A 51,210-nucleotide genomic window follows, 5' to 3' on the forward strand; every position below is an offset into this window, starting at 1 on the left:
GTCCCGCCGCGACAGGTGCCGGCGGGACAGATCGCGGGTTTCCCCGCTCAGGCGGCGGGCGTCTCGGCGGTGGCCACGATCGTGGCGCGGGCAAGGGTGTGGCCGGCCATGGTGAAGGTGAGGTACGCCGGGGTGGCCTCGGCGGGCACGCCGATGTCCTCGACGCCGAGGGCGTGCACGGTGATGAAGTAGCGGTGCTCGCCGTGCCCGGCCGGCGGGGCCGCGCCGATGTACTGCGCCAGGCGGGCGTCGTTGGGCAGCTGGACCGCACCCCGCGGCAGCCCCGATCCGTCCGCGGCCCCGGCGCCCGCGGGCAGGGTGGTCACGGTGGCGGGGATGTTGCAGACGGCCCAGTGCCAGAAGCCCGACATCGACGGCGCGTCGGCGTCGAAGACGGTCACCGCGAAGCTCTTCGTGCCCTCGGGGGCGCCGGACCAGGTCAGGTCCGGGGAGACGTCCTGGCCGCCGGGGACGCCGAAGGCGCCGGAGTGCTGGGCGAGCGGCAGGGGCCGGCCGTCGGTGACGGCGGTGCTCGCCAGCTCGAAGGCGGGCACCTGGGGAAGACGGGCGAACGGGTCGTTGGCTGTTGTCATGCCGCAAAGCCTGCGACCTGCGGCGACAGGCAGGGAGATCCGCGGCGTGCTGGTACCCGGAGTGCCACCCTCGATGATCGACGCGCCGGTGCCCGGCGGCGCACACTGGGAGGCATGCCAGCTCCCCGCGCCGCGAACCGGCCCGAGTTGTCCGCGTTCCTGCGGGCGATGCGCTCCCGCATGCGGCCGGGCGACGCCGGCCTGCCCGAGCTGGGCCGGCGCCGGACACCGGGCCTGCGCCGCCAGGAGGTCGCGCAGCTCGCCGCCGTGAGCATCGACTGGTACATCCGCCTCGAGCAGGGCCGCGTCGGCGTCCCGGGCACCGCCGTCCTGGACGCGGTGGCCCAGGCGCTGCGGCTCTCCGAGACCGAACGCCATCACCTGCACCTGATCGCCCGGGGCGAGGCGCCGCCCGCCCGGCACGTGCCGGCCCCGGCGAGCGAGTCGCTGCGGACGCTGCTGCACAGCATGCCGTCGACCCCGGCCTGGATCGTCGACTTCCGCTTCGACGTGCTCGCCCACAACGCCGCGGCGGCGGCCCTGTTCGGTCCCGGCTTCACGGCCGGGACCAACACGACCGAGCCGCTCTTCCTCGACCCCGGCTCCCGCGACTTCCAGCTGGACTGGACCCGGATCGCCCGCGAGCACGTCGGCAACCTGCGCGCCAATCTGGCGCGGCACCCCGGCGATCCCCGGCTCGAGGCGCTGGTCGCCACGCTGCGCCGGGGCAGCCGCGACTTCGCGGCCTGGTGGGACGACCAGACCGTGCAGGAGCGCACCAACGGCACCAAGCGCATCCTGCACCCGGCCGTGGGGGTCATGACCCTGCGGTACGACGTGCTGGCCGTGCAGGACGGCTCGGAGCAGCGCCTCTGCGCCGTCACCCCGGCCGACGCGCACGCCGGGGAGGCGCTGCGCTCCCTCGTCTTCGGGCAGAGCGGCCTGCGCGCGGTCAACTGAGGTCTCCCCCACGCGAGGCCGGGCCCGGCGACGGACCGGTCGCCCCGGATCCTCAGGCGACGTGGACGATGGTGCCGGCGGCGGTGAGGGCGGCGATCTCCTCCTCGGAGGCCTCGCTCGTGGTGATCACCATGGTGAACGCGGAGACCGGGGCGACCGCCGCGAGCGCCGTGCGGCTGAACTTGGCGGGCTCGGCGAGCACGATCGTGCGGTGCGCGGAGGCGATCATGGCTCGTTTGATCGCGGCGTCGGCCAGGTCGTAGGCGGTCAGCCCGTCGGCGGCGGTGAGCCCGCAGCAGCCGATGATCGCCGTGTCGAAGCGCAGGGCGGCCAGCGACGCCTCGGCCAGCGGGCCGGTCATGGCCAGCTCGCCGGGCCGCGGCTCGCCGCCCGGCAGCAGCAGCTTGAGCTGCGGCGCGCCGACCAGGGCGTTGGCCGCGTGCAGCGACATCGGCATGACGGTCAGCCGCCGGCCGGTGAGCAGGGCGGCAGCCTCGAGACAGCTGGTGCCGCTGTCGAGCACCACAGCCTCGCCGTCGGCGAGCAGGTCGACGGCGGCCGCCGCGATCCGCCGCTTGCCCTCGTGCTGCTCCTGCGCCCGCAGGGCGAACGGCGGCTCCTCACCGCGCAGCACCAGGGTGCGGGCGCCACCGCGATAGCGCTCGATCATGCCCTGCTCCGCCAGCTGCTCCAGGTCCCGGCGCACGGTCATCTCGGAGGTGCCGGTCAGCTCCGCCAGCCGCGCGACGCTGAGCTGACCGGCCTGCTGCACGGCTTCGACGATGTGCCGGTGTCGCTGCACGCTCATACGATCATTAAATCTGAACTTACGAACAACCGCCATGTTTGTTATGTTCGTTTGCATGTTCAATGAGCTGCGGGCGGCCCGGCTGGCCACCTTCCTGTACTTCGCCCTGAACGGCTTTGTCCTCGGCATCTGGGTGGTGCACATCCCCCTGATCGAGCAGCGGGCCGGCATCGGCCACGCCACCCTCGGCTGGCTGCTGCTCCTGCTCGGCGGCGGCGCGTTCGCCGGCATGCAGGTCACCGGCCCGCTGACTGACCGCTACGGCGCCCGGCGCGTGGTTCCCATCAGCGGGCTGCTGCTCAGCGCCGCCCTGATCCTGCCCGCGCTGGCGACCGACGGCTGGACGCTGGGCCTGGCCCTGCTGGCGCTCGGGCTGGGCAACGGCTGCCTGGACGTGAGCATGAACGCGCACGCGGTGCAGGTCGAGGCCGCGTACGGGCGACCGGTGATGTCGGCGTTCCACGCCATGTTCTCGATCGGGGGCGTCCTGGCGTCGCTGCTGGCCACCCGCACCCTGAGCTGGGGCTGGAGTCCGTTCACCACGCTGACCGCGGTGAGCGTGGTCTGCCTGATCCTGGCCGTCGCCGCCCGCCCCGGCCTGCTCGGCAAGCCGCAGCACCCCGCGTCCGACGCCGAACCGGCCGCGGTCAAGCCGAGCTGGCGGTCCACGCCGGCGCGGATCTGGATCCTCGCCGGCCTGGCCCTGATGCTGATGCTCAGCGAGGGCGCGGCCGCCGACTGGAGTGCCCTGTCGATGCGCGACGTCCTCGACGCGAACCCGGCCACCGCCGCCCTGGCCTACGGCGCCTTCGCGACCGCGATGACCGCCGGACGCTTCCTCATCGACCGCATCGCCGCCCGTTTCGGACCGGTGGCGGTCCTGCGCTGGGGCTCGGTGCTCGCCGCGGCCGCCCTGACCCTGGTCGTCTGGTCGCCCTCGGTCCCGGTGGCCCTGGCCGGCTGGACCCTCTTCGGCGCCGGGCTGGCCGGCACGATCCCCCAGCTCTTCAGCGCCGCCGGCCACACCGACCCCGCCGCCGCGGCGACCAACGTCTCCCGCGTCGCCGGGCTCGGCTACCTCGGCATGCTCGCCGGGCCGGCGGTCATCGGCGCGCTCACCCACGTCACGCAGCTGAACTACGCGTTCCTGCTACCGCTGGTCTTCTGCGTCGTCGCCGCGATCACCGCACCCATGCTGCGCACCACCCGGACGCCCCGGCCGCAGCCGTCCCCGTCGCCCGAGCGGACGGCGGAGAACAGCGCGGCGTGAGCGGTCAGGTCACCTCTCCCCGGCGCGCGGGGGTGACAGCGAGCGCCGGCACCACGCAGGTCGCCGGTCGCCACCAGCTGACCGCTGAACTCGACGGTGATGCGATCAAGCTCCGGGCGCACCTCGGTGGCCAGATCGGGCCGCTCGGTGGGCGCCTGCTCCGGATGGGCGGTCCACCGCTCGAACAGGGAACGCTGCACCAGCTTGCTCATCTCGATCTGCGCCCGGAAGAAGGCGACGGTGCCGGCGGTGTCCAGACCCGCCTCGGCCGCCAGCGCAGCAGCCTGGTCCAGGACCTGCTGCTCACGAACCGGATCCTCAATCGGGCTGCTCGTGCCGAACTTCGCCGCGGCACCCTTGTCCGCCAGCAGAATCCGTTCCGCGGCCGGGGCGGATCCAGAAGCCCGTACGAGCCCGACCGCGCCCTGCCCCGGCGTCCCGCACCGGCCTGCCCGAAGGTGCGGCCTCACGCCACCTGTCCGCCGGCGCGCCGCGGGCCGCCGAGCGCACCCGAGAGCGCGGCGGCCGAGCCGGCGTACGCCGCGTAGACGAGCGACGAGGTGAGGAACAGCGAGGAGAACGGGCTGGTGTAGTCGACGCTGGCCGAGATGTGGAAGGCGACGGCGTAGGCCGCGAGGCCGAGTCCGGCGATCAGGCCGGCCGCGCGGACCCGCAGGGTGCGCAGCACACCCCAGAGCAGCGGGGGTACGACCAGCAGTGGGATGCCGATGGCGTAGAACCCGAGCTCCATGCCGTCCAGCTCGTTGTGGTGCGCGGCGGCGACGCCGTGCACCACGAGGCGGGCGATGCCCCAGGTCACCAGGCCGACGGCGGCGCCACCGGCGGCGCTGAGGAGGACCCGGAGCGGAAGACGAAGACGATCAGTTCTCATGGGAACGACCTTGCCGTCCCGCCTTCCGCCGATCGTGAGTACCGCTACTCAACTCGTCCTGGGTCGATCACCGTGCCGGAGACCGTACCCAGCTCGGGACCGAAACTCAGGGACACCTTCTCGGGGCCCTCGGCGACGGTGTCGGTCACCGTCGGCACGTCGATGTCGGCGGTGAGCTCCCCGCCGTACACATAGGTGTAGGCGACCGCGCCCGTCTGCGACAGCGGCCGTTCCGGCTCGGGCCGTGCCCCGGAGTTGAGCCACAGCCAGTCGGGGTCGACGTCGCGGGTCGACACCTCGGTGCCCTCGGCGGGCGGCTGGGTCTCGCCGAGCACCATGATCGCCGACTCGGCCTCGGTGGACAGCGTCGCCCGCCAGCTGAGCGTGCCGCCCTCGGTGACCGTGTCCGCGACCGGGGCGAGGCTGATGTCCGGCTTCGGATCGTCGTTGAGCACCTCCACCGTGCCCTGGTAGTCGCCGATGACCAGGCCGCGTTCCGCCTTCGCCAGTACGCGCAGTTGCTCGTACTCGCCGTAGAGGGTGTCGCCGGCGACCTCGACCGGCACCTCGATGAGGCTCTGGCCGGGCGCGATGGTCCCGGTCCACACGGTGCTGTCGTACGTGGACGTGTCGAACAGCATGAGCCGCACGCGTCCGCCGCCGTCGCCGGTCACCCGCACGGGCACGTCATAGGTGCGGCTGCCCGAGTCGCCCTCGGTCACCGCGAGGTCCCCGATGTCGATCCGCGGCAGCGAGCGCGTCCGGGGATCCGGTGTGCCCGGCCGGTAGCCCCAGGCGTCGATCAGCCACGCCTGCCCGTCCTCGGTGCGCGGGGTCAGTTCGAGGCTCACCAGGTCGGCCCGGAGCCCGCGCAGCGGCACCCGTACCTCCTGGGCCCACAGCCCGACGGTCGCGTCGGTGCCGGGCAGCCCGTCGGCGCCGATCTCCCCGAGGGCCGTCCGCCGGCCGGAGCGGTCCACGACGGTGACGCCGAAGCGGGTTCCCGTCGAGTTCGGCGGCACGATCAGGCGTACCGCGAGATCCCGGTAGCCGCCGAGGGCCACCGGCCGCGCGGGGGTCAGGGTCAGGGGTGTGCCCGGCGCGGACCAGAGCAGGTCCGCGGCGTAGCGGCCCGGCTCCGGGATCACGTTGCGGAAGGGCGTGAAGTGCACCGACTGGTTGCGTCCGGCCATCGATCGGACGCAGTAGTCCTCGGGCTCGTACGTGACCTGTTCGCAGATGCGCGCTCCCCCGCCGGTGGCGACCGCCGGGTCCGGCAGCAGCGCGGCCTTGCGCGCGCCGCCGAGGGCATGACTGAGCACGTACGCCGGATCCGCCGACGGCGCGCGGACGCCGCTGCCGTCGAGCAGCGGCAGCATGCGATCGTCGCCGGTGACCAGCCGGGCGGCCGCCGCGATGTACGTCGCGCCGACGTCCTGCTGCTGCTCCGCGGTCAGCCGGGTCGGAGCCGCCGTGCCGCACACGGCGTCGTCGGAGTCGACGTACTCCCAGTCGTCGTCGGCGAAGGCGGCCGCCTGGCCGGGAGTCCATTCGCTGTTGAAGAAGTTGTGGTTGGCGCCGACGACGAACAGCGAGCTGTGCAGCGCCGCGCCGGCGCTGACCCCGCGGGTCTGGTCGACGAACATCTGACCCTGGAGGTCGGCGACGTCGCCGTCGCAGCCCGGCAACAGGGTCACCGACGGGACGTCCGGGACCGGGTTCTGCCCGAAGTTCGTGGGTGCGACCAGCATCAGGCCGCGGATCGTCCAGCGCACCCGGAGCGCGGAGCCCGGGGGCGGGGTGAGCGAGTCCAGCGCCGCCCGGCTGACCCCCTCACCGCCCCGGGAGTGGCCCATCAGAAAGACATTGCCCAGGTCGGCGCGGGGCACGGACCGCACGATCGCGGGCGCCGCCGCCCGGCCCGCCCCGGCCCAGTCCGCCCAGTGTGCGAGATGCTGCCGCACCAGGGCCGACCGGCCCTGCGCGCCGTAGTCCTCCAGCTCGCCGTCCTGGGCGCTGATGCCGTTCGCCGAGATCGACACGGTGATCCAGCCCTGCGACGCCAGCAGCCGCTGCGCCCGCAGATAGCCGCGGTGACTCGGGATCGGCCGCGTGTCCTCGGGACACGGCCACTCCACGAACCAGTCGTCGCCGCTGTAACACGTCGCGTGCCGCCCGTGCAGGAACAGCGCCAGCGGCCGCCGGCCCGGGGCGTTCTCCGGGGCGACGACCACGGCTTGCATCTCGATGGGCTGCGGGTAGCCGGGCAGGGTGACCGCGGGGAGCTGGTACTCGCCCTCGACCGTCCGGTAGCGCCCCGGGACGCCCGGGTCGGCATCGGACCCGGGGAGGCGTGCCGGGGTGCTGACGGCCTGCCGCACCCGTGGCTGCGGCGCCGGCTCGGTCCGGTCGAGGCGGCGGCCGGCGGCGCGTACCGAAAGGTCGGTCAGGCTCGGCACCTGGCCGAGGTCGAGCAGGAAGGTCGAGTGGTCGGGGGTGAAGCGGGGCACGCCGAGCAGCCGCTCGCCGGAGTAGAACTCCACGGCGGCGTCGCCGGCCGGCACCTGCCGCCCGGCCCGCCAGACCAGCCGGCCCTGCTCGATCGACCAGCCGTCGGGCAGCGCCGCCCGGGTGGCCGGCGGGCCGGGGTCGGGCGCCGCCAGGGCCTGTGTTCCACCACCGAGCACCAGCGCCCCGGCGAGCGCGGCAACGACGAATCTGCGGATGACCATCCCTTGTGTCTAGTCGACGTCGGCGGATGTGTCACCGGAACCGCGTCATTGCGTCCCGGCGGCCTTGCGCAGGAGCCGGTGCAGGGTTTCCCGCTCGTCGGCGCTGAGCTGCCCGAGCGACCCGGTGAGGACCTCGTCGACGGCCTCGCCGCCGGCCCGTCGCGCCTCGTCGCCGGTCGCGGTGAGCCGGTGCTGGACCTTGCGGCCCGGCCCCTCGACCCGCTCCAGGAGCCCGCGGTCGACCATCCGCCGGGCGAGCTCGCCCATGGACTGGTCGGTCTGGAAGGTCAGCTCGGCCAGCCGGTGCAGCGAGGCGCCGGGGTTGAGGTGCAGGTGGCGCAGGGTGTCCCACTGCACCAGCGACAGGCCGAGCGGGGCGAGGCGGCGGTTGGCCTCGCGGTGGTGGCGCCACTGGAGCCGCTTGACGGCCAGACCGACCTGCTGCAGGGAGGAGCTCATCCGGGGAATCTATCGCAAGGTTGCGTATATAAGGAGCCTTGTATAAGGTTCCTTATATAGAGCAGCCGCAGGCAGGAGCGTTCGCATGACCGTCCACGCACTCACCGTCCCGGGCATCGGCCCCGTCGAGCTCACCGTCACCGAGCGCGGCCAGGGCCACCCCGTCCTGCTGCTGCACGGCGGCGGCGGGCCGCTCACCGTCACCCCCTGGGCCGACCGGCTCGCCGGGGCCCGGCCCGCGCGCGTGCTGACCCCGGTCCACCCCGGGTTCGGCGGCACCCCGCGCCCCGCTCCGCTCGACTCGATCGCCGGGCTGGCCGCGACGTACGCCGCCCTGCTCGACGCCCTCGACCTGCACGACGTCACGGTGGTCGGCAACTCCATCGGCGGCTGGATCACCGCCGAGCTGGCGCTGCTGCACTCGCCCCGGATCAGCGGCTACGTCCTCGTCGACGCGGTCGGCATCGAGGTGCCCGGCCACCCGGTCGCCGACTTCTTCTCGCTCACCCCCGCCGAGCTCGCCGCGCGCAGCTACCACGACCCGCAGACGTACGGCGTCGACCCGGCCGCGCTGCCCCCGCAGGTCCGCGAGGCGCTGGCCGGCAACCGCGTGGCCCTCGAGGCATACGCCGGCCGCGCCATGACCGACCCGGCCCTCGCCGCCCGGCTGCGCGAGGTGCGCGCCCCGGCCCTGGTCGTCTGGGGCGAGGCCGACCGCATCGGCGACACCGCCTTCGGCCGCGCCTTCGCCGGCGCCATCCCCGGCGCGCGGTTCACGGTCCTTCCCGAGGCCGGCCACCTGCCGCAGATCGAGTCCCCCGACGCGCTGATCACGACGGTGTGGGACTTCGCCGCGGCACACGCCCTGCCCCGGGCGTAGTGGCACGGCTGCCCTATTTTGGCGGGCATGCCGGAGCCGAGCGGGTGGACCGAAGACCCCACGCAGCCACCGCATCTCGTCCTGACGTCCGGGCTGGGCACCCTGCGGCCGGAGGCGATCCGGCCCACGACCGCGAACGGCCGGGAGCTCCTGATCGTCACCGGCGCCGACGACGAGTCCCTGCCGGTGCGGGTCCTGGAGCTCGACAGTGGAGTGCCGCTGCCGGACCGGTCACTGCTGCACAGCGCCGAGCTCGCCGCGCTCGGGCCGGGAGTGGGACGCACGCTGCTCGCCACGGTGACACGCGAGGGCACGGTGGCGGTGCGCGACGCGCAGACCGGCGTACCGGCCGGACCGGCGCTCCACGGGCCGCGGGCGCCCCGGGCGACGGCGGTGTTCGTGGCCGGCGGGCGGGAGCTGGTCGCCGTATCCGGGGCGGATCAGTGCCGGGTGTGGGACGCCACGGACGGGTCGCCGGTCGCGGAGCGGGACTTCGGCGGGGGCGCCCTGGTCGCGTACGGGGAAAACCTGCTGGTGGCGGCGGACGGTCAGATGCGCGACGTGCTGACCGGCGAGCCGCACGGGGAGCCGCTGCCCGCCGGCGAGCCGGTCGTCGCGGCCGTCGTGCACCGCGGCCGGGTGCTCGCCGCCTCCGCCGAGCGGATCTGGGAGGTGGGCACCGGCGCCGAAGCGACGATCGCCCCGCCGTGGCCCGGCGACGGCGGGCTGCGCCGGCTCGCGCTCGCCGAGTGGGAGGGCGGGCTGGCCGCGGCGGTGGTGCGGCGGACCCCGGCCGGCCCGGACCGGGCCGAGCTGTGGCTGCCGGGCGGGCGCCGATCGGCACTGCCCGACGGTACGGCCGTCGCGGTCCTGTCCCACGACGGGCGGCTCCTGACCGCGGTGGCCGGGCGCTCCGGCGCATTGTCGGTCACCGGCGCGTCCTCGGCCTACCACGGCGGGCCGGTCCGCTCGTACGGCGGATGGGCGCGCCGGTCCGGCCGGATGCTCGCCGTGCTGACCGGCGAGCCGGCGATGCTCTACGACGTCGAGCGCGGCCTGCCGTACGCCCGGATCGCCCTGCCCGCCGACCCGCCGGACGGGCCGCTGGAGGTCGCCCTCGACGGCGGCGGCCTGCGGGTCCGCGACTCGTTCACCGGCCGGGAGCTGCTGAGCCGCGCCGGGCAGCACGACGACGCCACGGTGGCCGTGACCGCGACCGCGACCCGCGACACCGACGACGACGCGCTGCTGGCCACCGGGGGCGCCGACGGTTCCGTACGCGTCTGGCAGGTCTCGTCCGGCGCACCGGCCGGCGGCCCATGGCAGGGGCACGCCGGCCCGGTCACCGCCGTCGCCGTGACGCGCCGGCGCGGCAAGCACGCCGTGGTGTCCGCCGACGCCTCGGGACACGTGCGCATGTGGCTGGTCAGTGGGCCGGTGCGCCACGCCGCGCACCCCGACGAGGTCACCGCGGTCGCCGGTGGCCTGCTGCGGGGACGGCCGGTCGTCGCGTCCGGCGGGGAGGACGGCACGATCCGCTTCTGGGACCCGGGCACCGCCGCCGAGGCCGCCGGGCCGATCCACTGCGGCCCGGTGACCGGGCTCGCGTTCGCCGGCGACGTCGTGGTCGCCGCGGCCGGGGGATCGGTGCGGCATTGGGACCCGGCGACGGGTGAGCCGCTCGGCGCCTCCGTGCCCGGCGACGGCCGGGTCGCGAGCGCCGAGATGAACGGGCTCGCGCTGGTGGCCGCCGTCGCCGGTGATCGGTTGCGGGTGTGGGAGGCGGCGACGGGTGCGGCGTACGCCGCGATGCCGTTGCCCGGCCCCGAGCGGCTGCAGGACCTGACCGCCGACGGCGCGCGGCTGCTGGCCTGGACGGCGGGCGAGCCCCTTCCGCCGGAGTCCGGCGGCATCGACAGCGAGCAGCTCACGCTCTGGGACGTGACCGCGGGCGAGCCGATCCTGCGGATGCTGACCAGCGACGAGGGCGGTCACGCCGCCTTCGGCCGGGCCGGCGGCCGGCTCGTGGCCGCCCACGGTGTCGACGCCCGCAAGAATCCCGGCGAGGGCATCTGGCCGGAGGAGACCGGCGACATCGTCGTGCGCGACATCGCGACCGGCGAGCCGCGCGCGAGTTTCCGGCCCGAGGCGGGCTTCAACCAGCAGCTGGTCCTCACCCGCGCCGGCGGCCGCGACCTGGTCCTGGTGGCGGCCGACAGCGCCGTGCTGACCTGCGACGCGACGACCGGCGGCCAGGTGGCGCCGCCGGTGCGCAGCGCTACGGGCACCTTCACCTGCGTCACCGCGATCGAGGCGGACGGCCGCACCTACGCCGCCGCCGGCGACGCGGCCGGGACCGTGCGGATCTGGGAGATCACCCCGCGATCCTGACGGCGGGCGCCTTTACATTGGCGTTAATCGATGTACGGTGGGAACGCTCCCAGGTTGCGTCCCCCACTCTGCTCGAGGAGCCACCATGCGTCGTCGTACGGCCGCCGCGCTCGCCGGCCTCATCCCCCTGGCCCTGTCCACGCTGCTGTCGACCTCGGCATCGGCGACCGGCACCGCGCATGCCCGGGCGGTACCGCTCACCGAGCTCACCGTGGTGTCCGAACAGGTGGCCTCCGGCCTGCGGCGCCCCATCGCGATCACCGGGCTGCCGGACGGCCGGATGCTGATCGCGGAGAAGGAGGGCACCGTCCGCGCCTACCACCCGGACACCGGGCTCACGGCCGGCCCGGTGCTCGACCTGACCGCCCGGATCGAGTCGGCGGACAACGAGCGCGGCCTGCTCGGCATCACCCCCGCACCGGACTTCGCGCGGACCGGGATGCTCTACGTGTCCTACACGAGCCGCCCGGCCGGCGCGCTCACCCTGGCCCGGCTGCCGATCGGCGCCCCCGAGCGGCTGCAGGTGCTGCTCACCCAGGACCACGCCGAGTACGGCAACCACAACGGCGGGCAGGTCGCGTTCGGCCGCGACGGCTACCTCTACTGGTCCACCGGCGACGGCGGGTACGCGAACGACCCGTACAAGTCGGGTCAGGACCTCGGCACCCTGCTCGGCAAGATCGTCCGGATCGACGTCAGCCGCGCGTGCGGGGTCACGCCCTACTGCGTGCCGGGCAGCAACCCCTTCGTCCGTACGACCGGCGCCCGCCCGGAGATCTGGCTCTACGGCCTGCGCAACCCCTGGCGCTTCTCGGTCGACCCGGCCGACAACTCGCTGTGGATCGGCGACGTCGGCCAGGGCCTGGTGGAGGAGGTCGACCACGTCCGGCCCTGGCAGGGCGGGGCGAACCTCGGCTGGTCCTGCAAGGAGGGCACCCCGATCTTCGACGCCTCGCAATGCAAGGCGGGCGTGCAGTACGTCGACCCCGTCTTCGAGTACGAGCACTACATGACCGAGGGCTGCTCGGTGACCGGCGGCGTGGTCTACCGGGGCACCCGCACTCCCGAGGCCCGCGGCACCTACATCGCCAGCGACTACTGCAACACCCTCGCCTTCGCCGTACGCCCCACCGCCGGCGGCGGCTACGAGACCGCCACCATCGGCACCTTCCCCACCCAGCCGACCGCGTTCGGCACCGACACGCAGGGCGAGGTGTACGTGCTCAGCGACTACCCGGGATGGCTGAGCCGGGTCCGCTTCGAGCGCGTCGTGCCGCCCTCGGCCGCGGTGCGTCGTTAGCACGCGGATCTTCCGGGGTATGCCCTCCTGGGAATCGATCACCGTGCGGCTGAGGGGCGCGTGGTGCCGGTGACAGCGACGGCGTGACCCGCCCTTCGCCGGCGGCCGGCCCTCTGCCCCGGGGCGGAGGGCCAGCGACATGGGCAGTACCGGCACAGCACGCCGCGGCGCGGGTCTGACGTGGCGCGACACCGAGGCCCGGGAGTTCATGGACGCCCCGGACTGCGACCCCGACCGGCTGGACCGCACCTATCGGCAGTTCGACGTGGTCAACCGGCTCGTCTCGGGCTGGCGGCGCATCTACCGGCAGCACCTGCGGCCGCGCCTGGATGCCCGCCGGCCCACGACCCTGCTGGACATAGGGTTCGGCGGCGGGGACATCGCCCGCGCCCTCGCGCGCTGGGCGGCCCGCGACCGGCTGGTGCTGCGGACGACGGCCATCGACCCCGACGAGCGCGCCCTGCGTCATGTCCGCGGGCTGCCGGCGGCGGGCGTACGCTTCGAGCAGGCCTCGAGCGCGGACCTGGTGGCCCGCGGCGACCGCTACGACCTGGTCATCTCCAACCACCTGCTGCACCACCTCGACGCGGACGCGCTCGCCGGCCTGCTGGCGGACAGTCAGGCGCTGGCGCGCGGGCTGGTCATCCACAACGACCTGTCCCGGGCACGCGCCGGATACGGCCTGTACGCCGTCGCCACGCTGCCGTTCGCCCGCCGGTCCTTCATCCACCAGGACGGGCTGCTGTCCATCCGCCGCAGTTACCGCCGCCGGGAGCTGCAGGCGGTCGTCCCGCCGGGGTGGCAGGTCCGGCCGATGGTCCCGCAGCGGCTCCTGCTCACCTACGAGGGGGCCACCCGATGACCCCGCCGCTGATCACCGCCGCGGCCGCGAGTTACCTGGCCAACGGTGCTTTCGGCGCCGCCGTCGCCGCGGGCGCCATCGACAACCGGCGCCTCCGCTGGGTCCACCATGCCCTGTACGTGCTGACCTCGTCGCTGACCACGATCGCGATCGTGGCCGCCGTGGCCGAACGGCGGGCGGCCGGCCTCGCCCTGCTGCCGGCGGCCGTCCCGCTCGCCGCCCTGCCCTACGCCGGCGGAGAGCTCCACCGGCACGCCGCCGTCGCCGGGTCGGCCGCGCCGGCGTACGCCCTCGCCCTTGTTCTCGCCTGGAGGAACCGCTGATGGATTTCCTGGACGTGGTGCGCCGGCGCCGAACCACCAACGGCCCGTTCCTGCCCGACCCGGTCTCCGAGGAGCACCAGCGGCTCCTCATGGAGGTCGCGGGACGGGCGCCGTCGCAGCTCAACAGCCAGCCGTGGCGCTTCGTCCTGGTGGAGGAGCGCCCGGCGATCGAGGAGATCGCCCGGATCAGCGGGGAGAGCATGACCGAGGCGATGTCCAACGGCACCTTCTTCGAGCGCTACAAGCCGTACTTCCGGTTCAGCAGGGAGGAGATGGAACGCCGCCGCGACGGGATGCTGTTCGACCGGCTGCCCGCGCCGCTGCGCCCCTTCACCAGCCAGGTCTTCACCGGCCGGGGCCAGAAGCTCATGAACGCCATGCGGGTGCCGCAGAGCCTCGGCGAGGAGAACCGCAAGCTCGTGGCCGGCTCCCCGCTGCTGCTCGGCGTCATGCTCGACCGGGGCGAGTACCGCCCGGGCGAGCTGTCCTCGTTCTACTCGGTCTTCAGCATGGGCGCGGCGATGGAGAACGTCTGGCTCACCACCGTCGAGCTCGGCATGGGCATCCAGTTCATCTCGTTCCCGATGGAGGTCCCGGGCCGCTGGGACGAGATCGTCCGCCTGCTGCGGGTGCCGGACGACCTGGAGCTGATGGCCGTCTACCGCCTGGGCTACCTGCCCGCCAAGCAGCGGCGGCCACCCATCGACTGGACCAGCGAGCAGCGCAAACTGCCCTCGCAGTACGTCTTCCGCGGCACCTGCGCCACTCCCCAGGAGGGCTGGGACCACCGGGCCGCCGGATAGGCGGCTCAGGCGGGCGCGGGCAGCGCCGACAGGGCCACGTCCACGATCTTCATGAGGCTCTGCTCGGAGGCGCCGCTCGCGGCGTCGACGCAGATGCCCTGCGCGACGGCCGCGACGTAGGCGCCGAGCGACTCGGCGTCGGCGCCGGCGGGCAGCCGGCCGGCCTCGACGGCCCGCGCGAACAGCCGCTGGAGGTCCCGGCGGACGTCCGTGCGCAGGGCGGCGAGCTGATCGGCCACGTCGCGGTTCGCGTCGCTGCACACCAGCGCGCCGCCGACCATCAGGCACCCCTGCGGATGGTCGGGCATGGTCCCGTCGCGGACGACTCCCTGCAAGTATCGGCGCGCGGCCTCGACGGGGTCGTCGAGGGAGAGCGCCTGCGCCCGGCGGACGAGCCTGGTCGCCATGTAACGGTCCATGACCTTGTCGAAGAGCTGGCGCTTGTTGCCGAACGCCGCGTAGAGGCTGGGGGCGCTGATGCCCAGGCTCGCGGTCAGATCGGTGATGGACGTCCCGTCGTAACCCTGCCGCCAGAACACGTCGACCGCGCGGTCCAGCGCCTGATCGGCGTCGAACTCTCGCTGCCTGCCACGGGGCATCCCCGCCTCCTTTGCCGGACAAGATCCTAACAATCGGAGGCGGGCAGACCTTCCCGCACGTGCAGCAACCGCCGGGGCGTCAGACCGCCTTCGCCATGTGGCCGCCGTCCACGAAGATGGTCTGGCCGGTCAGGAAGCTCGCCCGGTCGCTCGCGACGAACGCGATGACATCGGCGATCTCCTCCGGCGTGCCGAGCCGGCCGAGCGGGCTGCTCTCGGCCATCGTCCGGAACCTCTCGGGCCCGATGAACTCGACGACGTTCTCGCTCGACACGTTGCCCGGCGCGATCCCGATGACCCGCACGTTGGCCGGGCCCCACTCGACCGCCCACGACCTGGTGTACGAGTCGATCGCGGCCTTCTGCGCGCCATAGGTGGACATGAAGGGCATGTGCCGCGTGCCGGCGATGCTGCTGACGTTGACGACCGCGCCGCCGCCGCGGGCCGCCATCCCCCGGGCGAACCCCGTCGTCAGGGCGAACGCCGCCCGGATGTTGACGTCCCAGGACTCGACGTTCGCGGCGAGGCTCTGGTCGAAGCTCGGCGCGATGCTGTCCCGGTAGCTCGCCGCATTGTTGACCAGGACGTCGACGTCGCCGGCCTCCTTGACGAGCCTGTCGACGTCGGCGGGATCGCCGAGGTCGGCGAGCAGGAAACGGGCCCGCCCGCCCGCCGCGACGATGTCGGCGACGACCTCGTCGCCGCGCTCCTGGTTGCGGCCCGTGATCAGGACCGTGGCACCGTCGCGCGCGAAGGCGTGCGCGGTCGCGGCGCCGATGCCGCCCCGGGATCCCGCCCCCGTGATCAGGACAGTCTTTCCGTTCCAGCCCATGGTGTCTCCCGGCTTCATCTATAACGAACGTTATCTTTAACGTTCGATATGAATAAAGCACAGAGATCGCTCCCCGGCAAGACCCCCGCGGAGCTTGATCCGGAACGGCGTCAGCCGCCGAGGCCGGCCGTCCAGTCGGCGACGGTCGTCACGTCGGCCTGCATCGGGAAGACCTTTCCGGTCAGGACCCGGTGGACCTCGGGGTCGTTGTCGAGGCAGCCGTCGGCCAGGACGGTGAGGCCGAAGTCGAGGTCGGCCGCCTGGCGCAGGGTGGACAGCACGACGCCGCTGGTGGCGACGCCGGTCAGGACGAGGTCGGCGATGCCCCGCGCTCGCAGGATCAGGTCGAGGTCGCTGCCGGCGAAGGCACTGACCCGCTTCTTGGTGACCACGATCTCGTCGGGCCGGGGCGCGACCTCGGGGACGAAGACCGTCGGGGCGCCGCCGGGGCCCGCCTGGGCGAGGCGGCCGAACATCTTGTTGCGGGGGTGCACCTCGGGGAAGTGCGGCCGGAAGCCGACGCCGATGTGGATGACGGGCAGGCCGGCATCCCGGGCGGCGGCGATCGCGGTGGCGAGGCGGGGCAGGTAGGCCGGGTCGGGGTAGCGGGCGACCACGGCCGGCTGGACGTCCATGACGAGCAGAGCCACAGTGTTTTCCTTGTCATGTCGAGGGTTGCGGGCCGGGCACGCCGGTCGGCCCGAGGCTGGTACAGCAGCACGGCGGCGATCACGCCGAGGGCGGCCGCGGCGGCGGAGACGGCGAGGATGTGGCGGACGGATGCCAGCGGAGCCAGGCGCCCTGGCCGCCGTCGACCAGGAGGTCCGTACCGGTGATGTAGTGCGCGTCCGGGCCGGTGAGGAAGGCCACCGCCGCCGCGATCTCGCCCGGGGTGCCGGTGCGGCCGATGCCGCAGGCGTCGAGCATGGCCATCATGTGGTCGCCGCTGGCCGACGCCGCCTCGGCCTGGGACATGGCCGTGGCGATGACGCCGGGGCTGACGGTGTTGATCCGCGCCCCGCGCCGGTTCCACGCCGGCGCCGCGGCCTGGACGCGGACCTGGTTGCCGCGCTTGGCGATGAGGTACGCCGCGATCGGGTCGTCGCCGGCGCTCGCCACCACCGGCAGGGACAGCAGGTCACCGGTGGGCGCCGTGGCGAGCGCGCGCTCGTCGTCGGCGGACAGGCGGGCGGCGTGCCCGGCCATGCTCGCGATGCACACCAGCGCGGTGCCCGGCGACGCGACCGGCAGGAACGCGTCGATGACATGGGCCGTGCCGGCCAGGTCCACCGACATGATCCGATCCACGGTGGAGGTGGCCGCGGAGACGCCGGCCGTGTGCACCACCGCCGCGATGCGCCCCCGGGACGCGGCATCGGCGGCCAGCTTCGTCACCGCCGAGGCGTCGGCGATGTCGACGGTCACGCCCTCGGCCGCGTACCCCTCGGCGAGCAGCGCCCCCGTCGCGCGCTCGAGCGGGGCCGGGAACGCGTCGGCCAGGAGAACCGTGCGGCCGCTGCCGATGCGCCGGGCGATCGCCACGCCCATGCCGCCGGCGCCGGTCACCACGACGATGTCTTTCTCTCTCACGATGGCGCTCCCTGCGTGGTGGCGGCGGTGGCGACGGCCTGCCGCCACGAGCGGACGGTCCGGGGTGGCATGCCGATCGCGAGGACGCCGACGAGCCGGTCGTTCCTGTGATACGCGGCCACGAAGCGGCGGCTGCCGAGGTCGCCCTCGACGACGGACACGGCGTCGTGGCCGCGCAGGTAGCCGTACGCCTGGATCCTCAGGTCGTACTGGTCGGACCAGAAGTAGGGCACCGGGGCGAAGGGCCGGGCGGCGCCCAGCAGGTTGCGGGCGGCCGCCATGCCCTGCTCGGCGGCGTTGGTGCGGTGCTCGACGCGCATCGGGACGCCGAACAGCGGGTTGTCCCAGCGGGCCACGTCCCCGGCGCCGTAGACGCCCGGGCCGGCCCGGCAGAACCGGTCGCACACCAGCCCGTCGTCCACCCGCAGCCCGCTGCCGGCCAGCCACTCGGTGTTGGGGTGCGAGCCGACCGCCACCAGCACCTCGTCGGCCTCGACCAGCTCGCCGTCGCCGAGGCGCACGCCGCCCTCGACGACCGCGGACACCGTCACCCCGGTGCGCAGGTCGACGCCGTGCTCACGGTGCACCTCGGTCAGCACCTGACCGATCCCGGCGCCGACGGCGTGGGCCAGCGGCACGGGCGCCGGCTCCAGCATGGTCACTTCGCAGCCCACCGTACGGGCGACCGCCGCCGACTCGGCCCCGAGGAAGCCCGCCCCGACGACCACCAGCCGCCGGCCGGGCCCGAGCCCGCGGCGCAGGGCGAGCGCGTCGGCGACCGTACGCAGCACGTGCGCGCCCTGCCCCGGAAGCCGCCGGGGGCGCACCCCGGTCGCCACGATCAGCCCGTCGTAGCCGATCTCGGAGCCGTCGCCGAGCCGCACGGTGCGCCCGGCGACGTCCAGCCCGGTGGCCGGCACGCCCAGCCGCAGGTCCAGCCCGAGCGCTGCGAGCTGTGCCCCGGTGCGCAGGAAGAGCCGGTCGGCCTCCCATTGCGCGGCCAGGATCTGCTTGGACAGCGGCGGCCGGTCGTACGGGGCGTCGAGCTCCTCGCCGATCAGCGTGACCGTGCCCGCGAAGCCCTCGCGCCGCAGGGTCTCGGCGGCCGCGAGCCCGGCGGCCGAGGCACCGGCGATGACGACATGGTTCACTCCTCCACCAGCCGGATCGCCGCCGCGGGACACACGGCCGCCGCCTCACGCACCTCGTCGAGGCCGTCCGGGCCCACGCTCTCGCTGAGCACGACCGCCACGCCGTCGTCGTCGCGCTGGTCGAAGTGGTCCGGGGCCACCATCGCGCACTGCCCGGCCGCCACGCATTTCGGCTCGTCGAACTCGATCTTCATGGCAGGACTTCCTTCACCAGGTGACGGGGAGGGACTTGAGGCCGTAGGCGACGCCCTCCATCGCGAACGGGATCTCCTCGGCCGGCGCCGCGAGCGCGAGGGTCGGGATGCGCCGATAGAGCGTGCTGTACGCGACTTGCAGCTCCACCCGCGCCAGCGACTGCCCGAGGCACTGGTGCACCCCGTAGCCGAAGGCGTGGTGCGACCGGGCCGGCCGGGTCAGGTCGAGCCTCTCCGGCTCGGGGAACTCGGTCTCGTCCCAGTTGGCGCCGGAGAGGTCGAAGATGATGCCGTCGCCGGCCCTGATCACCGTGCCGCGCAGGTCGATGTCCTCGGTGGCGATGCGGCGTACGCCGGTGTGCACGATGGTCAGATAGCGCAGGATCTCCTCGACCGCGTTCGCCACGAACTTCGGGTCGCCGCTGTTGTCGCGCAGCAGGGCGAGCTGATCGGGGTTCTGCAGCAGCAGGAGGGTGCCCAGCGAAATCATGCTGGCGCTGGTCTCGTGCCCGGCGATGAGGATGGCGCTGCTCATGATGACCGCCTCCTCGAAGGTCATCTCGCCGGCCTTGACCCGCCCGCCCATCTCGGACATCACGTCGTCGCCCGGCTCGTCGAGCTTCTTCGTCAGCAAGTCGGCCAGATATTTCGCGAGCGCGCCACTGGCCGCGGCGGCCTGCTCGGGCGTCGACTCGTGACTGATGGCGGCCGTACTGTTGGCCTGGAAGAACTGGTGGTCGTCGTACGGCACGCCGAGGATCCCGGTGATGACCAGTGTCGGCACCGGCAGCCCGATGGCCTGCACGAGGTCGGTGGGGTTCGGGCCGGCCAGCATGTCGTCCACCAGATCGTCGAAGACGCGCTGGATGCGCGGGCGCAGCTGCTCGACCCGCTTGACCATGAAGGGCCCGTTCACCGTACGCCGCAGCCGCGTGTGCACCGGCGGATCGGTGTTGGTGATCAGGTCGGGGTGGTGCGGCGCGCCCTGCGCCCGGCCCGCGGTCATGTGCGGATAGCCGGGCGCGCGCTCGTTGCAGCTGATCCGCGGATCGTTGAGCAGGGCGCGCTGGTCGGCGTGCCGGGTGATGAACCACGGCGTGCTGCCGTCGAAGATCCGCACCTTCCCGACGGCGTCCGCACGCGTCGTCTCCCGGACCGCGGCGGCCGGGGCGAAGGGACACCGGGACTCGCGTTGCAGGGGATAGTCCAGCGGCTCGGACATGGATTTCCTCCAGAACTCGGCGGTGAATCCATCCCAACAGCCGCAGCTGACGCGTTCCTGACATCCGGTCAGCGGCTGAGCACGTACCCCAGGCCGCGCCGGGTGTGAATCATGGCCGGACCGTCCCGGTCGACCTTCCGGCGCAGCCGCGAGATCATCTGCTCGATCGCGTTGGCGTCCCGCGGCTCGCCGCCGACCTGCCGGGCGATCTGCTCCTTGGACAGCACCTGCTCCGGGTGGATCACCAGACAGCGCAGCGTACGGTACTCCGCCGCGGTCAGCTGCAGCTCCCGCTGCCCGCGCCAGGCCTGGCAGACGCGGTCGTCGAGCAACAGATCCCCGTGGCACAGAGCGCCCTGCGCCTCCCCCTGTCCGGCGCCCCGCAGCAGGACACGGACGCGGGCCAGCACCTCGGTGACCCGGCAGGGCTTGACCACGTAGTCCTCGACGCTGGTGCCGATCTCGGGGATCAGCCGCTCGAGCCCGTCGCACCCGGTCAGGCACAGCACCGGCGGCCGCCGCCGGCGGGGCAGCCGGCGAGCGGCCCCGACCCGCGCCAGATCCGGCAGGTCGACGTCGACGAGGATCACGTCGGCGCGCGAGCGGGGCAGCAGCGCCAGGGCCTCGGCGCCCGTGGACACCGCACGGATCCGGTGCCCGGCCCGGATCAGCGGGGCGACCAGCGAGTCGAGCAGCTCGCGGTCCTCGGCCACCATGAGCACCTCGCCGGTCTCCCGGACGCGGGGCAGCACCGATGTCATCGTCTCGTCCTCCGCCTGGACTACGTCGCTCGTGGCAAGCGAAGCCAGCCTAGGTCAGTCGAACGTGACGACGACCTTCTCGGCGGCACCCGGGATCGAGCCGAGCTCCAGCGCGCGCTGCGCCTCGGCGAACGGCAGACGGTCGCTGATCAGCAGCTCGTAACGCTCCCAGTGCTCGACGATGTCCTTGGTCACCTCGAAGATCTCGGTCGGGTAGCCCATCGACAGCACCACCGTGAGCTCGGTGGTGAGCAGGTCGCCGAAGTGGACCGGAACCGGCTTCTTGTGCACTGCGACGATGCCCAGCGTCGCGCCGTGCTTGGCGCTCGCCAGGGCGGTCTCCAGCACCGCGGGGGCGCCGGCCGCGTCGAGATAGTTGTCGGTGTCCGGCCGGGCGCCGCGCACGAAGCTGCGCGGGGCCTCGCCGTGGATCTGCAGCAGCCGTGCGAACACGTCCTCCTCGGCGGAGTTGACGACCTCGTCCGCGCCGATCCTGAGCGCCGTGTCGAGCCGGTTGGCGACGATGTCGACGACCACGACGTGCGCGCCGCGCAGCTTGTAGCCGATGGCGGCACCGAGCCCGACCGGGCCGGCCCCGAACACGACGACCTTGTCCCCGGCCTGGGGCGCGGTGCGGTTGACCGCGTGCCCGGCGACGGCCATCGGCTCGTTGAGCGCGGCGACCTCGAACGGGATGTGCTTCGGCACGACCTGCAGGTGGGTGCCGGCCCGCGCCCCGGTGATCAGCACGTACTCGGAGAGCGCGCCCTGGGCTCCCCCGCTGCCGAGGATGCCGTCGCCGAGCGCCATGCCGTTGATCACCACGTGGTCGCCGGCCGCCAGGCCCTCGACCTCGGCGCCCACCTCGACGATCTCGCCGGCCGGCTCGTGCCCCAGCGGCGTCGCCCCCTGCCTCGGCGGGATCCCGCCGACCGAGATGTAGAGGCCGTCGGAGCCGCAGATCCCGCACGCCCGGATCCGGACCAGCACGTCCGCCGGCCCCGCGACCGGCTTCTCCACCTCGACGACGGCCGTGCGGCCCGGCCCGGTCACCTGTACCGACTTCATCGGCTTCCCCTCGCACTTATACGAATTAGTGACCGGTACGATAGCTCGTGTGGTGACGATGCGCGACGTCGCGAAGGCCAGCGGGGTCTCCCAGGCGACGGTCAGCTTCGTGCTCAACGACGCCACCGGCCAGACCATCCCGGCGACGACACGCGAGCGGGTGCGCCGGGCGGCGGCGGAGCTGGGTTACGTGCCGCACTCCATCGCCCGGGCCCTGCGCGAGGGCCGATCACGGATCATCGTGCTGGAGGCGGGCGGCCTCCCCCGGGGTCACAGCCTGGAGAGCTTCATCGCCGGGCTCGACGAGGAGCTCGCCCTCGCCGGGTACGGGCTGCTGGTCTCGTACGGCGTGGGCGCCTCCGCCCGGGCCGCCGTCGCCGCGGTCGCGCCGCACGCCGTGATCGACCTGCCGGCGATGCTCGCCGGGGACGGCCGGGCAGCCGCCGACGGGGGCTGGATCGACGGCATGGCCGCGCACACCCTCACCCAGGTCGAGCATCTGACCGCGCGTGGGCACCGGCGCCTCGCCGTCGCCGAGCCCACCCGCGACGACTCCTTCCTGTCCCTGATGGGCGAGCACGTCCGCCGGGCCGCGCGCGAGCTGGGCCTGCCCGTGCCCCCGGCCCTGCGCGTCGACGGCGGCCCGGCGACCGCCACCCGGCTGCGCACCCTGCTCGACGACGGCGTCACGGCGGTCGCCGCGCTCGGCGACGACCTGGCCATCGGCACGCTCGCCGCGCTCGCCGACCTCGGCCTGACCGCCCCCCGCGACCTGGCGGTGATCGGCTTCGACGACACCCCGCAGGGCGCCCTGTGGCGGCCGGCGCTCACGACCGTCCGCATCGACGCCCACACGTACGGCCGCCGCACCGCCCAGATCGCCCTCGGCCGCCCGATCGGCGACGCCCGCCCCGCCGCCGCCCGGGTGATCCAGCGCGGCACCACCTGACTCCGGCCGTACGGTCAGTAGGTGAAGCGGGAGATCGCGGACTGCAGCTCGCCGGACATGCGGGCCAGTTCCGTGGCCGAGCGCTGCGCGTCGCCGACGGACTCGGCGGTGGTGCGCGCGTTCTGCGCCACGCTGTCGATGCTGGCGCTGATCTGACCGGTGGCGCTGGCGGCCTCGGCGACGTTGCGGTTCATCTCCGCCGTCGTGGCGCTCTGCTCCTCCACCGCCGAGGCGATCGTGGTGGTGTAGTCGTTGATCCGGCCGATGACCTCCGCGATCTGCTGGATCGCGGTGACCGCCGAGCCACTGTCGGCCTGGATCGCCTCGACCCGGCGGGAGATGTCCTCGGTGGCCCGGGCGGTCTCCTGCGCGAGGTCCTTGACCTCGGTGGCCACCACGGCGAAGCCCTTGCCCATCTCCCCGGCGCGGGCGGCCTCGATGGTGGCGTTGAGGGCGAGCAGGTTCGTCTGCTCGGCGATCGCGGTGATCACCTTGACGACGTCGCCGATCTGCCGGCTGGACTCGCCGAGGGTGGAGATCGTCTGGTTGGTCGACTCGGCCACGGTGACCGCCTGCCCGGCGACCTCGGCGGCGGCGTTGGCGCTCTGCGCGATCTCACCGATCGCCGCGCCCATCTCCTCCGAACCCGCGGCGACGGTGGTGACCCCCTGCGACACCTCTTCCGAGGCCGCCGAGACCACCTTGGCCTGGCTGGAGGCCTCCTCGGCGTTGCGGCTGATCCGGGCGGCGATCTCGGTGGTCTGCTCGGCGGCCGTGCTCAGCCCGGTCACCGCGCCGGCGACCGAGGCGACCACCTGCCGGATCTGGGCCTGGGCCCGGTTGAGCAGCTCGGCCATCTGCCCGACCTCGTCGCGGCCGGTGACCGCGGCGGGCACGGTCAGGTCGCCCTGCTCCATGGCGACCAGCGAGGTACGCACCGCGGCCAGCGGCCGCACGATGAGCCGCGCGACGTACAGGCCGAGCAGGATCGCCAGCAGCAGCCCGGCGATGAGCACAATCACCACGAGCTGCTCGGCCGCGTGCGCGGTGGCGGTGTTCGCGTCGGCCTGCGCCTTGGCCTTGTCCGACTGGGCGGCGTTCTCGGCGTCCATCGCATCGGCGGCGTCATTGATGATCGGCAGCAGCGTCTCGCGGTAGGCGGTGGCGAAGGCGGCGGTGTCGCCCTTGTCGGCCAGCGGCATCAGCGTGTTCTGCGAGACATCGACGAACTCCGCGAACTTGTCGCTGAAGATGGTCATCTGGTCCGTGGTGGCCGCGTACGGCAGGTAGGCCTGCACTCCGTCGGTCACCCGGGTCTCCCGCTCGGCGAACTCCTCCTTGAGATCCGCGCGGGTGGCGGTGCTGGCGACGCCGTACTCGATGACCCGCCCCCGCATGCCCTGGAACGGCTGGTAAATCGCGGCCAGCTGGACCAGCGGGTTGACGCTGCCGGTGTAGAGGGCGCGGCTCTCCCGGTCCAGGCTCTGCAGCCGGGTGAACCCGGTGTAGGCGATCGCCATGGCCGCGACCGCCATCACCGCCACGATCGACAGGATCTTCGTGTTGACCCTCCGGTCGGCGAACCAGTTCCGGCCCTTGCCCGAGGTGCCGGGTGCAGTCTGGTCGTGCTGAGACATGCCGATCTCCTGACGTCGCTCTCGCGGGTCGCATCGGCACCTCCGCGAACACTCTGAGCGTTTACGCCACAAGGGGACTGTTCCCGGCTTTTTTCCGCAGCGGCAGGCGGAAAGTGGTACGAGCCGGTCAGGCGGCCGACCAGCCGCCGTCGCTGGGCAGCAGGACGCCGTTGATGTTGGCGGCGTCGTCGCTGAGCAGCCAGACGATGGCGGCGGCGACCGCCTCGGGGCCCACGGGGGCGGGCATGGTCGCCTGCATCACCGGGCCCGCGCGGCGCGCGGCGTACTGCGAGCGCATGCCACCCTCGATGTTCGTGCGCGCCCTCGGCGGCCAGCCGGACGGCGGTGGCGCGGCCGATGCCGGACCCGGCTCCGGTGACGACGACGGTGCGGTCCGCATGACGATCGACAGTCGTAAACATGTAGTCATTCAAGCAGTTGACTTAGGAGGCGCGACGGCGACCCGCTGTAGGGTGACAATCCCCCGACGTCGCCCCCCGGAGCTGGAGCATGAGCCGCGTGAGCAGCAACATCGGTGCCGCGGTCCGGCGGACGCGCATCGAGCAGGCCGCCGCCACGCGCACCCGCATCCTGCTGACCGCCGAGCGGCTGTTCGCCGAGCAGGGCGTGTTCGCGGTGTCGAACAGGCAGATCAGCGAGGCCGCCGGCCAGGGCAACAACGCCGCGGTCGGCTACCACTTCGGCACCAAGGCCGACCTGGTCCGCGCCCTGGTGCAGCGGCACACCGTGCCGATGGCCGAGATCCGCCGCCGGCTGTTCGACGAGCACGCCGGCAGCACCGAGCTGCGCGACTGGGTGGCCTGCGTGGTCCGCCCGTTCACCGATCATCTGGCGCAGCTCGGGGCGCCCAGCTGGTACGCCCGGTTCAGCGCGCAGCTGATGACCGAGCCGAGCCTGCGCGAGCTGGCCGCGGCCGAGCTGAGCGACGCCCCGCTCCTGCACGCGGTGTTCGACGCGCTGCACCGATGCCTGCCGGGGCTGACGGCGGAGGCCGGCGGCGAGCGCGACACCATGGCGATGACGCTCATCGTGCACTACTGCGCCCAGCAGGAACGATCGCTGGACACGGCGGCGGCGTGGGCGGCGACAGCGACGGGACTGATCGACGCCATCGAGGGGATGTACCGCGCGCCCATGAGCCCGCGCGGCTGACCCCGGCCATCACATCGACGAACGTCGTGCGATGCGCCACACTCTAAGTCAATCAGTTGCCTTAATACGGCGACATCGGTTGGCTTGCCGCATGTCCTTCGACCCCCAAGCCCTGCGCGCCAAGTACCGGCAGGAACGCGACCGGCGCATCCGCCCCGACGGCGCCGCCCAGTACCGGGGCGCGCGCGGCGAGTTCGGCTACTACGCCACCGACCCGTGGACCGAGCGCGCCGAACGCGATCCGCGACAGGACCGGGTCGAGGCCGCGGTGATCGGCGGCGGCTTCGGCGGACTGGTCACCGGGGCGAAGCTGCGCGACGCGGGCCTGGACAGCGTCCGGATGATCGACGAGGCCGGGGACTTCGGCGGCACCTGGTACTGGAACCGCTACCCGGGCATCCACTGCGACATCGAGTCGAGCGTCTACCTGCCGTTGCTGGAGGAGGTCGGCACCGAGCCGACCTGGCGCTACTCCCCCGGCGAGGAGATCCGGCAGCACGCGATCGCCATCGCCCGGCACTACGACCTCTACGACGACACGATGTTCCACACCCGCGTCACCGAGCTGCGCTGGCACGAGGACGACGCCGAGTGGCAGGTGCGCACCGACCGCGGCGACGACTTCCGCGCCCGCTACGTGATCGTCTCCTCCGGCACGCTGACCCAGCCCAAGCTGCCCGGCATCCCCGGCATCGAGACCTTCCGCGGGCACACGTTCCACACCAGCCGCTGGGACTACGGCTACACCGGCGAGGATCTGGCGGGACTGAAAGACAAGAAGGTCGGCGTCGTGGGCACCGGCGCCACCGGCATCCAGGTGATCCCGCGACTGGCTGCCGAAGCCCAGCACCTGTACGTCTTCCAGCGCACCCCGTCGTCCGTGGACGTCCGCGACAACCGCCGGCTGGAGCCCGGCTGGACAGCGGGGCTGAAGCCCGGCTGGCAGCGCGAGCGGATGAACAACTTCCTGACCGTGGTCACCGGCGGGCACGCCGACGAGGACCTGATCGGCGACGGCTGGACCGCCACCGCCGCCCTGCAACGCACGTTCCTGTCGGGCAGCCGCACCGAGCTGAGCGACGAGGAGCTCGAACTCGCCGACTTCGCCACCATGAACCGCATCCGCGCCCGGGTCGACGACATCGTCACCGACCCCGTGGTGGCGGAGAGGCTCAAGCCCTGGTACCGCTACATGTGCAAGCGGCCCACCTTCAGCGACTTCTACCTGCAGACCTTCAACCGGCCCAACGTCACGCTGGTCGACACCGCGGACACCGGCGGCATCACCGCCCTCACCGAGCACACCGTCGTGGTCGGCGACTCCGAGTACGACGTGGACTGCCTCGTCTTCGCCACCGGCTTCGAGGTCGGCATCTCCGGGATCGTCTCCGGCACCCTGCCCGTCCACGGCCGCGACGGCGTACCCCTGCTGCAGTCCTGGGCGCAAGGCCCCCGCACCCTGCACGGCTTCTCCAGCCACGGGTACCCGAACCTGTTCCACCTCGGCTCGCTGCAGAACGCCAGCTCGGTCAACTTCATGCACATCCTCACCGAGCAGGCCACCCACATCGGCGCCCTCGTCGCCGAGGCCCGCACCCGCCACGCCCGCTGGATCGAGCCCACCGCCGAGGCGGAGCAGGACTGGGTCGCCACGATCCGCGCCAACGCCATGGACAACTACCGGTTCCAGGCCGAGTGCACGCCCGGCTACTACAACGGCGAGGGCAAGCCCCGGCCGGTCAGCAACTCGTACGGCCCCGGCCCGGTCGCCTTCCACGAACTGCTCGACAAGTGGCGTACCGGCGGCGGTTTCGACCAGGTCCTGGCGGGAGCGGAATGACCGGCCCGCTGCGCGGCTCGAACGGCGTGGCCTTCGGCCCGGACGGGCGCCTGTACGTCTGCGAGTTCCTCGCCGGCCGCATCAGCGCGGTCGATCCGGCAACCGGCGACGTCGAGACGATCGTCGCGCCGGGCGGGCTCGTCCAGTCCCCCGACGACCTCGCGTTCGACAGCAACGGCGTCATGTACATCACCGACCTCGTGCCCGGCCGGGTCTGGCGCCGCGGCCCCGACGGCACCCTCACCCTGGTCACCGACCAGGTGCGGCTGCCCAACGGCATCACCTGCCTGGGCGAGCGGCTGTTCGTCAACGAGATGATCCCCGGCGGCCGGCTCCTCGAGCTGCGCGCGGACGGGCCCGCCGAGCTCACCGGCGGGCTCGCCATGGGCAACGCCATGCAGATCGGCCCGGACGGCCACCTCTACTACCCGCACATGCTCACCGGCGAGGTCCACCGCATCTCCCCCGACGGCGGCGCCCCCGAACTCGTCGCCGCCGACGTGCACGAACCGGTCGCCGTCCGCTTCGACCTGGCCGGCACCCTGCTCGTGGTCTCGCGTGGCGCCGAAGGCATCGTCACGCGCATCGACGGCGACCGCCGCACCCTGATCAGCAGCGGCATCACCGGCCTCGACAACGCCGCCGTCGACAGCGACAACCGCATGTACGTCTCCAGCTACGCCGGCGGCGGCATCGCCGAACTGCACCCCGACGGCCGGACGCGCGACATCGTGCCCCGCGGCTACGCCGGCCCGTACGGCATCACCATCGACCTCGCCGGCACCGTCCACGTGGCCGACCACTACCGCCTCGGCGACGAGCTGATCCGTTTCGCCCACGACGTCGCCGCCGACGGGAATCTGCTGCACGTGACCTCGCAGTACGGCCAGGTTCAGACGTACGACCGCGGCACCCGCCGGACCCGGATGCGCGCAACCGGCCTCGACCGTCCCCTGGGCATCGCGGTCCGCCCGGACGGCACTCTGCTGGTGGCCGAGTCCGGGGCGGGCCGGATCCTGACCATCGGCCCCGACGACTCCATCGGCCTGCTGGCCGAGGGGCTCGGGCGTCCCGCCGGCATCGCCGGTGACTACTTCAGCGACGAGGAGCACGGCACCGTGCACCGCCTGACCGACACCGGCCCGGAACTCGTCGCCGACGGTCTCGACACTCCGCAGGGCTTGGCGGTCCACAACGACCGCATGTTCATCGTGGAAGCCGGCAAGCGTCGCCTGCTGTCGGTGGACCTGCGCACCGGCGACACGCGGACCGAGCGCGACCTCGACCTGCCCGCCCGCCGCGAGGTCGCCCTCACGGCACACGGCATGCCCGGTGTCCCGCAGCCGTACGCCGGAATCGCCGTGGCCCCCGACGGCACGCTGCACGTCGCCGCGGACGGCCACGTCCTGGAGCTCTCGTGACCGACCGGCGGCACATCCTCGAAGCCCTCACCGGCCTGCTGCTGGCCCTGTTCATCTCCACGCTCGCCAGCACCGTCGTCTCCACCGCCCTGCCGCGCATGCTCGCCGACCTGCACGGCTCCCCCACCCAGTACACCTGGGTCGTCACCGCCACCCTGCTCGCCGCCACCGCCGCCACCCCGATCTGGGGCAAACTCGCCGACCTGTACGACAAGAAGCGGCTGATCCAGGCGGCCACCGTCGTGTTCGTCGCCGGCTCGATCGCCGCCGGGCTGGCGCAGAACGGCGGCCAGCTCATCGCCGCCCGCGCCCTGCAGGGCATCGGCGTCGGCGGCCTGCAGTCCCTGGTCCAGATCGCCATCGGCGCGATGATCCCGCCCCGCGAACGCGGCAAGTACGCCGGCTACTTGTCCAGCGTCACCGCCGTGTCCACCATCGGCGGACCCCTGCTGGGCGGATTCATCGTCGACACGTCGTGGCTGGGCTGGCGCTGGTGCTTCTTCATCGGCGTCCCGTTCGCGGTCGCCGCGCTGGTGCTGCTGCAGCTCACCCTGCGCCTGCCGGTCGTCCGCCGCACCAACGTGCGCATCGACTACGCCGGCGCCGGCCTGCTCACCGCCGGGGTCAGCCTGCTGCTGATCTGGATCTCCTTCGTCGACGACGCGTTCGCCTGGGCCTCCTGGCAGACCGCCGCCCTGGCCGGCGGCGCGCTCGTCCTGCTCGGACTCGCCGCCTGGGTCGAGACCCGCGCCGCCGAACCGGTCGTCCCGCCCCGCGTGCTGCGCCGGCGCACCACCGCCCTGGCCATCCTCGGCAGCCTCGCCGCCGGCACCGCCATGTTCGGCGCCGCCGTGTTCCTCAGCCAGTACTTCCAGGTCAGCCGCGGCCACACTCCGACGGAAGCCGGGCTGCTCACCATCCCCATGATGGCCGGCATCCTGGTGTCCTCCATCGTCGCCGGGCGCCTGATCAGCCGCCGCGGCCGGATCAAGCCCTACCTGGTCACCGGCGCGATCAGCCTCACCGCCGGGTTCGCCCTGCTGGGCCTCGTCGACGAGGCCACGTCACTGCCGCTGATCGGCGCCGCCATGGTCCTCATCGGTACGGGCGTGGGCATGACCCTGCAGAACTTCGTCCTGGTCGTGCAGAACGCCGTCCCGCTCGCCGACATCGGCGCCGCCAGCGCCACCGTCTCGTTCTTCCGCTCCCTCGGCGGCACCATCGGCGTCACCGTCCTCGGCGCCGTCCTGGCCCGCCAGGTTGCCGCCCACACCGCCGAGGGGCTGCCGGCCCCCGCCGCGTACGGACAGTCCACCGGGACGATCTTCGCCATCTCCGCGGGGGTGGCGCTGCTCGGGGTGCTCGCCGCCGTCCTGATGCCGTCCGTGTCCTTGCGCACCAGCCTCGACAAGCCCGACACCCGCACCGCGGCCGCCGCTGCCGGCTCCTGATCGCCCGCACGGTGTGCGATGACCAGCCGGCACGGGTGCGGCGGCAACGGCTCGTCCCGCCGGTGCAGCTGGGCAGGTCGTACGTGACCGTCGGCACGGACACCATCACCGTCGGAGTGGAACTCGCGGCCGGCGTGCTGGTCGCTCCCGCTTTCCTTGCCGACCTCGACCGTGACCACGACAAGGATCTCACCGAGGCCGAAGGCCGCGCCTACGCCGACGGCATGCGAGCCGGCCTCACCCTGCGCGTCGACGACACCACGATGCCGCTCGCGGTGACCGGCGTGGACCTTCCCACCTACCTGCAGGCCCAGGCCGGATACGGCATCCTGCGCCTCACCGCGACAGCCCCGCTCACCGCCGCCGCCGGCAATCACACCCTGTACTTCCGCAACGACTTCGCTCCTGCCGAACCGCAGTACCAGGTTGCCGTCCTGGCGCCCAAGCAGTCCGCGACCACCATCGGCGACCAACATCGAGAGCACAACCAGCAACAGGTACGGACGACGTTCGTCCTGCCCGCGGGTGGCGTCGCGGCCCCGCCCCCGGACACCGGCACGAGCGGATGGGGTGTCGAGCGCCTCCTGCGGACGGTGCAGGATCCGTCCCGCTCGGCCTGGGTCACCGTGACGGCGATCGCCCTGGCGATGCTGCTCGGCGCCCTCCACGCGCTCACCCCGGGACACGGCAAGACCATGATGGCGGCCTACCTCGTCGGCAGCGGTGGCCGGGTCCGCGACGCCCTGGCCCTGGGCGCGTCGGTGACCGTGACGCACACGTCGTCGGTCCTGATCATCGGGGCCGTGGCACTGCTGGCGGGCCGATTCGCCGTACCGGACGTGCTCGTTCCCGCACTGGAGCTGACCTCCGGCGCCCTGGTGCTGGTGCTGGGATTACGACTGCTGTGGCAGCGCCGGCACGCGTTCGCCGATGCAGGCAGCCACGACCACAGCCACGACCACGACCACAGCCACGCTCACGGCCATGAGCATCCGCAGCGCATCGCCCGCCCGGCCGGGTTGGGCTCGGTGGTGGCCCTCGGGATCTCCGGCGGGCTGGTGCCGTGCCCCGAAGCGCTGGGAGTGATGATCCTGGCGGTCGGCCTCGGCCACGTCGCCGTGGGCATGCTGCTGATCGCCTCGTTCAGCGCCGGCCTGGCCGCGGTCCTCATCGGCATCGGCATCCTGCTCGTCCGCGCCCGCACCGTCGCCACCCTGTCCGGCCGGTTCCGAACCGGGACGCCGGCCCGCTGGGCCGCGCTGCTGCCGCTGATCAGCGCCATCGTTGTGGTCGTGCTGGGCGCCGGCCTGATCATCCGTACGCTGGGTGCGGTCGGCGGAGCCGGGCCATGAGAGTCAACGGGATCATGTTCGCCGCTCCTGTCAGGAGAAAGCCGCCGCCGTCGCCTCGCCGGGTGCATTCGCTCGCAGCGCGTCGGCCGGGGCGGGCCGGATCCTGCGCATCGGCGCCGACGACACCGTCGAGGTGCTCGCCGGCGGCCTCGGCAGCCCGGCCGGCATCACCGGAGACGGGTCATGACCCGCCGGCCCGCAGCCGGGCACCCGCGGCGTCGCCGCCCGCCGTGTCGCCGGCCTTGTCGCAGGCCTCCAGCGCCTCCTCCCAGCGCTTCCGGGCCTGGTCCGGGCCCTGCAGGAGCAGCGCGACGTCGCCGAGGGACAGCAGGGTCCGGCCGGTGGGCAGCCGCTCGGCCTCGCGTATCGCCAGGCTCTGCTCCAGCAGGTCCCGCGCCCGCGCCGCACGGCGCCGGTCGCCCTGCTCCGCCGCACCGGCCGCCAGGATCGCCCCCGCGTTCAGCAGCGCCGCCGCGTGCCCGGGCTGGTCGCCGACCGCCGGATAGCAGTCCAGCGCCGCGCTCCACGCCTGGGCCGCGTCCAGCCGCTCGCCCAGCTGCCACTGCGCCAGCGCCAGGTTGGTCAGCGCCGCGGCATAGCCCCGCCGGTCGCCGATCGCCTGGAACTGGTTCGCCGCGCGGATCAGGTGGCGGCTGGCGAAGCGGGGCTCCGGCTTCGCGCGGATCAGGGAGGCCACGCCCAGGCCGAGGTCGGTCAGCGCCTGCCCGGCCCGGTCCCTCGGGGAGCGCTGCTGGCGGGCCCGCTGGAGCTGGTCCAGCGCGGCGTCGGCGTCACCCTGGTCGAGCAGGGCGAGCCCCAGGTTCGTACGCGACTGAGCCGCCCCCCGGCGGTGCCGCAGCGCCACCGCCGCCGTCAGCTCGACCGCGGCCCGATGCGGATCGCCCTGCCAGCGGTACACCGCGCCGAGCTCGTTGTGCGCCCACCCGGCGACCGCCCTCGAGTGCCGGACCATCGGGCTCTTGAGCACCGCGACGCACACCGCGGCCCAGTCGTCGAGCCGGCCGGCGGAGGCGTAGTAGGTGCACAGAGCGACCGCCAGCCGCAGCCACCAGCGGCGCATCCGGCGGGACGGGCGGGCCGGCAGCGACCCCCAGCTGCCCCACGGCTCGCACACCAGGACATGCAGCAAGGTCTCGTGCCGGCGGAACCAGCCGCCGCCGGGATCGGCACCGGCGGGCTGGTCGGGCACGATCGCGTCGGCGGAGCGTTCGGCCTGCCGGGCCAGGTAGCGCACCAGCCGCAGCTGGGCGGCCTTGGCCCGCCACGGCGGCTCGTCGCACAGCAGGTGGGCCCGGCAATAGCTGACCAGCAGCGGGCGGAGCTGATACCGGCCGTCCGGGGTCTCCGTGACGAAGCCGCTGCCGGCCGCCTCGTGCACCAGCCGGTCGGTGTGCCCCCGGTTGGTGCCCGTCAGCGCGGCGACGGCGTTGCGGCTGAGCGGCTGCGGCACGAGGGCGAGCAGGCGGATCAGCCGGCGGGTGCCGGCGGGCAGGGCCGCGTACGCGTGGTCCCGGCTGGTCAGCAGGGTCAGCGTCGCGTCGACGCGGCCGGTCGCGAGCCCGTGCCGCACCACCTTCAGCAGCTCCGGCGGCGACCAGTTCTGGGCGGCCAGCCACGAGCCGAGCACCCGGACGGCGTGCGGCTGGCGGCCGGCGAGCTCCACGATCTCGCGTACGTCGGGATCGGCACCCAGGCCGGGACGCGCGCACCCGGCGGCTCGCGCGGCCGCCGTGAACAGCTCCGCCGCGTCCGCGGCGGACGGCTCGGCGACCTGGTGGATGTCCACGCCCTCGAGGGCGGCGACCGCGGGGCCGCCGGCCAGCAGCAGCCGGCACCGCCGGGCCGGCGGCAGCAGCGGCAGGACCTGCTCCGGCGAGTCCACGTTGTCCAGCACCAGCAGCATCTTGCGCTCGCCGAGCCCGGCGCTCAGCAGGGTCGTGGCCGCGTCGAGGCCGGCCGCCTGGTGCAGCGCGGTCTCGTCGATGCCGATGGTGCGGCACAGCGCGTCGAGCACCTCCCGGGGCCGCAGCGCGCGGATCGAACCGTTGCGGCCGGTCTTGCGCAGGTCGAGATACAGCTGGCCGTCCGGGTAGCGCCGGCGCACCTCGTTGGCGGCCTGCACGACGCACGCGGAGGTGCCGACCCCGCGCCGGCCGACGAGCGCCACCGCGTGCCGGGTGCGGGTGGCGACGGCCAGCCGGTCGACGACCTCGCGGCGGCCCACGAAGCCGACGGTGTCGGGCAGGTTGGTCGGCACCCAGGCTTCCTGCACCGGCACCGCGGGCGGCGGCTCGGTCACCGCGCCGGTCCCCCGGGCACGGCGGCTGCGCGCGTCGGCCGTGGCGAGCACAGCGGCGAGTACGCCGGCCAGCACGCCCGCCCCGGTGATGATCCACGCGACCGTGCCGAGGTCACCGCCGATCCGGTTCGCCACGATGTTGCTGGCGATGCCGCCGGTCACCGAGCCGACGGCGATCAGCGCGGTCGCCATCCACGGCGTGCGGTACGGCCGGGGCGCCGGGCTCATCGCACGGCCCCGGACACCAGGCCGGCGATCACCTGACGCCGGGCGAGCACGATGGCCACGAGCGGCGGCACCGACGCCAGCAGCGCGAACGCGGCGAGCGTGCCGCTGTTCAGGGCGAACTGCCGGGTCTGGCCGAACAGCAGCAGCCCGAGGGGCGTGCCGGAGCCGCCGAACAGCAGGCCGACCACGAAGTCGTTCCACACCTGGACGAACTCGAGGACCGCCACGGCGACGATCGCGGGTGTCGCGGCGGGCACGGTGCGCCACAGCACGGCCCACTCGCGCAGGCCGGCGATGCGGGCCTCGCGCAGCCGGGAGCCGGGCACGTCGGCGAGGGCGTTGCGCAGCAGCAGGACGGCGAAGGGCGCGCCGAGCGCCACGTGCACCAGGGCGAGCCCGACGTTGGTGCCGGCCAGCCCGGTCCGGGCCAGCACCTCGTTGATGGGGCCGGCCACCACCTGCACCGGCACCGCCGAGGCGACGACCAGCAGCGCCCCGGTGGCGGTCGTGCCGGGCGGGCGCAGCCGGGCCAGCGCGTACGCGGCCGGGAGCGCCACGGCCAGCACCAGGACCGTCACCGACAGGGCGAGCAGCGCGGTGAATCCGATCGAGCCGAGCAGGTCGGCCTGGGCGAACACGGCACGGTAGGAGTCGAACCGCACCGACACCGCCGACCAGCCCCGGGTGGCGGCGTCCTGCGGCGAGTGCAGCGAGGTGGCGATCAGCGCGAGCACCGGTACGGCCCACAGCAGCGCGACGAGAACCGGCACCAGTCGACGCACCGGCCACCGCGTCCGCTGCGCCACCGTCCGGGCGGGCGGGGCCGCCGGGAGGGGCGGGGGCCACGCCTGCCGTCCGCCCACCGCCGCGGCCACCATCCCGGCGCCGAGCGCGGCCAGCCACAGCGTGTTGAGGGCGGCGGCCGGCCCGCTCGTGGCGCTGCCGGAGGTCTGCCACACCCGGACCGCGAGGTTTGCCGCCTCGTCCAGACTGGAGCCGGGCGCCATCACCAGGATCAGGTCGAAGGCGCGGGCGGTGCCGATCGCCACCAGCGCGAAGACGATGGCCGCGGTGCGCCGCAGCAGCGGCCGCCACACCGCGTCCCGGAACACGTCGAGCCGCTTGCCGCCGCCGGCACGCACCGCGTCGGCCAGGTCGGACGGCAGGGCGTCGAGCGCGGCCCGGAACACCACCACCGGCAGGCCGATCCAGGCCCACACGAAAGCCGACATCAGCGCGACGGTGATCAGCTGCGGGCCGAGCCACTGCGGTGCGCTGCCGGCGGGCACCCCGACCAGCCCGGCGGCCGCCGTCAGGACCGCCGTGCCGATGCCCCGGGCCGGGTCGGGGTCGTAGAACAGCCGGAACATCACCCCGGTCACGACCAGGGGCAACGCGATCGGCGCGAGCAGCAGCAACGTGCCGCGGCGGCGCGAGGCCGCCAGCAGCCAGCCCAGGCCGATGACCACGACGGGCACCACGGCGGCCCACAGGACCGTCCGGCCCAGCACCTGCCAGGTGCCCTCGGCCGCCAGCGCGGTGCGGAAGTGCGTCAGGCCGGCCCAGCGGCCGTCCGGCCCGGTCACGCTCGCCTGCACGGTACGGCCCACCGGCCAGAGCAGGATGCCGCCGAGCAGCAGCACCATCGGGGCCAGCAGCGCCGACGCGAACCCGCCGCTCGGGTACGCGCGGCTGCGCCGGCCGGGACCGACGTCGTCGATGACCACGGTCTCCCCGAGCAGCCGGGCCGGGCCGGGCCGGGTGCGCACCGGGTCGGTCATGAGCCGGCTTCCCGCCGGGCCTGCGCGGCGGCGCGGACCAGTCGCCGGCAGGCCCGGTCGACCGCGCCCGGCCGGTCCACCTCGGCGAGGAAGTCCTGCAGGATCTTCCAGACGCCCAGCCCGTCCGGGCCGCCGAGCGAGCCGCGCAGCTGGTCGGACAGGTCGAACGCGGGCGCCCCGCCGGGGTCGCTCAGCTCGGCCGCCAGCGGTTCGGCGCGCCCGTAGGCCTCGGGCCGGACGAGGATGTTCGGCGACAGGTAGCCCCCGGCGGCGATCCACGGCTGGAACGACTCGCGCCGGGTCAGCCATTCCACCAGGGCACCACCGGCGCTCGAGCCCGCGAAGACCATCGCGGCGTCGCCGGCCACCAGCAGCGGGCGCGCCCGGGGGCCGGCGGGGAAGCGTACCGCTGCCAGCGGAGCCGCCCCGCGCGGCCGGAACCGGTCGGCGACCGCGGCGGCGAAGTCGCCCTCGGCCACCATCGCGGCGCGCCCGTCGACGACCTGCAGGACCGACTCCTCGTGCTGGGTGAGCAGCGCCCGGCCGACGCCGTCCGGGAACGCCCCGGGAACCGACCAGACGGCGGCGAGCTCGGTGAGCGCCGTGCGCACCAGCGGGCCGTCCCACGGCTCGGACCCGTCCACCAGCGCCTGGTAGCGGCCCGGGCCCGCGTGCCCGATGAGCAGGTTCTCCAGCCAGTCGGTGAGCACCCAGCCGTCCGCCGCGCCGAGCGCCAGCGGGGTCCGGCCCGCGGCGGCCAGGCGTCGCACGTACGGCACGAAGGCCGCCCAGGTGTCCGGCGGCGGATCGAGCCGGTCCGGCGAGTACCAGACCAGCGATTTGTGCGCCGCCTTCACCCACGCGCCGTACTGCCGGCCCCCGACGGTGAGGATGGTCCGCCAGTTGCCGGTGAACCGCTCCGGCACCTCCGGCGGCAGCGGCTCCAGCCAGCCCCGGGCGGCGTAGTCGGCGATCAGGCTGATCTGCGGCACGATCGCCACGTCGGGCTGGTTGCCGGCCCGGTAGCGGGCGCTCAGGAAGGCGTCCATGTCGTTGCGGGTGCTGACCACGTCGACCGGGTCCGGATAGTGCCGCACGACGTCCCGGAAGCGCAGCAGCTCCCCGCCGCTCCAGACCACCGCGACCTGCACCGGCCGCCGGGACCGGCCGCACCCGGCCGCGCCGGCGACCACCGCGCCGAGCGATCCGCCGAGGACCGTACGCCGGGTCGTCACGACGCCACCACCACCGCCGGCGCCCCTTCGGCCGCCGCCTCCCGATCGCCGAACACGACCGTGGCGGGACCGGCGGAGACCGGCGACTCGATCCGGGCCAGCAGATCGTCCAGCGGCCCGCACACCGCCGGGTCGGGCCGCTCCAGCACCAGCGCCTCGGGCATCGACACGACCGCCCGGGCCAGCGCCGCCCGCATGCGCTGCTGGGCGGTGATCTCGTGCGGGCGCTGATCGAGCACCGGCCCCAGCTCGAGCTGGTAGATCAGGGTGGCGGCCCAGCCCCGGACGAGCTCGCGCACCGACTCCTGCCGCCACACCAGATACTCGATGTTCTGCCGGACGGTGAGGTGCGGGAGCAGGGCGCCCCCGCGCGGCACGTAACCGATCTGGCGGGAACCGGGCGGCAGCGCGGTGACGTCCCGATCGCCGACCAGCACCCGCCCGGAGACGGCCGGCGCCAGGCCCGTCACCACCCGGGCGAGGGCCGTCGCGGCGTCGGCGCCGGCGACGACCACCGTGGGCTCGGCCTCGCGGGCGCGGAAGGAGACCGAGACCCGGCCGCCCCCGGTCATCGCCACCACGAGATCCCGCACCTCGAGCACCGCCGCGCACCTCCCCTGCGGTTCCGCCGCGAAGAGTCGTCGGGCGGTGACTCAACCCTATCGATCCTTCGCCCGTCCCCGGTGCCCCGCCGCCGGGGCCGGCCGCGGGCAGGCGGGAACACCGAAACTTCCGGGTCCGCCACCCGGCCTGGTCACCATGTCGAAACATTGACGGACGACATTCGCTCGGCTTAGCGTACGAGGAAATTTCGGCGTGATGTCTGAAAGTTTCGGGAGTGATCGTGCGACACGCATCTCGGATCACCGTGGCCGTCCTCGCCGCCTCGGCGCTGATCGGGCCCGGCATCTCACCGGCGCAGGCCGCCACGACGACGTCCGGCGGCCCGTCCGCCGCGAGCCACCACCCCGCCCGGCCGGGCCTGCCCCTGCGCTGGGCGGCCCCGCGTGACCTGCGCATCGGCACCGCGGTGGCCGGCGGCGGCCACCACCTCGAGCAGGACTATCCGGACCCGTTCACCTACGACCGGCCGTACCGGAAGGTCCTGGCGCGCGAGTTCAGCTCGGTCTCCCCCGAGAACCAGATGAAGTGGGAGTTCATCCACCCGGAGCGCGGCACCTACAACTTCGGACCGGCCGACGCCATCGTGGCGTTCGCGCGGCAGCACGGCCAGGTCGTCCGCGGCCACACGCTGCTGTGGCACAGCCAGAACCCGGCGTGGCTCGAGCAGGGCACCTTCACCAAGGCGGAGCTGCGGGCCATCCTCAAGGAGCACATCTTCACCGTCGTCGGCCACTACCGCGGCAAGATCCAGCAGTGGGACGTCGCGAACGAGATCTTCACCGAGAACGGCGAGTACCGCCAGGAGAACATCTTCCTCCGCGAGCTCGGCCCCGGCATCGTGGCCGACGCCTTCCGCTGGGCGCACCAGGCCGATCCCCAGGCCAAGCTCTTCCTCAACGACTACGGCGTGGACTGGCCCGGCGTCAAGGTCGACGCCTACGAGTCCCTGGCCCGGCAGCTGCTCGCCGACCGGGTGCCGCTGCACGGCTTCGCGTCCCAGGCCCACCTGAGCACCCGGTACGGCGCACCCGACCAGCTCCGGGACGTCCTGCGGCGCTTCGACGACCTCGGCCTGCAGACGGCGATCACCGAGCTGGACGTACGCATGGATCTGCCCGCGAGCGGGGTGCCGACCGCCGAGCAGCTGCAGACGCAGGCCGCCTACTACACGACCGTCCTGGACGCCTGCCTGGCCGTCGAGGGCTGCCGCTCCTTCACCATCTGGGGCTTCACCGACAAGTACTCCTGGGTCCCGGTGTTCTTCCCGGCCGAGGGCGCCGCGACCGTCATGGGCGACAACTTCGAGCGCAAGCCCGCCTACTACGCCCTGCGCGACACCCTCATCGCGGCACGCGCCTCACAGCCGGGCCGTTCCGGCCGATGATGCGGATATGGGAGTGGACCTGGTCGAGGTGCGGCACGGCTTCGCGGCCGACGCGGCGGACGCCGAGCGCACGGTCACCGAGGCGCTGACCGGCGCCCGGGCCCGGGGCGGCACGATGCTCGCCCTGACCAGCCCGGGCGCCCGGTGCGTGGTGCTCGCCCAGGCGCACCGCGACGGCCTCGACGAGGTGGTCGTGGCCGGCACCCCGGACCCGGAGGTCTGCGCGGCGCTCGGCTTCACGCTGCGCGGGGCCGGCGACTGGGCGAAGACCTCCCCGCACGACGCCGACGCGTGGCCCGGCGACGCCGCCGTGGCCGCGGCCGCCCTGGCCACCGACATCGACCTGACCCGCGTCGGCCTGGTCTGGCGCGACGGGCTGCACGACGGCCGCGACGTCAGCCGGGCCCGCGCCGCCCTGCTCGCCCACCTCGGCGCCGGCCGGCCGAAGTTCACCCTGAGCCGGCGGCTCGACCAGGACCGGCTGCTCACCTACGACCGCGACGGGCGCCTGGCCCGCGCGGTCATCGCGATCAGCCGGCCCTCCGGCGTCGAGCCGCTGTCCGTGCGGCACCTGCAGGAGTGCGGGATCCGCACGGCCGCGGACTTCGTCGGCGTCCAGGTCGACCCCGCATCGGTACGCCGCACCGCGTACGTGGTGCGGCGCGACGGCACGCCCCTGCAGATCCGCGGGATCGGCGCCGACCGGGCCCTCGGCCTGGCCGCCTGGCGGCAATGGGTCGACGCCGGCCGCGCCCCCGTCTTCGCCTGATCCTCGTCAAGCGATCCTGATCAGCTGCTTGCCGTTGTTGCGGCCCTCGAACAGCCCGCGCAGGGCGTCCGGCGCGTTCTCGAAGCCGTCGGTGACGGTCTCGGTGTGCTTGATCCGGCCCTCGCCGACCCACGTGTGCAGCTGCCCGATCGCCTCCGGGAACCGCTCCGCGTAGTCGAAGTAGAGGAAGCCCTCCATCCGCGCCCGCTTCTGGATGAGATCGACGTAGTTGCCCGGGCCGGCCGGGCGCTCGTGGGCGTACCCGGAGGCGACCGCGCCGCAGATCACGACCCGGGCGTGCATCGCCAGCCGCCCCAGCGCGGCGTCGAGGGTCGCGCCGCCCACGTTGTCGAAGAAGACGTCGATGCCGTCCGGGGCCAGCTCGGCCAGCCGCTGCGCGACGTCCTCGTTGCGGTAGTCGATGCAGGCGTCGAAGCCGGCCTCGCCGACCACCCAGGCGCACTTGTCCGGGCCGCCCGCGACGCCGATGACCCGGCACCCCAGGATGCGGGCGATCTGCCCGGCGACCGAGCCCGTGGCGCCCGCGGCCCCGGAGACGAGCACGGTCTCCCCGGCCTGCGGGCGGCCGATGTCGAGCAACCCGAAGTACGCCGCCAGCCCGGTCGACCCGAGCACGCCGAGCGCCGCCGTCGGGGGGATCCCGTCCGGCACGGCCCGCACTCCCGCGGTGCCGTCGGCCGGGATGACGAGGTAGTCCTGCCATCCGGTGAAGCCGCTGACCACCTGCCCCACCGGGAACCGCTCGTTCCGCGACTCCACGACCCGGCCGGCGCCGCCCGCCCGCATCACCTCGCCGACGGCCACCGGCGGGAGGTAACCGGCCCGGTCGTTCAGCCAGCTGCGCTGGGTGGGATCCACGCTCAGGTACTCGATCCGGACCAGCGCCTCACCCGGCTGCAGCGCCGGCACCGCCCCGGTACGCAGCTCGAACGTCTTCTCGTCGACCGCAGCCTCCGGCCGGTTCGCCAGAACCCACTGCCGGTTCACCTTCGCATCGCCGGTCATCGTCTCCCTCTCGTGCCGCCGGTTCCATTGATCACAGTAGAACCAGGCACGGTCGCCGCGGCCAGCACCGCGGCGCCGAGGCACACCACCCCGGCGAGCGTCATGATCGTGTGAAACCCGCCGGTGAAGGCCCGGGTCGCGACGTCCACCAGGGCTTCGGGCGGCAGACCGGTCCCGGGCAGCCGGGTGGCGGCGTCGCGACCGGACAGCGCGGCCTCCCCGGCGGAGGCGACGACCGGGGCGGGCACGTCCCTGGCCGCCAGCTCCGTCGTCAGCCGGTGCGTCGCCACGGCCGCGATGATCGTGCCCTGCACCGCGATGCCGACCGCATGCCCCGACTGGCGCAGCGCGCCCAGCAACCCGGCCGCCGCCCCCGACCGGGCGGAGTCGACGGCGCGGAAAGCGGCATCGTTGGTGGCCGGCAGCGCCATGCCCAGCCCGATGCCGAGGAAGAGCAACGGCGCCATCGCCACGAGAGGCGAACTGCCGGGCTCGAGGAACGCCACGGCGAGAAGAGCCGTTCCCGCGATGGTGAGGCTTGCGCACGACGGCGTACGCGGACCGCTGCGCGCGATCCACCGCCCCGACACCTGAGACCCGATGACGTTTCCCGCCGCCATGGGCAGGACGAGGAGACCGGCCTCCCCCGCCGACGCGCCCTGCACGCTCTGCAGGAAGAGCGGGATGAACACGTACGCACTCACCGGCGCGGCCCCGAGGAGAAAGGCGACCGCCCCGGCGCCGCCGAACGCCCTGCTCCGCAGCAGGGAAACGGGCACCATCGGATCGTCACGCCGCCGCTCCACGACGACGAACAGCGCGAACAGCACGACAGCCGCGCCGAGCGCCCCGACGATCGGTGCCGCGGTCCAGCCGGCCCGTCCGCCCTCGATCAGGGCGTAGATCAACGCGGCGAGCCAGCCGATGAGAAGAACCTGTCCGGCGGGGTCGAGCGAGGTGCCGGTGGTGCTGCGCGACTCCCGCAGCGTTCGCGCGCCCACCAGCACGATCAGGGCACAGATCGGCAGGTTGACCCAGAAGACGGCCTGCCAGCCGAGCCGGTCGACCAGCAGGCCGCCCGCGGCGGGCCCGACGACCGTGGCCAGCGCCGCCGAGGTGCTCCACCAGGTCAGGGCCCTGGTCCGCGCCGCACCGGCCGGGAAGGCGGCGACGAGCAGCGACAGCGCACTGGACGCCATGGCCGCGGCAGCCGCGCCCTGCAGGAACCGCCCGGCGACCAGCACGGCGACACTGGGCGCCGACGCGCACACCACCGAACCGGCGGCGAACAGGCCGACGCCGAGCAGCAGGATCTTCTTGCGCCCGTACCGGTCCGCGAGCGCCCCGGCCGACAGCGCGAAAACGCAGAGGCACAGGGTGTAGGCGTCGAGGACCCACTGGTACGCCTCGGGGCCGGCCCGCAGCGCCGCCCGCACCTGAGGCAGCGCCACGATGACGATGTTCGCGTCGACGATCGCCAGGAAGGAACTGCCATAGACCGCCAGCATGGGCCTCAGTCTTGCCGAACGCGCCCCTCCCGGTTGGCCTACAGGAACTCGCTGCGGTAGGTCGAGGCCAGCTCGGCCGCGCGGCGGCGGCGCTCGGCGAGCTCGTCCGGCGTCAGCTGCGGCGGCGGCGCGTCCTTGCCGGCGATCACGTCGCCGATGCGCAGGAAGTACTCGTCCTGGCCGGCGGGCGTGCACATGCAGAGCATGCGGGCCGGCGCGCCGGAGACGTTGCGGAAGTTGTGCGGGGCGTTGGCCGGGATGTTGACGGTCGAGCCGGCTCGGACGGTGTGCTTCTCACCGCGGAAGGTGAACTCGATCTCGCCCTCGAGGACGGTGAACATCTCCTCGAAGTCGTGCCGGTGCGGGGGCGGCCCGCCCCCGTCCGGGACGCGCATGTCGATCAGGGTGTACTGCCCGTTGGTCTGCTCGCCGGTGATCAGCATGGCGTAGGTGTTGCCCACCAGCGAGACGTAGGTCGTGCCCGGGTCGTCGGGGTTCGCCACGGTCAGCGAGCGGGCCGGGTCGTCGTCGGGAATCATTGCGGTGGCTCCTTCGGGGAAGAGTCGGTCAGAGGGTGACGGTGATCTTGCCGCTGGGCAGCGTGCCCGCGGCGGCCTCGGCGTGCAGGGCGGGCAGCTCGGCCAGCGGCACCCGGCGCGCCACCTCGACGCGCAGCTCCCCGGCGTCGACCAGCGCCACCAGCTGCGCGAGCTGCTCGCGGTCGCTGCGGACGAAGAGGTTGATCCCGCGTACGCCGCGCTGCTCGTCCGACGGCGCGGGCATCCACACGGTCGTGTTCACCAGCACCCCGCCGTCGCGGATCAGCGGGACCAGGGCCGCCAGCCGCTGCGGCTCGACCGGCGCGAGGTTGAGCACCACGTCGACCGGCTCGCCGGCCCCGGTGGCGTCGTGGCCCAGCACCTCGTCGGCGCCGGCCGCCGTGACCTGCGCACTGCTGCGGGGGCCGGCCACACCGATGACGTACGCCCCGGCGCGCTTGGCCAGCTGCACGGCGTACCGGCCGACCGCCCCGCCGGCGCCGTTGATCAGCACCCGTTGCCCGGCCACCAGCCCGGCGTGCTCGAACAGCGCCTGCCACGCGGTCAGCCCCACCACCGGCAGCGCCGCGGCGTCGGCCGGCGGCACGCTCTTGGGCGCCCGGGTCAGCACCTCGGCCGGGGCGAGCACGAACTCCGCGGCCGCCCCGGTCCCCGTCATCGGCAGGAACCCGATCACCTCGTCGCCCACCGCCGGCCCGGTCACGCCCTCACCGAGCGCGTCGACCGTGCCCGCCACGTCGAGCCCCGGGGTGTGCGGCAGCCGCACCGGAATGGGGCCCTGCATGAACCCGGCCCGGATGTTGCCGTCGACCGAGTTGAAAGATGTCGCCGCCACCCGCACCCGCACCTGCCCGGGGCCGGGAACGGGCTGCTCCACGTCCTCGTAGCGCAGCACGGACGGGTCGCCGTACTCGTGGAAACGCACTGCCTTCATGATCCTGCTCGCCTTCGCTTTGCCGTTTCGCTTCGAATTCGAAGCGCTTGAGATGAAGGTAGCCCTGCTTCAATTTCGAAGCAAGGGACTGAGCTGTGACCCCGGACACACCAGCCGGACCACTAGGGTAAGGACATGAGTGCGCATCGGCCCCTTACGCTGTGGGCGGGACGCACGGCCGCGCTGGTAGGCATCGTGCTCGTCGCCCTCACCCTGCGCCAGGCCGTCGCGGCGATATCCCCGATCCTCGGCGCCGTCCGGGCGGACATCCCCCTCTCGAGCCTCGGCGCCGGGCTGCTCGGCACGGTCCCGCCGATCCTGCTGGCAGCATCCGGATTCGTCGCGCCGCGCGTCGCCCGGGGCCTCGGCCTCGACGGCGGCATCGTGCTCGCGCTGCTGCTCATGACCCTCGGGCATCTCGTGCGCGCCCTCGCCCCGGACTTCCCGGTGCTGCTCGGCGGCACCGTCGTCGCGCTCGCCGGTACGGGCATCGGCAACGTGCTGCTGCCGCCGATCGTGCGGCGCTACTTCCCCGACCGGGTGGCGCTGCTGACCGCCCTCTACGGCTGCATCGTGGGCGTGAGCACGGCCGTGCCCGCCGCGGTCGCCGCCCCGGTCGCCGAGCGGCTCGGCTGGCGCTTCTCGCTCGGCATGTGGGCGCTGACCTCGGCCGTCGCGCTCGCGCCGTGGCTCGTGCTCCTCGCCCGGGAGCGTCGCCGACAAGTCCCGGACGTCGTCGAGTCCCCGCCGCCCGCCCGCCTCGCACGGCTGTGGCGCTCGCGCGTGGCCCTGTCGATCACCGCCGTCTTCTCGACCAGCACGATCTGCACGTACGCGGCATTCGCCTGGCTGCCCGAGATCCTCGGCGACGTCGCCGGCTCGACGCCGGCCGAGGCCGGTGTGCTGCTCGCCGTCACCGGCCTCGTCAGCGTGCCCATCGCGCTGGTCGCACCCCTGCTCGTGGCCCGGCTGCGCCACGCCGGCCCGCTGATCGCCGCCGGCATCGCGAGCTTCGTGCTCGGCTACCTCGGCCTGCTGCTCGCCCCCGCGACCCTCACCCTGCTCTGGGTGCTGCTCATCGGCTGCGGATCGATCCTGTTCCCGGTCAGCCTCGTGCTCATCAACGAGCGCACCCGGACCCCCGGCGGCACCGTCGCGCTGAGCGGCTTCGCCCAGGGGGTGGCGTACGCGCTCGGTGCGCTCGGCCCCTTCGCCGTCGGGCTGCTGCACGACATGAGCGGCGGATGGACCCTGCCGCTGCTGTTCCTGCTCGCCGTCACCCTCGTGGCGACCGTCCCGGCGGTCACGCTCGCCAGGCCCGCGACCGTCGAGGACGAACTCGATCCCCGGCCGGTGCGCTGACGCCGGGCGGGACTTTGGTCCCGGGCGTCAGGGGCTCTCCGGCACCGGTGATCTTGCCTGCGGCGGGCGCATCGTCAGGGCAGGACATCGATCGAGGAGGACATCATGACAACCACCGGCCGCAGCCGCCCGTCGCACCTGGAACACGCCGAGGCCCCGGGCCACCTGCTCACCACGCCCGCCGCCCAGGCACTGGCCGCGCTGCGGATCTCGCTCGGCTTCGTCTTCCTGTGGGCGTTCCTCGACAAGACCTTCGGCCTGCACTACTCGACCGCGGGCGAACGCGCCTGGGTCAACGGCGGCTCCCCCACCAAGGGGTTCCTGTCCTCCCTCGACCTCGGCCCGCTGCAGGGCACCTTCCACGACCTGGCGGGCAACGCCGTCGTGGACTGGCTGTTCATGCTCGGCCTGCTGGGCATCGGCGTCGCCCTCGTGCTCGGCATCGGCCTGCGCCTGGCCGCCGGCGCCGCGGTGCTGATGATGGCCTTCATGTGGGTCGCGGAGTGGCCCCTCGCCCAGCACACCAGCGCCGGCGAGCCCAGCGGCTCGACCAACCCGATCACCGACTACCACGTCATCTACGCCGTCGCTGCCGTCGTCGCGGCCCTCGCGTACGCCGGACACACCTGGGGCCTCGGCAGGTGGTGGGCCCGCCTGCCCGTCGTGCAGCGCAACCCGTGGCTGATCTGACCGATGCCACCACCCCGGATCCGGCCGGGAGCCCAACGGCTCCCGGCCGGATCCTTGTCGTCGCGGGCTCAGCCGCGCTGGGCCCAGTCGCCGAGCGACCAGTCGCGGACCTCCGGCATGTCCTCGAGGTGCTCCACCACGTACTCCTCGTGCCGGGCGAGCTGGGCCTCGCACCACTCCTTGAGCTCGGTCGCACCGCGCGGCAGCCGCCGGGCGTTGTTGATGGCGTCCATGACCAGGTGGTAACGGGACGCCTTGTTGCGCACGGTCATGTCGAACGGGGTCGTGGTCGTGCCCTGCTCGATGAAGCCGCGCACCCGGAACCGGTCGGCGTCGGGACGCCCGTGCACCAGCTGGTGGATCGCGCCCGGGTAGCCGTGGAAGCTGAACACCACGTCGACCGTGTCGGTGAACAGCTCGGTGAACAGCGTCGGGCTCATGCCGTGCGGGTGGTCCTTCGGGCGTACCAGGGCCATGAGGTCGACCACGTTGACCACCCGGACCTTCAGGCTGGGCAGTTTCTCCCTCAGGATCTGCGCGGCGGCGACCGTCTCCATCGTGACCACGTCGCCGGCGCAGGCCAGCACGATGTCGGGGTCGCTGGTGCCGTCGTCGGTGCCCGCCCACTCCCAGATCCCGGCGCCGCGCTCGCAGTGCTCGATCGCCTCCTCCATGGTCAGCCACTGCAGCTGCGGCTGCTTGTCGATGACGATCAGATTGATGTACGACCGGGAGCGGAAGCAGTGGTCGGCCACGCTCAGCAGCGTGTTGGCGTCCGGCGGCAGGTAGACCCGGGCCACATCGCCGCGCTGGGTGAGCACCACCTGGATCAGTCCCGGGCCCTGGTGCGAGAAGCCGTTGTGGTCGTTGCGCCACGCCGTCGAGGTGAGCAGCACGTTGAGGCTGGGCACCTTCGCGCGCCACGGCAGGTGCTTGGCCTCCTGCAGCCACTTGCCGTGCTGCACGGTCTGCGAGGCGCTGACCATGGCGAAGGCCTCGTAGGTGGCGAACATGCCGTGCCGGCCGGTCAGCGTGTAACCCTCCAGCCAGCCGTGGCAGTTGTGCTCGCTGAGCACCTCCATGACCCGGCCGTCCCGGCTGATCTTCACGTCCTCGGGCGTGACGCGTTCCATGAAGCCGCGGTCCGACACCTCGAAGACCGCGCCGAGCCGGTTGCTGTTCGTCTCGTCGGGACAGAAGAGCCGGAAGCTGTCCGGGTTACGCGCGTAGATGTCCCGCATCAGCTCGCCCAGCTTGCGGGTCGACTCCGCGCGCTCGGCCGCCGGGTGCTTGACGTCCACGGCGTACTCGCGGAAGTCGGGCAGGTCCAGGTCGCGGGTGAGCAGGCCGCCGTTGGCGTGCGGGCTGGCGCTCATCCGCAGATCGCCGGCCGGCGCCGCCTCGCGGATCAGCGCGGCGGGCGCGCCGGTCTCGTCGAACAACTCCTCCGGACGGTACGAGCGCAGCCACTGCTCCAGGAGCGCCAGGTGCTCCGGGTTGTCGCGCACCCCGGACAGCGGCACCTGGTGCGAGCGCCACGTCCCGGTGACCTTGACGCCGTCGACCTCCGCCGGGCCGGTCCAGCCCTTCGGCGAGCGCAGGATGATCAGCGGCCAGTGCGGCCGCTCCCCGTCCCACTCCCCGGCGCGGGCGGCGGCCTGGATGGCGCGGATCCTGCCCCACGCCGTGGCCAGCGCCTCGGCGAAGCGGTAGTGCATGCCGGGCAGGTCGGACCCCTCGACCTCGATGATCTCGTAGCCGTGGCCGCGCAGCAGGGCGCGCACCTCCTCGGGGTCCTTGCGGGCCAGCACCGTGGGCCCGGCGATCTTCGCGCCGTTGAGGTGCAGGATCGGCAGCACGGCGCCGTCGCGGGCCGGGTTGACGAAGGAGATGCCCTTCCACGATCCCTCCAGCGGACCGGTCTCGGCCTCGCCGTCGCCGACGACCGCGATCGCCAGCAGATCCGGGTTGTCCATCACCGCGCCGAAGGCGTGCACCAGCACGTAGCCGAGCTCGCCGCCCTCGTGGATCGACCCGGGCGTGGTCACCGACACGTGACTGGGGATGCCGCCCGGCGCGGAGAACTGCCGGAACAGCCTCCGCAGCCCCTCCTCGTCCTGGGTGACGTGCGGATAGATCTCGCTGTACGTCCCCTCCAGGTATCCGGCGGCGACCAGCGCGGGCCCGCCGTGTCCCGGCCCGGCCAGGTAGATCGCCTGCTGGCCGGTCCGCTTGATCAGCCGGGAGACGTGCGCGTAGATCAGCGACAGGCCGGGGCTGGTCCCCCAGTGCCCGAGCAGGCGCGGCTTGATGTGCTCGGGGCGCAGCGGCTCGCGCAGCAGCGGGTTCGCGCCCAGGTAGATCTGGCCGATCGTGAGATAGTTGTTGGCCCGCCACCAGGCGTCCAGCTGGGCTGTCTCCGCCTCGTCGGGAGCGGAAAGAGCTCGCACCAGGTCCTCGCGAGCGTGGACCTGATCGTCCGATACAGCGGTCACGGTCGTTCCTTCCGTGTCACTTCTGCCTGACAGTCCTCCTCACGCTAGTGCCGATGCGACCTGGGCGCGCAGGGCACAACGACGCCGGAACGCGCCCCGACCGGCCCCCGCCGACGGGACCTTGGACCTCAGCCGCAGCAGCCGCCGGCCCTGCTGTCGCCGCCGCCGATGGTGATCAGCTTCAGGGACGGGGACTCGATCGGGTTGCTGCTGCACACCCCGGTCTCGGGCAGGTCGAGCTGCACGTCACGGGCCGCGGCCCAGTCGCCGGCCAGGGCGGCGGCCACGGACCGGACCTGCTCGTAGCCGGTGGCGAGCAGGAAGGTCGGCGCCCGGCCGTAGGACTTCACCCCGACGGCGTAGTAGCCGGGCTCCGGGTGGGTGAGCTCGTCGACGCCGTGCGGCGGGACGGTGCCGCACGAGTGCTCGTTGGGGTCGATCAGCGGGGCGAGCAGCCGGGTCGAGCCGAGGATCGGATCGAGGTCCAGGCGCAGTTCGCCGACGATCGAGTGGTCGGGGCGGAAGCCGGTCGCCGAGACGATCCGGTCGGCGACGACGCCGCGGGTGCCGTCGGAGACCTCGACGCCGTCCGGGCCGGCGGTCAGGCTGTGCACCCCGAAGCCGGTGAGCAGCGCGATGGTGCCGTCGTCGACGTGGGCGCGCAGCCGGGAGCCCAGGGCGCCACGCGCGGGCAGCGCGTCGGCCGCTTCCCCGCCGTAGGTGCGGGCCGGGCTCGCCGCGCGGATCGCCCACGTCACGGTGGTGCCGGGCGCCTGCCGGGCGAGCTCGGCCAGGCTCAGCAGGGTGTTGGCGGCGGAGTGCCCGGCGCCGACGACCAGGGTGCGGCGCCCGGCGAACCGGTCACGGTCGCGGCCCAGGACGTCCGGCAAGGCCGATTCCACGTACGCCGAAGCGCCGGCCTCGCCGTGCGCGGGGATGCCGGAGGCACCGAGTACGTTCGGCGTGCCCCACGTGCCGGAGGCGTCGATGACCGCCGCGGCCAGGATGTCCTCGCCGCCGGCCAGCCGCACGAGGAACGGGGTGGCGTCGCGCCCGGCGGTGCGCACCCGGTCCAGCCCGAGCCGGGTGATCGCGACGACCCGGGCGCCATAGCGCACGTGGGGCTTGATCGCCGGGAGGTCGGCGAGGGGTTGCAGGTAGTCGTCGGCGAGCTCGGCGCCGGTGGGCAGCTTGTCGTCGTCGGGGCGCACCCAGCCCGCGCCGGTGAGCAGCCGGGCCGCCGCGGCGTCGACGTCGAACCGCCACGGCGAGAACAACCGGACATGGCCCCACTGGCGTACGGCCGCGGCGGGGTGCTCGCCGGCCTCGAGGACCACGAAGCTCAGACCACGGGCGGTCAACTGGGCGGCGGCGGCGAGTCCGACCGGGCCGGCCCCGATGACCACGACGGGCGCTTGCTCCTCATGCATCGCTGATGCGTTCACGGCTCTCCTCTGGTTCGACTTTCATCGAGCCTTGCAAGACGACTAGATGACTGTCAAGATAAGCGCATGTCCGTTCTTCCGGTCGCCGGCCGCACGGGTCCGGCCTGCTGCCCGTCGCTGCGGGCCGAAGCGCTGGCCCCGCAGTCCGCCGTCCAGCTGGCGCCGATGTTCAAGGCGCTCGGCGACCCGATCCGCTTGCGCTTGCTGTCGCTGATCGCCTCGACCCCCGAGGTGTGCGTCTGCGACCTGACCGACGCGTTCGAGGTCACCGGGGCGACGATCTCCCACCATCTGCGGGTGCTGCGCGAGGCCGGCATGGTCGATGTCGAGCGCCGTGGCACGTGGGCGTACTACCGGGTCCGGCGCGCGGCGCTCGACCTGCTCGGGCAGCTGATGACCGAGCCCGCCGCTTCTCATCAGAGCACGCTGATATCAGCCGATCCTGATGTCGTACGGCTGCTCGGGGACCCGCTCCGCGCGCGAATCGTGCGCCTCCTGGCCCGGGGCCCGGCCACCACCTCGCACCTGGTCGCCGACACCGGCGCCAAGCAGCCCAACGTCTCCGGGCACCTCAAGCAGCTGCGCGAGGCGGGCGTCGTCACGCCCGAGCCGCGGGGACGTTTCACGTACTACCGGCTCGTACCGGAAGCCCTGCAGGGCGCCGCCATGCACCTTGCCGACCTGGCCGCCGACGCCGCCGCCCACGCCGGCACCTTCCGAGACTGAGGACAACCACACCGTGCCCGACAAGCCCAGCGTCCTGTTCGTCTGCGTCCACAATGCCGGCCGCTCCCAGATGGCCGCCGGCTGGCTGCGCCACCTCGCCGGCGACACCGTCGAGGTCCGCTCCGCCGGCTCGGCACCCGCCGACCGCGTCAACCCGGCCGCGGTCGAGGCCATGCGCGAGGTCGGCATCGACATCACCGGCCGGCACCCCCAGCTCCTCGAGCACGACACCGTGCGGGCCTCCGACGTCGTCATCACCATGGGCTGCGGCGACGCCTGCCCCTATTTCCCCGGCAAGCGCTACGAGGACTGGAAACTGGAGGACCCGGCCGGCCTGGGCGTCGAGGCGGTCCGCCCCATCCGCGACGAGATCAAGGCCCGCGTCGAGAAGCTGCTGGCGGGCCTGATCCCGGCCGCCTGAGCTCACCGGGCGAAGTGGGCTTCGCTGAGGGCGAGCAGCTGCTGCTGGGTGGCGTGGTCGTGGGAGACCGCGGGGGTGGCCGCCTCGGCGTCCCGGTCGAAGTACTTCCCGGTCCCGCCGGCGGTGGTGGCGAGGCGTACGGCGGGTGCGGCTCCCTGCTCCGGGGTGAGCAGCGTCCGGCGGATCAGG

General features: G+C 73.6%; 46 protein-coding genes and 3 pseudogenes. 21 read left to right on the plus strand and 28 right to left on the minus strand.

The genetic code is table 11. The annotated features are described in order from the left end of the window. Positions 1–47: 47 nt before the first annotated feature. A complete protein-coding gene (locus RBH18_RS17680) occupies positions 48–593 on the minus strand; it encodes a YbhB/YbcL family Raf kinase inhibitor-like protein (protein WP_306209078.1) in 546 nt (181 codons plus the stop codon). A 114-nt stretch (positions 594–707) separates the two neighbouring features. Between RBH18_RS17680 and RBH18_RS17685 the strand changes: the two genes are divergently transcribed. Next, complete coding sequence (locus RBH18_RS17685; RefSeq protein ID WP_306209080.1) at positions 708–1,553, plus strand: helix-turn-helix transcriptional regulator; 846 nt, start codon at positions 708–710, stop codon at positions 1,551–1,553. A gap of 52 nt (positions 1,554–1,605) precedes the next feature. On the opposite strand, the gene RBH18_RS17690 is transcribed toward RBH18_RS17685, so the two are convergent. Beyond that, positions 1,606–2,361: a DeoR/GlpR family DNA-binding transcription regulator gene (locus RBH18_RS17690; RefSeq protein ID WP_306209082.1), complete on the minus strand. Its 756-nt coding sequence runs from the start codon at positions 2,359–2,361 to the stop codon at positions 1,606–1,608. Positions 2,362–2,404: 43 nt separating this feature from the next. Here RBH18_RS17690 and RBH18_RS17695 point away from each other — a divergent pair, with 43 nt between their 5' ends. Then, positions 2,405–3,631 (plus strand): MFS transporter, encoded by a 1,227-nt coding sequence (locus tag RBH18_RS17695; RefSeq protein WP_306209084.1) that lies wholly within the window; start codon positions 2,405–2,407, stop codon positions 3,629–3,631. 101 nt (positions 3,632–3,732) lie between these two features. Here RBH18_RS17695 and aroQ read toward each other — a convergent pair. The 4 genes and pseudogenes from aroQ to RBH18_RS17715 all read right to left on the minus strand — a co-directional run. Further along, positions 3,733–4,101 (minus strand): annotated as a pseudogene (gene aroQ / locus RBH18_RS17700) (gamma subclass chorismate mutase AroQ); the annotation flags it as partial. Next, positions 4,098–4,523, minus strand: a complete 426-nt coding sequence (locus RBH18_RS17705) for a hypothetical protein (protein WP_306209086.1) — start codon at positions 4,521–4,523, stop codon at positions 4,098–4,100. The pseudogene aroQ and the gene RBH18_RS17705, both read right to left, overlap by 4 nt. A gap of 44 nt (positions 4,524–4,567) precedes the next feature. Continuing rightward, on the minus strand, positions 4,568–7,255 hold the full coding sequence (locus RBH18_RS17710; RefSeq protein WP_306209088.1) for a hypothetical protein: 2,688 nt from the start codon (positions 7,253–7,255) through the stop codon (positions 4,568–4,570). 45 nt (positions 7,256–7,300) lie between these two features. Next, positions 7,301–7,714, minus strand: coding sequence for a MarR family winged helix-turn-helix transcriptional regulator (locus RBH18_RS17715; protein WP_306209090.1), 414 nt, complete (start codon positions 7,712–7,714; stop codon positions 7,301–7,303). Positions 7,715–7,799: 85 nt separating this feature from the next. Between RBH18_RS17715 and RBH18_RS17720 the strand changes: the two genes are divergently transcribed. The 6 genes from RBH18_RS17720 to RBH18_RS17745 all read left to right on the plus strand — a co-directional run bounded on the left by RBH18_RS17720 (position 7,800) and on the right by RBH18_RS17745 (position 14,273). Next, complete coding sequence (locus RBH18_RS17720; RefSeq protein ID WP_306209092.1) at positions 7,800–8,594, plus strand: alpha/beta fold hydrolase; 795 nt, start codon at positions 7,800–7,802, stop codon at positions 8,592–8,594. Between the two features lie 27 nt (positions 8,595–8,621). Further along, complete coding sequence (locus tag RBH18_RS17725) at positions 8,622–10,985, plus strand: WD40 repeat domain-containing protein (protein WP_306209094.1); 2,364 nt, start codon at positions 8,622–8,624, stop codon at positions 10,983–10,985. Positions 10,986–11,070: 85 nt separating this feature from the next. Next, positions 11,071–12,285, plus strand: coding sequence for a PQQ-dependent sugar dehydrogenase (locus tag RBH18_RS17730; RefSeq protein WP_306209095.1), 1,215 nt, complete (start codon positions 11,071–11,073; stop codon positions 12,283–12,285). A gap of 139 nt (positions 12,286–12,424) precedes the next feature. After that, a complete protein-coding gene (locus tag RBH18_RS17735) occupies positions 12,425–13,147 on the plus strand; it encodes a methyltransferase domain-containing protein (RefSeq protein WP_306209097.1) in 723 nt (240 codons plus the stop codon). Then, a complete protein-coding gene (locus tag RBH18_RS17740) occupies positions 13,144–13,470 on the plus strand; it encodes a hypothetical protein (protein ID WP_306209099.1) in 327 nt (108 codons plus the stop codon). The genes RBH18_RS17735 and RBH18_RS17740 overlap by 4 nt, the downstream gene beginning before the upstream one ends. After that, complete coding sequence (locus RBH18_RS17745; RefSeq protein WP_306209101.1) at positions 13,470–14,273, plus strand: nitroreductase family protein; 804 nt, start codon at positions 13,470–13,472, stop codon at positions 14,271–14,273. Before RBH18_RS17740 ends, RBH18_RS17745 begins: the two co-directional genes overlap by 1 nt. Before the next feature lie 5 nt (positions 14,274–14,278). On the opposite strand, the gene RBH18_RS17750 is transcribed toward RBH18_RS17745, so the two are convergent. From RBH18_RS17750 to RBH18_RS17790, 9 genes are all read right to left on the minus strand, one after another. Then, positions 14,279–14,872: a TetR/AcrR family transcriptional regulator gene (locus RBH18_RS17750; protein ID WP_306209103.1), complete on the minus strand. Its 594-nt coding sequence runs from the start codon at positions 14,870–14,872 to the stop codon at positions 14,279–14,281. Between the two features lie 79 nt (positions 14,873–14,951). Further along, entirely contained in the window at positions 14,952–15,722 is a 771-nt protein-coding gene (locus RBH18_RS17755; RefSeq protein WP_306209105.1) for an SDR family NAD(P)-dependent oxidoreductase, read from the minus strand. Positions 15,723–15,814: 92 nt separating this feature from the next. Continuing rightward, positions 15,815–16,354, minus strand: a complete 540-nt coding sequence (locus RBH18_RS17760) for a cysteine hydrolase family protein (RefSeq protein ID WP_306209107.1) — start codon at positions 16,352–16,354, stop codon at positions 15,815–15,817. Positions 16,355–16,433: 79 nt separating this feature from the next. Then, positions 16,434–17,294, minus strand: coding sequence for an SDR family oxidoreductase (locus RBH18_RS17765; protein ID WP_306209109.1), 861 nt, complete (start codon positions 17,292–17,294; stop codon positions 16,434–16,436). After that, the gene (locus RBH18_RS17770; protein ID WP_306209111.1) at positions 17,291–18,445 is read right to left on the minus strand and encodes an NAD(P)/FAD-dependent oxidoreductase; all 1,155 of its coding nucleotides are present in this window, start codon (positions 18,443–18,445) and stop codon (positions 17,291–17,293) included. The genes RBH18_RS17765 and RBH18_RS17770 overlap by 4 nt, the downstream gene beginning before the upstream one ends. Continuing rightward, positions 18,442–18,639, minus strand: coding sequence for a ferredoxin (locus RBH18_RS17775; protein WP_306209113.1), 198 nt, complete (start codon positions 18,637–18,639; stop codon positions 18,442–18,444). The genes RBH18_RS17770 and RBH18_RS17775 overlap by 4 nt, the downstream gene beginning before the upstream one ends. 13 nt (positions 18,640–18,652) lie before the next feature. Next, positions 18,653–19,861 carry a cytochrome P450 gene (locus tag RBH18_RS17780; protein ID WP_306209115.1) on the minus strand — a complete coding sequence of 403 codons (1,209 nt, stop codon included), beginning with the start codon at positions 19,859–19,861 and terminating at the stop codon, positions 18,653–18,655. Positions 19,862–19,929: 68 nt separating this feature from the next. After that, a complete protein-coding gene (locus RBH18_RS17785; RefSeq protein ID WP_306209117.1) occupies positions 19,930–20,622 on the minus strand; it encodes a response regulator transcription factor in 693 nt (230 codons plus the stop codon). A gap of 54 nt (positions 20,623–20,676) precedes the next feature. Next, the gene (locus tag RBH18_RS17790) at positions 20,677–21,690 is read right to left on the minus strand and encodes a zinc-dependent alcohol dehydrogenase (RefSeq protein ID WP_306209120.1); all 1,014 of its coding nucleotides are present in this window, start codon (positions 21,688–21,690) and stop codon (positions 20,677–20,679) included. Positions 21,691–21,748: 58 nt separating this feature from the next. On the opposite strand from RBH18_RS17790, the gene RBH18_RS17795 reads away from it, so the two are divergent. Further along, on the plus strand, positions 21,749–22,639 hold the full coding sequence (locus RBH18_RS17795) for a LacI family DNA-binding transcriptional regulator (RefSeq protein ID WP_306209157.1): 891 nt from the start codon (positions 21,749–21,751) through the stop codon (positions 22,637–22,639). A gap of 14 nt (positions 22,640–22,653) precedes the next feature. Here the strand turns inward: RBH18_RS17795 and RBH18_RS17800 are convergent, their stop codons facing one another. Together RBH18_RS17800 and RBH18_RS17805 are read right to left on the minus strand one after the other, a co-directional pair. Next, positions 22,654–24,276, minus strand: coding sequence for a methyl-accepting chemotaxis protein (locus RBH18_RS17800; RefSeq protein WP_306209122.1), 1,623 nt, complete (start codon positions 24,274–24,276; stop codon positions 22,654–22,656). Between the two features lie 127 nt (positions 24,277–24,403). After that, positions 24,404–24,574, minus strand: coding sequence for a hypothetical protein (locus tag RBH18_RS17805; RefSeq protein ID WP_306209162.1), 171 nt, complete (start codon positions 24,572–24,574; stop codon positions 24,404–24,406). Between the two features lie 221 nt (positions 24,575–24,795). On the opposite strand from RBH18_RS17805, the gene RBH18_RS17815 reads away from it, so the two are divergent. The 5 genes from RBH18_RS17815 (at position 24,796) to RBH18_RS17835 (ending at position 31,513) form a co-directional block, all read left to right on the plus strand. Continuing rightward, a complete protein-coding gene (locus RBH18_RS17815) occupies positions 24,796–25,449 on the plus strand; it encodes a TetR/AcrR family transcriptional regulator (protein ID WP_306209123.1) in 654 nt (217 codons plus the stop codon). A gap of 91 nt (positions 25,450–25,540) precedes the next feature. Next, on the plus strand, positions 25,541–27,289 hold the full coding sequence (locus RBH18_RS17820) for a flavin-containing monooxygenase (protein WP_306209124.1): 1,749 nt from the start codon (positions 25,541–25,543) through the stop codon (positions 27,287–27,289). After that, complete coding sequence (locus tag RBH18_RS17825; RefSeq protein ID WP_306209126.1) at positions 27,286–28,710, plus strand: NHL repeat-containing protein; 1,425 nt, start codon at positions 27,286–27,288, stop codon at positions 28,708–28,710. The genes RBH18_RS17820 and RBH18_RS17825 overlap by 4 nt, the downstream gene beginning before the upstream one ends. Further along, a complete protein-coding gene (locus RBH18_RS17830; RefSeq protein ID WP_306209128.1) occupies positions 28,707–30,161 on the plus strand; it encodes an MDR family MFS transporter in 1,455 nt (484 codons plus the stop codon). Before RBH18_RS17825 ends, RBH18_RS17830 begins: the two co-directional genes overlap by 4 nt. A gap of 35 nt (positions 30,162–30,196) precedes the next feature. Next, entirely contained in the window at positions 30,197–31,513 is a 1,317-nt protein-coding gene (locus RBH18_RS17835; protein WP_306209130.1) for a nickel/cobalt transporter, read from the plus strand. A 181-nt stretch (positions 31,514–31,694) separates the two neighbouring features. On the opposite strand, the gene RBH18_RS17840 is transcribed toward RBH18_RS17835, so the two are convergent. From RBH18_RS17840 to RBH18_RS17855, 4 genes are read right to left on the minus strand one after another with little or no spacing between them, the layout of a single operon-like run. After that, a complete protein-coding gene (locus RBH18_RS17840) occupies positions 31,695–34,061 on the minus strand; it encodes a tetratricopeptide repeat protein (protein ID WP_306209132.1) in 2,367 nt (788 codons plus the stop codon). After that, positions 34,058–35,842 carry an ABC transporter permease gene (locus RBH18_RS17845; protein ID WP_306209135.1) on the minus strand — a complete coding sequence of 595 codons (1,785 nt, stop codon included), beginning with the start codon at positions 35,840–35,842 and terminating at the stop codon, positions 34,058–34,060. The genes RBH18_RS17840 and RBH18_RS17845 overlap by 4 nt, the downstream gene beginning before the upstream one ends. After that, positions 35,839–37,077 (minus strand): ABC transporter substrate-binding protein, encoded by a 1,239-nt coding sequence (locus tag RBH18_RS17850; protein WP_306209137.1) that lies wholly within the window; start codon positions 37,075–37,077, stop codon positions 35,839–35,841. The genes RBH18_RS17845 and RBH18_RS17850 overlap by 4 nt, the downstream gene beginning before the upstream one ends. Then, the gene (locus RBH18_RS17855) at positions 37,074–37,679 is read right to left on the minus strand and encodes an ATP-binding cassette domain-containing protein (protein ID WP_306209139.1); all 606 of its coding nucleotides are present in this window, start codon (positions 37,677–37,679) and stop codon (positions 37,074–37,076) included. The genes RBH18_RS17850 and RBH18_RS17855 overlap by 4 nt, the downstream gene beginning before the upstream one ends. A 242-nt stretch (positions 37,680–37,921) precedes the next feature. On the opposite strand from RBH18_RS17855, the gene RBH18_RS17860 reads away from it, so the two are divergent. Both RBH18_RS17860 and RBH18_RS17865 read left to right on the plus strand, forming a co-directional pair. Next, entirely contained in the window at positions 37,922–39,085 is a 1,164-nt protein-coding gene (locus RBH18_RS17860; protein WP_306209141.1) for an endo-1,4-beta-xylanase, read from the plus strand. A gap of 7 nt (positions 39,086–39,092) precedes the next feature. Further along, positions 39,093–39,854 (plus strand): hypothetical protein, encoded by a 762-nt coding sequence (locus RBH18_RS17865; protein ID WP_306209143.1) that lies wholly within the window; start codon positions 39,093–39,095, stop codon positions 39,852–39,854. Between the two features lie 6 nt (positions 39,855–39,860). Here RBH18_RS17865 and RBH18_RS17870 read toward each other — a convergent pair whose 3' ends face one another. The 4 genes from RBH18_RS17870 to RBH18_RS17885 are packed head-to-tail and all read right to left on the minus strand — an operon-like array spanning position 39,861 to position 43,882. After that, the gene (locus RBH18_RS17870; protein ID WP_306209145.1) at positions 39,861–40,880 is read right to left on the minus strand and encodes an NADP-dependent oxidoreductase; all 1,020 of its coding nucleotides are present in this window, start codon (positions 40,878–40,880) and stop codon (positions 39,861–39,863) included. Then, positions 40,877–42,388: an MFS transporter gene (locus tag RBH18_RS17875; protein ID WP_306209147.1), complete on the minus strand. Its 1,512-nt coding sequence runs from the start codon at positions 42,386–42,388 to the stop codon at positions 40,877–40,879. Before RBH18_RS17875 ends, RBH18_RS17870 begins: the two co-directional genes overlap by 4 nt. A 38-nt stretch (positions 42,389–42,426) precedes the next feature. Next, positions 42,427–42,927: a cupin domain-containing protein gene (locus tag RBH18_RS17880; RefSeq protein ID WP_306209148.1), complete on the minus strand. Its 501-nt coding sequence runs from the start codon at positions 42,925–42,927 to the stop codon at positions 42,427–42,429. 28 nt (positions 42,928–42,955) lie between these two features. Further along, positions 42,956–43,882 (minus strand): NADP-dependent oxidoreductase, encoded by a 927-nt coding sequence (locus RBH18_RS17885; protein ID WP_306209150.1) that lies wholly within the window; start codon positions 43,880–43,882, stop codon positions 42,956–42,958. Positions 43,883–44,017: 135 nt separating this feature from the next. Between RBH18_RS17885 and RBH18_RS17890 the strand changes: the two genes are divergently transcribed. Continuing rightward, on the plus strand, positions 44,018–45,244 hold the full coding sequence (locus RBH18_RS17890; RefSeq protein ID WP_306209151.1) for an MFS transporter: 1,227 nt from the start codon (positions 44,018–44,020) through the stop codon (positions 45,242–45,244). A 105-nt stretch (positions 45,245–45,349) separates the two neighbouring features. Next, positions 45,350–45,934: a DoxX family membrane protein gene (locus RBH18_RS17895; RefSeq protein WP_306209152.1), complete on the plus strand. Its 585-nt coding sequence runs from the start codon at positions 45,350–45,352 to the stop codon at positions 45,932–45,934. Positions 45,935–46,002: 68 nt separating this feature from the next. Here RBH18_RS17895 and RBH18_RS17900 read toward each other — a convergent pair whose 3' ends face one another. Both RBH18_RS17900 and RBH18_RS17905 read right to left on the minus strand, forming a co-directional pair. Further along, complete coding sequence (locus RBH18_RS17900; protein WP_306209159.1) at positions 46,003–48,384, minus strand: phosphoketolase family protein; 2,382 nt, start codon at positions 48,382–48,384, stop codon at positions 46,003–46,005. A gap of 173 nt (positions 48,385–48,557) precedes the next feature. Then, complete coding sequence (locus RBH18_RS17905; protein ID WP_306209153.1) at positions 48,558–49,859, minus strand: FAD-dependent oxidoreductase; 1,302 nt, start codon at positions 49,857–49,859, stop codon at positions 48,558–48,560. 81 nt (positions 49,860–49,940) lie between these two features. On the opposite strand from RBH18_RS17905, the pseudogene RBH18_RS17910 reads away from it, so the two are divergent. The 3 genes and pseudogenes from RBH18_RS17910 to RBH18_RS17920 all read left to right on the plus strand — a co-directional run. Beyond that, positions 49,941–50,270: pseudogene (locus tag RBH18_RS17910) on the plus strand (ArsR/SmtB family transcription factor); the annotation flags it as partial. Positions 50,271–50,330: 60 nt separating this feature from the next. Further along, positions 50,331–50,600, plus strand: a pseudogene (locus tag RBH18_RS17915) (ArsR/SmtB family transcription factor); the annotation flags it as partial. A gap of 13 nt (positions 50,601–50,613) precedes the next feature. Continuing rightward, positions 50,614–51,021 carry an arsenate reductase ArsC gene (locus RBH18_RS17920; protein WP_306209154.1) on the plus strand — a complete coding sequence of 136 codons (408 nt, stop codon included), beginning with the start codon at positions 50,614–50,616 and terminating at the stop codon, positions 51,019–51,021. A 2-nt stretch (positions 51,022–51,023) separates the two neighbouring features. Here the strand turns inward: RBH18_RS17920 and RBH18_RS17925 are convergent. After that, the coding region (locus RBH18_RS17925; RefSeq protein ID WP_306209155.1) for a hypothetical protein at positions 51,024–51,210 on the minus strand (187 nt) is incomplete at its 5' end.

Origin of the sequence: Actinoplanes oryzae (assembly GCF_030757795.1) — a bacterium.
Lineage (GTDB): Bacteria > Actinomycetota > Actinomycetes > Mycobacteriales > Micromonosporaceae > Actinoplanes.

What these genes read in the sequence shown, in the direction of transcription:
- RBH18_RS17800 (WP_306209122.1), bottom strand. Translation starts at nt 24,276, where the DNA reads ATGTCTCAGCACGACCAGACTGCACCCGGCACCTCGGGCAAGGGCCGG.
- RBH18_RS17725 (WP_306209094.1), top strand. Translation starts at nt 8,622, where the DNA reads ATGCCGGAGCCGAGCGGGTGGACCGAAGACCCCACGCAGCCACCGCAT.
- RBH18_RS17780 (WP_306209115.1), bottom strand. Translation starts at nt 19,861, where the DNA reads ATGTCCGAGCCGCTGGACTATCCCCTGCAACGCGAGTCCCGGTGTCCC.
- RBH18_RS17720 (WP_306209092.1), top strand. Translation starts at nt 7,800, where the DNA reads ATGACCGTCCACGCACTCACCGTCCCGGGCATCGGCCCCGTCGAGCTC.
- RBH18_RS17715 (WP_306209090.1), bottom strand. Translation starts at nt 7,714, where the DNA reads ATGAGCTCCTCCCTGCAGCAGGTCGGTCTGGCCGTCAAGCGGCTCCAG.
- RBH18_RS17750 (WP_306209103.1), bottom strand. Translation starts at nt 14,872, where the DNA reads ATGCCCCGTGGCAGGCAGCGAGAGTTCGACGCCGATCAGGCGCTGGAC.
- RBH18_RS17775 (WP_306209113.1), bottom strand. Translation starts at nt 18,639, where the DNA reads ATGAAGATCGAGTTCGACGAGCCGAAATGCGTGGCGGCCGGGCAGTGC.
- RBH18_RS17820 (WP_306209124.1), top strand. Translation starts at nt 25,541, where the DNA reads ATGTCCTTCGACCCCCAAGCCCTGCGCGCCAAGTACCGGCAGGAACGC.
- RBH18_RS17795 (WP_306209157.1), top strand. Translation starts at nt 21,749, where the DNA reads ATGCGCGACGTCGCGAAGGCCAGCGGGGTCTCCCAGGCGACGGTCAGC.
- RBH18_RS17840 (WP_306209132.1), bottom strand. Translation starts at nt 34,061, where the DNA reads ATGAGCCCGGCGCCCCGGCCGTACCGCACGCCGTGGATGGCGACCGCG.
- RBH18_RS17890 (WP_306209151.1), top strand. Translation starts at nt 44,018, where the DNA reads ATGAGTGCGCATCGGCCCCTTACGCTGTGGGCGGGACGCACGGCCGCG.
- RBH18_RS17895 (WP_306209152.1), top strand. Translation starts at nt 45,350, where the DNA reads ATGACAACCACCGGCCGCAGCCGCCCGTCGCACCTGGAACACGCCGAG.
- RBH18_RS17680 (WP_306209078.1), bottom strand. Translation starts at nt 593, where the DNA reads ATGACAACAGCCAACGACCCGTTCGCCCGTCTTCCCCAGGTGCCCGCC.
- RBH18_RS17755 (WP_306209105.1), bottom strand. Translation starts at nt 15,722, where the DNA reads ATGAAGCCGGGAGACACCATGGGCTGGAACGGAAAGACTGTCCTGATC.
- RBH18_RS17695 (WP_306209084.1), top strand. Translation starts at nt 2,405, where the DNA reads ATGTTCGTTTGCATGTTCAATGAGCTGCGGGCGGCCCGGCTGGCCACC.
- RBH18_RS17805 (WP_306209162.1), bottom strand. Translation starts at nt 24,574, where the DNA reads ATGCGCTCGCAGTACGCCGCGCGCCGCGCGGGCCCGGTGATGCAGGCG.
- RBH18_RS17705 (WP_306209086.1), bottom strand. Translation starts at nt 4,523, where the DNA reads ATGAGAACTGATCGTCTTCGTCTTCCGCTCCGGGTCCTCCTCAGCGCC.
- RBH18_RS17875 (WP_306209147.1), bottom strand. Translation starts at nt 42,388, where the DNA reads ATGCTGGCGGTCTATGGCAGTTCCTTCCTGGCGATCGTCGACGCGAAC.
- RBH18_RS17885 (WP_306209150.1), bottom strand. Translation starts at nt 43,882, where the DNA reads ATGAAGGCAGTGCGTTTCCACGAGTACGGCGACCCGTCCGTGCTGCGC.
- RBH18_RS17865 (WP_306209143.1), top strand. Translation starts at nt 39,093, where the DNA reads ATGGGAGTGGACCTGGTCGAGGTGCGGCACGGCTTCGCGGCCGACGCG.
- RBH18_RS17825 (WP_306209126.1), top strand. Translation starts at nt 27,286, where the DNA reads ATGACCGGCCCGCTGCGCGGCTCGAACGGCGTGGCCTTCGGCCCGGAC.
- RBH18_RS17710 (WP_306209088.1), bottom strand. Translation starts at nt 7,255, where the DNA reads ATGGTCATCCGCAGATTCGTCGTTGCCGCGCTCGCCGGGGCGCTGGTG.
- RBH18_RS17905 (WP_306209153.1), bottom strand. Translation starts at nt 49,859, where the DNA reads ATGCATGAGGAGCAAGCGCCCGTCGTGGTCATCGGGGCCGGCCCGGTC.
- RBH18_RS17685 (WP_306209080.1), top strand. Translation starts at nt 708, where the DNA reads ATGCCAGCTCCCCGCGCCGCGAACCGGCCCGAGTTGTCCGCGTTCCTG.
- RBH18_RS17845 (WP_306209135.1), bottom strand. Translation starts at nt 35,842, where the DNA reads ATGACCGACCCGGTGCGCACCCGGCCCGGCCCGGCCCGGCTGCTCGGG.
- RBH18_RS17730 (WP_306209095.1), top strand. Translation starts at nt 11,071, where the DNA reads ATGCGTCGTCGTACGGCCGCCGCGCTCGCCGGCCTCATCCCCCTGGCC.
- RBH18_RS17745 (WP_306209101.1), top strand. Translation starts at nt 13,470, where the DNA reads ATGGATTTCCTGGACGTGGTGCGCCGGCGCCGAACCACCAACGGCCCG.
- RBH18_RS17735 (WP_306209097.1), top strand. Translation starts at nt 12,425, where the DNA reads ATGGGCAGTACCGGCACAGCACGCCGCGGCGCGGGTCTGACGTGGCGC.
- RBH18_RS17740 (WP_306209099.1), top strand. Translation starts at nt 13,144, where the DNA reads ATGACCCCGCCGCTGATCACCGCCGCGGCCGCGAGTTACCTGGCCAAC.
- RBH18_RS17790 (WP_306209120.1), bottom strand. Translation starts at nt 21,690, where the DNA reads ATGAAGTCGGTACAGGTGACCGGGCCGGGCCGCACGGCCGTCGTCGAG.
- RBH18_RS17785 (WP_306209117.1), bottom strand. Translation starts at nt 20,622, where the DNA reads ATGACATCGGTGCTGCCCCGCGTCCGGGAGACCGGCGAGGTGCTCATG.
- RBH18_RS17870 (WP_306209145.1), bottom strand. Translation starts at nt 40,880, where the DNA reads ATGACCGGCGATGCGAAGGTGAACCGGCAGTGGGTTCTGGCGAACCGG.
- RBH18_RS17690 (WP_306209082.1), bottom strand. Translation starts at nt 2,361, where the DNA reads ATGAGCGTGCAGCGACACCGGCACATCGTCGAAGCCGTGCAGCAGGCC.
- RBH18_RS17880 (WP_306209148.1), bottom strand. Translation starts at nt 42,927, where the DNA reads ATGATTCCCGACGACGACCCGGCCCGCTCGCTGACCGTGGCGAACCCC.